This is a genomic window from Herpetosiphon llansteffanensis (assembly GCF_003205875.1).
GTDB lineage: Bacteria > Chloroflexota > Chloroflexia > Chloroflexales > Herpetosiphonaceae > Herpetosiphon > Herpetosiphon llansteffanensis.
Genome location: NZ_PUBZ01000096.1, coordinates 1 through 57,671 on the forward strand (window position 1 = coordinate 1; position 57,671 = coordinate 57,671).

The following is a 57,671-nucleotide window of genomic DNA, read 5'->3' on the forward strand; positions in this document are numbered from 1 at the left end:
GAACTTCAGGGTCATGGGTCGATTGGTCGGGCGTTGGTTTTTTGCTGGCCATGGGAACTCCTTGCGGCCCTCGACTTAAGATTGATACACCAGATCTGTCTCACCTATGGTAGCACAGAGGGAAGCTGCTCAACGCGCACATCAACGGTTTCCATCAAGCCCGTGGTGAGCTGGATGAGGCGATGCTGGACGACGGGATGCAGGGTGGGAAGATGCAGCCGAATCCATGGACTAATACACTGGGCTGTTGGCGAATCGGCGTATAATAAAGGGGCTGATTCCATCGCGAACTCCTGCTAGGATTAAGGTTTAAGCATCCATATCATAGCGGATAGCGTTGATGGAGTCAGCTTTTTAGTTCCAAGTAGCAATCGATGTCATGCAGTAAGGATGCCAGCGGGTAAGTTTTAATCCCTTGCAGGGATTCGGTATTTATTGAACTTTGGAATGCCGCCGCCGCTGCCAACATAAATCAGGTTTTAATCCCTTGCAGGGATTCGGTATTTATTGAACGTGTCTATGGGATTGATCGTAAATCACCAGAAATGTTTTAATCCCTTGCAGGGATTCGGTATTTATTGAACGGTTGCCAATCGTCGTTATCGAAATATCTCATGCCAGTTTTAATCCCTTGCAGGGATTCGGTATTTATTGAACCTCCGCCACAACGGGGGCAGCCCGATCTTCAACCACGTTTTAATCCCTTGCAGGGATTCGGTATTTATTGAACGTGCTCCAGAATGGGCGTTCATCCACAATACAACAGTTTTAATCCCTTGCAGGGATTCGGTATTTATTGAACGGATTTCAAAACGTTGGCCGAGCCACTTATTCAAAGGTTTTAATCCCTTGCAGGGATTCGGTATTTATTGAACGGGCTGCCCAATTCCAGTTCGGTTTGGGCAACGTTGTTTTAATCCCTTGCAGGGATTCGGTATTTATTGAACTCAACCGATCCAGCTCGGCAGCGTCAGCATCGGCCAGTTTTAATCCCTTGCAGGGATTCGGTATTTATTGAACCAAGTTGCGGCTGATGCTGCCCCATTCGCCCAAGTACAAGTTTTAATCCCTTGCAGGGATTCGGTATTTATTGAACCAGGGCTTCAAACCGCCGAAGGCGTGCAATTCACGTTTTAATCCCTTGCAGGGATTCGGTATTTATTGAACCGCTCGGCATCAGCAGCAGCTTTCTTAGCCGCTTCGTTTTAATCCCTTGCAGGGATTCGGTATTTATTGAACCCGAATATCGACCAACGGTGCAGGGATAGAGAAAAGTTTTAATCCCTTGCAGGGATTCGGTATTTATTGAACCACGAGCGGCCACAACGATTTTATGAACGACCGTTTTAATCCCTTGCAGGGATTCGGTATTTATTGAACAACGCCAGCGACTTGCCGACCAGCCTTTGCTACCAAACTAGTTTTAATCCCTTGCAGGGATTCGGTATTTATTGAACTAATTCCTTGCGCAATCGAGTTGCGGTGAGAAGCCGTTTTAATCCCTTGCAGGGATTCGGTATTTATTGAACCAGATCGGCGACTATATCGCGCTTCACGCTGGCATGTTTTAATCCCTTGCAGGGATTCGGTATTTATTGAACTACGCGAGGTTGCGGTTGCTGCCTTCGAGAAGGGTTTTAATCCCTTGCAGGGATTCGGTATTTATTGAACACCCGTTGCGTTTGTGGTTGATGAGCGCGGCGAATAGTTTTAATCCCTTGCAGGGATTCGGTATTTATTGAACGCAGCGCTCTGGCGCTTGGTCAAGAATCTCTTTCATGTTTTAATCCCTTGCAGGGATTCGGTATTTATTGAACGATGCTGCTTTTTGCATTGCCATACAAGGCATCTTGTTTTAATCCCTTGCAGGGATTCGGTATTTATTGAACAAGATTCGGCGGCACAATCTCGATATTCTGCGCTTGTTTTAATCCCTTGCAGGGATTCGGTATTTATTGAACTCATGCCCAATCCTCCTGTGGCTGCCAGTTGCGAATAGTTTTAATCCCTTGCAGGGATTCGGTATTTATTGAACCTGATGGGCAATCCATTGGGCAGCGGCGTGGTCAATATGTTTTAATCCCTTGCAGGGATTCGGTATTTATTGAACATAAATTCTCGCGTGGAGTGTCCATTGAGCATCTGTTTTAATCCCTTGCAGGGATTCGGTATTTATTGAACTTTGGCTTTCGCACCTTGGGGAGCTTTGATGAGCGTTTTAATCCCTTGCAGGGATTCGGTATTTATTGAACGCCAAGACGGAATAAGACGAAAGTTGACATGCTGAGTTTTAATCCCTTGCAGGGATTCGGTATTTATTGAACTGGATGTCACGACACCAGCTATCCCAGTGTCCAGTTTTAATCCCTTGCAGGGATTCGGTATTTATTGAACCCCCTGATGGGTCACTTGCTGATGATCGAAATGTTTTAATCCCTTGCAGGGATTCGGTATTTATTGAACGACCGCTACGAGGAATGCGCCGAATTGCTGAGCGAAGTTTTAATCCCTTGCAGGGATTCGGTATTTATTGAACCAGGAGCGCTGCCCATGTCCCCCAATCTCGAAGCGTTTTAATCCCTTGCAGGGATTCGGTATTTATTGAACCTCATGGCCGCTGCCATTGGCGGACGCAAGATGTTTTAATCCCTTGCAGGGATTCGGTATTTATTGAACATTCAGAAGATCGTCCAAGACTTTCCCAAGCGCAAAGTTTTAATCCCTTGCAGGGATTCGGTATTTATTGAACCTCCCAGCTTCACAGGTGCATGGTTTTACTGGTGCGTTTTAATCCCTTGCAGGGATTCGGTATTTATTGAACCAAGGCGATCATGCCCGCGTTCCGCAAAATCCTTCGGTTTTAATCCCTTGCAGGGATTCGGTATTTATTGAACGTCAGGCGATCCGATTGTTGATTGAACAGTTGATAGGGTTTTAATCCCTTGCAGGGATTCGGTATTTATTGAACCAAAAGCTACGCCTGATAGCAGCCGAGCCGCACGTTTTAATCCCTTGCAGGGATTCGGTATTTATTGAACGTTGGCTTTGTTGCCTGGGTGGTTTACGGGCTGTTTTAATCCCTTGCAGGGATTCGGTATTTATTGAACAACTTGACCAGATGCAAGGCTACGTGGACGTATTTGGCGTTTTAATCCCTTGCAGGGATTCGGTATTTATTGAACTAACGTACCTTAAACGACGATAGGACGATAACGCGAGTTTTAATCCCTTGCAGGGATTCGGTATTTATTGAACACAGATGATTGTGTGTTGACGCATCAGTTCGTAGCACGTTTTAATCCCTTGCAGGGATTCGGTATTTATTGAACCTACTTGCCGATAAATTCGGCAGGATCGCTAGCTCGTTTTAATCCCTTGCAGGGATTCGGTATTTATTGAACAGCGTGCCATATCTAACTCCATTCAATAAATAAAATCGTTTTAATCCCTGCAAGGGATTCGGTATTTATTGAACAAAATTAAGCAAGGTAAAAATAAAGCAGATCTTGGTTTTAATCCCTTGCAGGGATTCGGTATTTATTGAACTACAACTTAATTGTGAGCACACCAAATACGAGCGGTTTTAATCCCTTGCAGGGATTCGGTATTTATTGAACGCCATAACGATAAGCCTGATCGTGCCTATCCCAATGTTTTAATCCCTTGCAGGGATTCGGTATTTATTGAACCCCAAGCCACGAATCGAACGAATGGCAACCGCTGGTTTTAATCCCTTGCAGGGATTCGGTATTTATTGAACCTTCATGCGACTTTCGCAGGTAGCTAAACTTTTCCCGTTTTAATCCCTTGCAGGGATTCGGTATTTATTGAACGTTTTGGCAGTGTTGACCGCCGGCGCGATCATATTCCGTTTTAATCCCTTGCAGGGATTCGGTATTTATTGAACCTTCTTGGGCCAGCTCGTATGCTTCGTTATCGTCGAGTTTTAATCCCTTGCAGGGATTCGGTATTTATTGAACCCAGGCTGGCCCGACGGGCGGCCAACGACAATGGAGGTTTTAATCCCTTGCAGGGATTCGGTATTTATTGAACATAAGCGCTTCCGGCGCGCCGGTGGCCAAGGCTAAAGGTTTTAATCCCTTGCAGGGATTCGGTATTTATTGAACAGCTTGATGGCGATAAATGGCGCGATATGTACGAGTTTTAATCCCTTGCAGGGATTCGGTATTTATTGAACAGCCAGCATGACAATACTGAGTGATTTACCGGAAGTTTTAATCCCTTGCAGGGATTCGGTATTTATTGAACAATACCTGTGGAAAACATGCCCGCTATGCGACAAGTTTTAATCCCTTGCAGGGATTCGGTATTTATTGAACCTCGGTCGGGTCGTCGCAACCTATCCCCAAACCAAGTTTTAATCCCTTGCAGGGATTCGGTATTTATTGAACAGAGTGCCAGCGGATGTGTCCCAAAGGCAATCGTTTTAATCCCTTGCAGGGATTCGGTATTTATTGAACTTTACATGCCTTGCGTGTGGATTTTTGTGGTGGGTTTTAATCCCTTGCAGGGATTCGGTATTTATTGAACATGCGCCATGGAATGTTGCGATAGCGTAGCGACAAGGTTTTAATCCCTTGCAGGGATTCGGTATTTATTGAACCGCTTCTACTGTGAGAAGGTCTATCAAGGCGCAGTTTTAATCCCTTGCAGGGATTCGGTATTTATTGAACCAACTCTCGTGATTCGCGCACCGTCGCATACTGCCGTTTTAATCCCTTGCAGGGATTCGGTATTTATTGAACCCATGATACAGTAGACGGTACTATCGTTTTGAGGAGTTTTAATCCCTTGCAGGGATTCGGTATTTATTGAACTGCCTGTGAGTTGCAAGCCACTGCCAGCCACCAGTTTTAATCCCTTGCAGGGATTCGGTATTTATTGAACCGAAGCTGTACCGTCCAGGTATGGCGATTCACATCAGTTTTAATCCCTTGCAGGGATTCGGTATTTATTGAACATGAACGGCGTGCCAGCCCTTCGGTTGATTAATGTTTTAATCCCTTGCAGGGATTCGGTATTTATTGAACCCCATGAGTTGGCCATGGTGGAAGCCAGAGCGCATGTTTTAATCCCTTGCAGGGATTCGGTATTTATTGAACTGGCCTAAGTCCGGCCATTTCTGCGCCTTCGTCAGGTTTTAATCCCTTGCAGGGATTCGGTATTTATTGAACAGTGCTGGTGTTCGAGGTCAATGGCCAAGTGGTCATGTTTTAATCCCTTGCAGGGATTCGGTATTTATTGAACATGTCGTCAGTGGCTCGGGGATTTGTGTCTCATCTCCGTTTTAATCCCTTGCAGGGATTCGGTATTTATTGAACCCGTGCCAGCGGTTGGCTGGGCGCGTGACTTGTGGAGTTTTAATCCCTTGCAGGGATTCGGTATTTATTGAACATAAAGTGACGTGGGAGGTGTTTGATTACGATTGGTTTTAATCCCTTGCAGGGATTCGGTATTTATTGAACGCCAAGAGGGGCCATGGAATACAGAGATATTGACGTTTTAATCCCTTGCAGGGATTCGGTATTTATTGAACTTAGGCTGCTCCATCTATCCCTAGCCATAGGAATGTTTTAATCCCTTGCAGGGATTCGGTATTTATTGAACTAGTCCCGTTGTTTCAGCGTTACCATGGCCAAAAGGTTTTAATCCCTTGCAGGGATTCGGTATTTATTGAACTGACCAAGCCTTGATTACGCGGCACTTAGACTTAATGTTTTAATCCCTTGCAGGGATTCGGTATTTATTGAACAAGCCGAGCCAAGCAGGCCTCACGCTCACGATCAAGTTTTAATCCCTTGCAGGGATTCGGTATTTATTGAACATTTATGCTTCCGCTCTGGATTCCAATTCCAAAATAGTTTTAATCCCTTGCAGGGATTCGGTATTTATTGAACCTCAATTTGATTTATAGGTACTATCCAATAGACGGGTTTTAATCCCTTGCAGGGATTCGGTATTTATTGAACCTACACCTTGAGCGTGCCATTGATTCAAAAACTGAGCGTTTTAATCCCTTGCAGGGATTCGGTATTTATTGAACATGGGATTACAGATCAAAATCTGCTTGCGTTTGGCAATGTTTTAATCCCTTGCAGGGATTCGGTATTTATTGAACGCGTGAAAGGCGCGAGGCGTTTTCCACACTCCAGTTTTAATCCCTTGCAGGGATTCGGTATTTATTGAACTGGTGGATATTCTGCCATCGTCGGCCATTTCCGTTTTAATCCCTTGCAGGGATTCGGTATTTATTGAACATCCGCCCATTTTCCTCTAGTTATCCCACATTGTTTTAATCCCTTGCAGGGATTCGGTATTTATTGAACCGGCATGCAATAATCACATTCCCTTCGTTATCGGTTTTAATCCCTTGCAGGGATTCGGTATTTATTGAACACGTCCATAAGTAGGTATGATGCGCGGGTAAGTTTTAATCCCTTGCAGGGATTCGGTATTTATTGAACACAGCTACCAGCTCTACCACTAAGCTACTGACGTTTTAATCCCTTGCAGGGATTCGGTATTTATTGAACCACAGCAATCTTAGATGCGTTTACTATGCAGCATGTTTTAATCCCTTGCAGGGATTCGGTATTTATTGAACCGCCCCTCGATTCTGGCCGCATTATACCACACCAAAATGACGCTCGATCGAGCAGCAGGCACGTTTGCTGCTCGCTGCTCTGGGAGCACGCAGGTTGTTTGCATAAATGCTTGACACTTGAATATCATCTAGGCCTTTCTGAAAGCCAATAGCATCTTTTGGTGTTTGATCGAGCAGCGCAGGCTGAGGCTTGCATGCACTACGCCGCTCGATCAATTTTTGGCTAAAGAATAATCGTAATCGCTTCACGTGGCTGTGGGCTGCCAAACGTAATCGCTTGCTCAACACACGCCCCGCAAACTCGATAAAGCCGAACGGTGTCGAGCGCAGGCTCAACGATTCGATTAAGTTTCGCGCGTAATTCTACCAAATGGCGTTTGGTTAGCCAACATTCAAACAATGAATATTGGGTCCAGTAGCCATAGCCGCATAGCAATTTGTGAATTTTGCTGCGTCGCTGATCGTTGGGTATGTCGTAGGCAATGATGTAGAGCGTGCTATCAGCCATCGTTTACCTCACGAGAAATGGAATATAGTGTTGAATTTCGCCCATCAGCGCTTTGGCCAGCAGACGCGCCTGCAATTCGATACAGCGCCGATAGCTGACGCGATAGCCAAAAATTGGGTGTTGAATTTCGCTGCTGAAACGTTCTTCGAGCTTGGTCAAAAAGAGTTTACGCCCTTCTTTGCTCAATTGAACGCTGCCAGGCTCGTGCTGAAAATGTTGTTTGTTGAGAATTTTGGTGTTAAGTACACTCAGCACGACTGAATCGACAATCACTGGGCGGAATTCTTCCATGAGATCGAGCGCCAAGGCGGGCTTGCCAAAACTCGATTGATGCAGCAAGCCAATGTAGGGGTCAAAGCCCACAATCGCCAATTGGCTCAAAACTTGGCTGGTCAGAATAACATAGCCATACGATAACAGGGCATTGACCGCATCAGGCGGCGGGCGACGGCGACGACCATTCCACTCCCATGGCTGGTTAAGCAATACGCTCCAACAATCCCAATAGGCGGCACTGCCTTGACCTTCACAGCCAAAAATTGGGCCAAGCCCATGCATGCGATCAAGTGGATCGTAGGTTGCTGGGATCGCTAAGCCATGTAAATCACGATGGGCTGATCGTAGGTGTTCAATTGCGTGGCTGAGGCGTGGCTCGCGTTGGGAGCGATTAAAACGCAAGATTTGGGTGCGAAGATTGCGCAATTTGCCATCAATAAAGGCGCGTGCCAGGCTAAAGCGTTGGCTGATGTCGGTATGGGCTGCATACTGCGCTAACCGCAATGTGGCATTGCGGGTCGGATCAGGCGTGAGCGCACCCTGCGAGCGCCCTGTATAGCTCAAAAAATGGGTGCAAATTCGCCGTTCAAGGAGGCTGGTAAGCGCTGAAGCAGTCAGGGTTATTTCGCCTTGCACTACAACCCGATCAATCACATTTAATGGAATGCGCACAACTTGGCGCTGGCGACCGAGCGTTTGATCTTCGGGAATTTCAACCCGCAAGGCCTCGCCTTCACGTTTGACAATACTATATTGCTCCGAAAGATAGAGTGTTTGCATGGGCCACTCCTTTAATCGTTTGCCTCGCTCAGCGGGTTTGGATTGGTCGTTAAATGGCGAACTTCATCAGGTAAACATAATGGTTGCAGGCTGCAATCACGGCATTTGGCTTTTTGGCTGGTTGGCGCTGGCAGTTGGTTGTTTTGACATAATGTATGCGCTTGCTCGATCACGGCGATTGTTTGCTGGCGCAGCTCAGGGTCAAACTCCACCCGTTCGCGCCGCCGATTGGCCCACGAAAAAATAAAGCCTTGGTTGATTGTGCAGGCAAACATTTCTTCTAAACACAGGGCTTGGGCACAAAGTTGCACATGATCATTGCGCCAACGGCCAAGTTTGCCACGTTTGTATTCAACTGGGCATAATTCGCCCTGATCGTTCGCCAATAAATCGACAATGCCCGTGATGCGCCAGCGTTGACTGCACACATAGACCGAGCGTTCCTGCACCTCGCCTGCAATCCAGGTGCGGCCACCAGCATCAACGCTGCTGTGCAGAATTTGGCCATCAGCGACAAATTCATTAATCAGCATTTCTGCTTGCAAATATTCGTAGCCAAAGCGGCGTGGGCAATAGGCTAAGGCATTGAGCATGGCAATTGGCACATAATCTGGCTCAAAGGCATTCATTCTTGCTCCTGCTGTTTGGTTTTGAGCCGTTGGACCAAGCCCATACCTTGGGTTGTTTTAGCGCCAACGCCAAGGTACATGGCTGCATCGGCAAGGGTTGTCAAAATTCGCCGTTCGTGCAGATCGCCTGCCAGTTTGTAGCAGACCTTGCCGAGGAAGCCGAGTTGTTTATTTTGGGCATGTAGCATATCGGTGTGTAATTGATAGCGTTTAATCTGAATATCAAATTGTTCTAATTGCTCGCAGCTTGCCAATGGCGTTGGGGCAAAGGCGTTCCAACGCCGTAGCAACGATTGAAAGACGCTTTGGCCATCGGGAAGCACGCCAATGCGCTGTTTGCCTGTCCTATCACGGCCCAATTTGAAGCAGGTTGGCGTGGCAAACCACAGCGTAACTTCATCGCTGGCTTGGGCTTGGTCAACCAAGGTTTGCCACGTGCTGGTGCCGGCCCAAGCGCTATCCTGGCTGGTGGTATGAATCGCGTGCAGCTTGAAGTTGCTGCTGCCCAAGCGTAATTGTTGCTGTGGCCGCTGCAAAAAGCTCTGAGCAAAGGGCCAATATAAATTTGCTTGCAGAAACGCAACCCGCAGTGGATAGCTTTCGCCATTGTGTAAACGGCGAGCCTGCTGAGGCAGCGGCGTAACTGTCCAGGGCTTGGTTTGACTGGCTGCATGCAATTGTTCCGATAACGCAGGATCGCTCGCTTTGATCAACTCTAAAAACAGCGCATGCGCCCGATGGCCTTGGGTTCGCTCAAGCTGCGTGCCATGAGCAGCAGTTAATTCAAGCACACAGGCAATTAATTCTGGTTGGGCAAGCATTGTGGCTCCTCTTACAACAAAATTGGCTGATCGTTGACTCGTTTTTGGCGCATTAGAAAGTGGCGTTTGAGTTCGGGGATAACATGAAAAGCCGCAGTTCCGGTTACCATGCTGTATTCTTCGAACATTCCATTAAAATCAACGTTTAAGCGTCGGCGAAAGATCGGGCCAGCCTGCAAGACCCGAATCAAGGCACTCACGCTGGTTTGATCAACAATCAAACAGGGAATTGAGTTGGTTTGAACCGCGTTATAAATGGCTGATGGCGTGGGTACAACCAGCCGAGTCGCATATTCAAACGCACTTAATCCTAGGCCCTTGAGGCCAACAATCGCGTTGCAATAGCGTTCTTCAAAGATTTTTTGCTCAAGCTGATCAAGGTTAGGATAGTCGAAGGCTAAACCAAGCTGGGTCGGTCGATGCTGCATAATTTGCAGATAGACAGCTGCCGTTTCACTGGGGCCAGCATCCTGCTCAAAGTGAGCTTTTGAGCGATAGATCGTCACCTCATAATTACAAAAAACGTGAAAGAGATCAAAATAGTTGAGGGTTTGGCTGGAAAGCAACTGTTTCGGATCGTAAATTGCTGCTTTTGGGCCTTGCCACGCCTCGCGAAAATTAAACAGCGCCTTGGTAATTGCTACCTGCGATTCGATAAAATCGATCAGCTCGGTTTGCGGCTTTTCATGGCCAATCAAGCGCGAATCAAGAATGGGGCGCACTTGCTGCGGCGAAACTTCTTGTTGGATAGATTTTGTTGACGCAAGCCAATTAAGGTATTTGGCATAATGCTTGGCAACTGCATTACGATCGGCCCACTTGGCGCTAGCGGTGAGCTTGAGCCATTGTTCGCGCTCCTCATACAGCTGATATACATGGCGAAAACTCTTGAACGTGCGTTTACTGGTGGGGGCAAAAATCTCCCGCATTGCCTCAAACAAGGCCTCTTGATCAGGATCGTCTTTGGGCGTTAGTTGCTGTACTTTGAGCAAAGGATAAAAACTTTCGAGCAAGGCATATTGGTTGATATAGCCTTCGAGTTGATGTTTAGCTGGTAGTTGTTCAAGCTGCTGAATAAGCGTGGCCCATTCGGCGCGATTGAGGGTCTGTTGATCCCAAGGTTTGAGCGCTGCAAACGCTTCTTCGCTGACAAAAACATGGGCTTCGCTTGGGATGGTTGTTTCGGCGCGACCTAATACGCGGCCTGCGCGGCCAATCCGCTGGGTTAGTTCATCGCCAAATTTCGCATCGCAGATTAAGCGATCGATGCTTTGGCGCGTTTTGCCTGGCCGCCCAAAGTTGTAGCCAATATCGACCGTGGGCGTAGCCAGAATAATGGGCCGCACCAAGCGCCGATGCTCGGGCGGCTCTGGCCCAGTGATGCGAACTGGCTTCAGCTGGCGTAAGCTAGCATATATGCGGTTGATTTTGCCAAGACTGCTGCTAATAATCACGCTATCGAGCGCATTTGCCTGCCAATCGTCAATAACCTGGCTTTGAGTTTGCAGCCATTCTTCAAGATTGGCATTGTGAATCTGCAAGGTTAGCGGTGTCAAGGTTGGCGTTGTCGGCAAATCGGCGCTGCTTGCTGGCTCGTTATCGGGGCCAACGCGTTGCCAGCCATCAGCCCCAAATAGTTGATTTAGATAGCGATAGACTGCATTGCGTGGTGTGGCTGAGAGCAAGCAAATTTTATAGCCAGCAGCAAAATAGCCCCATTCGTGCCAGAGCTTGAAGAAAAACAAGAAGTTGCTAAATTGCTTGGTATCGTAATAGTGAAATTCATCGATCACAATATAGCGAAATTGGCGAATAAATTTCTCCCAGACATTGCGCTGATCCAAGCGGCCATAGCGAAAATAGAGCGCCAAGTAGAAAATATCGGGGTTGGCGACTGCCACGAATGGCAGTTTTTCAGCATCATCTGGTAGCCCAAGTTCTTGATTGAACGTCAAGGGGTTGGCGATGAGGCGCTGCAAAATTTCGCCGCGCCTGGTTTCGCTGCTGATCGCGCGGATTGTCGCAGCATTAATCGGAACTGCACGCATTGGAATGTTGTTGGCATCGATAAAGGCCTGAGCATCGGCGCAATGCTGCTCAATCAGGGCATTAGTTGGCGCAATAATCAAGGTATTGTGGCCTTGTTGGGCTGGGTGCAGCAAGCGCAACAGTGCAGCGTTGGTTTTGCCAGTGCCAGTCGCATAGGTATTCATCACCAATGGCGTTTGTTCAAGCGCTTGGTAAGTGCGCACTTGATGATAAAGCAATGGTGTAGCGCCGCGATAGGCTGGAATAGCCGCTGCTGGAGCCAATTTTTCTGCATGCCCGGTTAATTGAATCGTGATCATTTGAAGGCCTCCAGATTAAAGGCCATACCTTTGGGCAGCAACTTGCCATCATCAAGTTCATAGCATGGGCCTTGCACATGGCTATTGCGAATTAATGGCGTTGGCGGCACATGCAACACATCAAAGGCCAATAAGCGACATGCTGGGTTGAGATCGGCTCCTGCCAGCAAAAATGGGATGCTTCCGCCAGCGCTTTCTGCGCGAATCGTGACAGGCTGGCTTTGCAGAAAAGCCTTACTCATCCATTTGCCAAGCCGCAAATAGCTGGGCAGGCGCAGATCGCTTTGACTGATGGCATAAAACTCGGCGCTTGTGCCAATGGCCAGTGCTCGAATGCGGCCAAATTGCGGGCGATTCTCGACCCGTACTTTTTTTGGTGTGCTCACGCCATCGTGGATATACCACGAGCTGCCATTGCGTTCGGCCCATGTGCCTTCGGGCGCGGTAATGATGGCGTTATTGCCCATGGCAAACCAATAGCTTTCTGCTTGGGCATTGAATTGACCAAGGCTAAATTTGGCTGCATCGGTAATCGTGGCAGGTGTCAAATAGACACCTGCCTGATTTAACGCTGCCAAATCTTGTTGATAGTAGATGGTTTTGCCATCGTTGTAGTAGCGGCTGGGTGCTAAGCCCAAGGCATAGGCCAAGGCGATATGCCCAATAAAGGCCTCAGTTTGATACAAATTGCTAATTTCACGGCTGCTAAAAAAGGTTGGCTCTTGCAACACCAGCCGACAGCGATAAATCTGTACCATGGTTATTTCCCTTTTTTCTGAGTAGCAGGATAACTGGCTGCCAGCCGCGAGAGCATGGTTTTGAGCTGTTCAGGGTCGGCATAGATTTGGCCCAATTCGGCAACCAAACTTTCACGTTCTGCTTCGCTCAACCAGGTAACTTGGCCAATGACTCGTTGTCGCAGCGCTTGCATGGCTTGTTGGGCGGCGTTGTTAATCGTGCTGGTGTGGAGTGGAAACGACGGTTCATACTCGTCGCCGCGCAATAAATCGTAGGTATGTTGCACCCACTCAAGGTTAGAGAACAATTCGCAATTGCTCCAGGCCATGCCAACAACGTGATTGCGGGTTTTGCCAATGCGCGAGGAGATTGCGCCATAGCGGCTTGAGCGCAGAATATTGCCAACGATATAGCGTAATTCATCGGCGCTGACATCCTTGAGGGTTTCAATATCGAGAAAGACACTTTCGGGCTTGACATATTCATCGGTGCCAATACTAGTCGAGGCATCGCCAGTTTCGGGGTTGCGCATGGTGCTGTTATCGAACAAGGCATTGAATTGGCGCGTGCCAATAATCGTTGCAGCAGGGTGCAAACTGAAGGCATCGTCGGTGATGACCCGTGAGCGTTGCGCTCCGCCGCCACCAGCAGCATAGCCATAGACCATACAATCGATACAGCGTTCGCAAGGGTTGTTGGTGTTGAGCGAGCAGATCGCATTGGCCTTGGGCGTGGTGTGCAAAAGCTGATATTCGCGCAGCAATTCGCGGCCCATGCGCCGCTCGACAGCAACTTGTTTGCGCTTGCTGATGACAACCCGTTGAATTAATTGGTTATCGCCGCCCTCCTTACCAGCAAAAACAAATTCGCGGTTAAGTGGCTCGCCGCTGCCTTCGGTGCGAAACATGGCCTCAGATTCGACGTGGCGCAGAATAAAGATGCTAACAAAACGGCCATGCGGATAGGGATTGTACTGGTCGATCAGGTGGTTTTGGTAGTTGTTCAAAATGCTCATTCTTGATGCTCCTTAATCAATGCAAAAACAATTATTCAGTTTCGTTGCTATCGTTGAGACCTTCTGCTTGGGCTTCTTCGGCGCTGAGTGGTTTGGCGCGGAAATGTTGTTGCAGATAAAAGTGATAGGCTGAGCGCAAAACTTTTTCGTGGTTGAGCAAGCGCGCAGGTTTGCCTGCATACACGCCATAATAAATATCGCTGAAAAATATTTGGACAAAAGCTTCGCAGGCGGCGAGTAGCTTCTTGCCACTCTTAAAGCCGCTCAACGTGCGGGTGCGTTGAATGTGCTGATACATATCTTCAATGGCTGCTGCTTGAAGCACCGCAGGATTTAACTCTTCGCTTTGCAGATTAATTTTGCGCAGCACTTCATCCAAGGCTGTGAGCATTGAACTTTTTTTCCACGAGGAGCCGCGTAAATTGCCTTGGCGGGCAATTTCGGCTAGCCGATTGAGTGCTATGTCAAGATCTTTCATCAAGCGATCCTCCATACTAAGGGCTAAAGCTCGGACTGGTTGGAACAGCGTGCGGATCAACCAAACTGAGGCCTGATGGCCAGCTTTGGCTTCGGCATATTTTTCGGCCAAGTAAAAAATGCGCAGCGGATGATCGGCCATTGCCCCAATAAAATCGACAACCGGATCGGCATTGGCCAGCGCCACAACCTCACGAATTTGATACAACCATTCAAGTTGTTGCCAGAGTTTGCTTAAACTGCCTGGGTCTTTGGATTTTTGGGCGAAATATTCGTAATCGTTTTGGCGCACGAAGCCACGGGCATGCAGCGGAGTCAAATCAACATACACATCGCCAAAGGCTTCTTTGCTAAGTGGTGGCACGGCGGCAGCGCTGAGCAAAACCTTGCAGCCAAAATGATGCTGCAATAACAAGGCGTGTTGCAAGGCAAAGAGAAAGCGCTCTGTATCGGTTTCGCCTGCAGGATTGAGCGGCAAGGTGATTAAACCGCCAAGTGTTTTGCTATAGCGCGGGCTATACAAACCATAAGGCTGGGCTTTATCGGCCTTGGTGCGCATGGTGAAATTCAGGGTTGGCGCACGCTTTTGGGCAATAGCCAAGATTGCTGTGCTCACATCGTTCAAGCGCACAGCTCCGGTCAGCGTATCTTCACGAGTCAAATGCTGAAAGGTTGAGCGTAAGCTTTCGAGTAATGGCGCTGGCAAAAACGAGTAGGGAAACATGTGCAAATAGATGGTACGCTCGCCACTGATCTCACGATAGTTGAGCTTTTCGACCAAATATTGGATTAAGCACAGCTCGCAAATGTGTTTAACTGGCTCGCCTGGGCCGCCAACCAGCCGATTTGAGAACATTTGAATTTTGATGTCGGAGCGCACATTGGCCGAACCCCATTTGTCGGTTTTCATTGGCAGGCTACATTGGACACATTGTTTGTAATTTTGGCGCACATAATTGGGCAGGCTGCCAGCAAAATCAGCGGCGCTGCGCTCCTGCCCATCAAACACCAACACATGTTGCAAATAGGCATCAATCGTTGCTAAGCGTGGGTCGCTCGTGGTTTGGCTATCGATCAGCCTGCTGCCATCGGCTTCAATGTTGGTATAGAGCTGTTCGCTGGTTAGTTGCAGTTCGGTGGCAATTGCATAGGCGCGATCCATGCGGGCATCAAAGCCATCGTAGACCGCCCAACGCTCTGCTGGAAGATCGAGTAATTGATAGAGATGCTGCCATGCATCGGGAATTGCCTGCTCGCAATGCTCGATGAGAAAAATGTAGTAGCTGCGAATTAGCTCGCCAAGCTGCAACTGGCTATTGGTTTGCGGCACGGGGCCACGTTCTAAAATGGCTTCGATTGCCTGCTTGGTTGCTTGCTGATCGCTTGGATTGGCTGCCTTGGCTTGGCGTTTGGCAAGCAGCTCGCGGGTGCGTTTGATTGATGCTTCGTTGAGTGCTTGCATTTTATCTGCTTTAACCATGCGGCGTTGAATGATAGCATCAATCGCGGCCAGAATTTTGGCGAATGGCAGATTGAGTTCTAAGCATTTGCGATCAACGGTGATGCCCATGTTGATTGCACGAATAAACTCGCGAAAGCCTGCGCTGGTCATTTCATTAATTGTGTCGGCCACGCGGGCGGCAATCGCTGAACGCACCGTCGAATCTAGGGTTGGCTTGTGACCTTTTGGTTGGAGATAGGCCACGCCATCGGGATAATAGAGCAATGGGATGAGGCCGAAGCGTTGGTTAATTTCCTCGACCACTGCATTGTGGATAATGTTGCTAAAACTGCCGCGCTGTTCGGCCACGCGATGCCGCCAAAAGGTATATTGTTGGTTGCTAAATGTGTTGATCGAATGCAGAAACTGATCTTTATGGCGTTGTTCTTCGAGGGTTTGCGACAAATCGATGCCATCTGCTGCCCGCATGAGCAACACAAGTTTATCGAGCCGATCCATGGGCAATTTGAATTTCGGCTGATTGTTCAAATTGAGGGCTTGCACGCCAGTCCAAGTATGGCCTGAATGGCGTTGCATCAGGCTAATAATATCGTTGAGATAGGCTTCGTAGCCCTCGAAAAACTCATCAAGTTTAACGTTGCTCATCTCGTGCACAACATTATTGGGCTTGGTTAGCTCTAAATAGCTCTGATACTGCTCGCTTGCTTGAACTTTATTGATGTCGTGGATTGTGAAGGCGGTAAACAAAACCTTGGTTTCTTCGTCGCTGAGTTGTAACAGGCCGCGCAAATGCTGAAGCACCAAGATGCCATTCAAAACGTGGTTATACAGCGATTCGCCTGCCTTGCCACCTTCGCTCAGGCTATATTGAATAACCTGTTTGTAGGGCAATAAGCCATCATTGATCACATATTTACGATAGCGTTCGAATAAATCCTCCTCGTTTGGGGCTGGGCCGAGTAAAAGGTCAAAGAATTTGGGGTCGATGGGTGTTGCGTCGCTGGCTGCTTCCTCCGCTTCTGCATTCAAAATTGCTTCATCATCCATGCTGCCTCCTGAAACGCACTATAACGTGAGAGGATGTAATTGCTTGCTGTGATGTTTTAAATCTAGTATACACGATGCTGCGGACACTGGATGTCCATTTTTGCTTGAGCGCATGGAATTTGGCCACGAATTTTGCCAATCCATGCGCTGTTGGGCGATTGCAGATTGAAGCTGATGCAGGATTTAGCGGAGTGTGAGGGTAGTCGGCGTATGCTAGAAGCGTTTTTCCATGCGAATGTCGGCCCACATGCGTTCTTGCCAGTAGGTAAACTCGTTGATGCGGCCAATTTCGCGGTAGCCCCGTTTTGTGTAGAGTGCAAACGCTGGCTGGTTAAATTCGAACACGCCTAGTTCAATGCGCTTGAGGCCTTGGGCAGCAATTTGTTGCTCTAAATAGTCGAGGGCTTGGTTGCCAATACCTTTGCCGCGTGCTTGGCTCTCGCCAATCGTAATCCCAATCCAAGCGCTATTTGCTTCGTGCTGCAAAAGCAGCGGCGGATCAATTTGATAACTCATTTCGCCAATTAAGCGCTGATCAGCATAAATTAGATAGATTGCTGTATCTTGAATGCGTTGTGCTAAGCTCGCAACCGTTACTTCCTTAAAGGCATTTAAATCTGCTTGATTGCGATTTAGGCGGGCGAGATAATTAATTTGTTGGTCATTTTCCCAACGCGTAAACGCCTCAGCGATTGCGGTAGTTGGTTCAGTGAGGCGGCTAAAGTGAATGTTGGTCATGCTCATTCCTTGCGCAAAAATTTGGTTCTTTGGCTATCGTACTGCGTTGGTTGGCAGCTCGCAAGTAACGCAGCATGATGAGCTATTAACCATTCATTCCCTCACCCCCCCAACCCCCTCTCCCACTAAACGCGGGCGAGGGGGAGCCGACCATTGTTCACCAAACATTGCGACAGAACCACGGAATGAACGCCCCTCGCCCGCGTTTTCATGACAACTCATGCAAGAACCACGCAAAAAAAGCCCCGCGCCCGCGCACGGGAGAGGGGTTGGGGTGAGGGGATCTTAAACCAATCACCAGCATCCTAGCGTTGGGTGATGAACATTGGCAAGCCATTACGCGAGCCGAGCGTACCGTCCATCCAAATTTGGGGCGTATGGCCGGGCACGTTGCGCAGGGCAAAATGGCGGGCAAGCATGGCCACAATCACATGCGATTCAAATAACGAGAAATTATTGCCAATGCAAATCCGTTGGCCTGCTGCAAATGGATGATACGCAAACGGATGGCGCTGGGCTTCGCGCTCTGGCAACCAACGATCAGGGTCAAAGCGCAGCGGATCATCCCAGAAATCGGGGTGACGATGGGTCAGATAGGGCATGACGGTCATGCGTGCGCCAATCGGCACCTTGATGCCATCAAATTCATCGGTTGCAACTGCATCGCGGGCATACATCGGCGCAGCGGGATAGAGCCGCAAGGTTTCTTTGATGACTTGCAAGGTGTAGGGCAATTGCTTGAGCAGCTCCAACGTTGGTGGATTGTCGCCAAGGACGCTATCGATTTCGGCCTGCATGCGCTCGGCAACCTCTGGATTATTGGCCAAGGCATACCACAGGAACGACAGCGTGCGGGCGGTGGTTTCGTGGCCTGCAAAAAAGACCGTAATTGCTTCATCGCGCAATAAAACCGTTGACATTGGCTCGCCGGTTTCCTCATCGCGGGCTTGCATCATACGGGTGAGCAAATCGTTGGGCCAGTGCTCTGGCGCTTGGCGTTGACGCTCGGCGATGATGCCTTGAATATAGTCATTAACCCGTTTGCGGGCATCCAAGTAGGCGCGATTTTTGGGTGTTGGCATCCACAAGGGCGCATGCAACGGGTTCATTTGGCGGCTTGATGCAAAGCCAATCATGGTTTCGACGGCATGTTTGACCCAAGCAATCGTTTCGTCGGCTTCGAGGGTAAACATACTTTTGAGAATGATCGAGGCCGTCAGCACCGACATTTCGGTCAGAATATCGAGCGGCTCGCCCTGTTTGGCGGCAGCAGACCAGCGCTCGCGAAACCAAACCCCATCGTCAACCATAATTGGCAAGTAGGTTTCGATTGAGCGGGGCGTGAAAAACGGAGCCATCAGTTTGCGTTGCCGCCGCCACAAGCTGCCAGTGCTTGCCACCAAGCCATCGCCCAATAACAGTTTGCGCACGCCTTCATAGCTCGCTTTTTTCGAATAGGTATCGCGTTGCTCAACCATCACCCGTTTGACATGATCAGGGTGCACAATCAAAAACATATCTTGCGAGCCAAGTTGCAAATGCGCGAGATCGCCATAGCGTCGCCAGGTTGATTCAAAAAATTGGAGTGTTCCTTGGCGTTTGACCTCAAGCGCAATATCAAGCGCCAAACGGCTGCGCCGATGTGGGATTGAACGAACGGCGGTTGTCATAACAAAAACTCCTTCGATTGCAGCAATGATTTAGGCTTGCGTACTTGCAAGATTGGAAAAAAACGAGCGACTGAGATAGCCTGCCAACTCGGCTGGGCTAATTTGGCCGCTGGCAAGTAGGCGTTCGTAGCTATTGGGCGCAAGCATGTTGACAAGCGTAGCGACCAGCACCGCAGTGGGAATTGCTTGTTCGAATTCAGCGTTGGCTTGACCTTCGGCCATTAATGCTGTGATCAATTCCATGGCTTTGGCGCTATAGGCCGCCAGATCTGGCCGTTTATTGATCACGTTGGTGGTTAAGCCAAGCCGCGGATTGAGATCAAGCAGCACTTGGTTGCCTTGGGCTTGAATACGGGTAAACACATCGAACAGCAAATGTTCGAGCCGCACGCGCACTGGCAAGGCTTCGGCAAGGGTTTGTTCAATTTGGCGCAGAAATTGATTGAATTGTTGTTCAAAGAGCGCCACGACCAGCTCTTCTTTGCTGGCAAAATGCAAATACACCGTGCCTTTGGCAATGCCAGCGCGAGCGGCAATCTCATCGATCGAGGCCTCGACATAGCCTTTTTCGCTGAAAAGTTGCTGCGCAACCTCAAGAATCAAGGCTGCTCGTTCTTCACGTTGGCGCTCGCGCAACGAACGCATCGGCAGCGGCGCTGCTGCGTTTTTTTGCTCCATTTGCGTTTCCTTGAACTCACTATTCATATTTATTGACTAGATAGTCATAATTTATGACCGATAAGTCATACTGTAGCATGATCATAGTTTCTGTCAAGCCATGGGGAAATTAGCGGCTCTGCCAATCGATTGAGGCGATTGATCGTGCTTAAGAACGAGGCTAAGTTGGTGATTATTGGGCATACTTCAGGAGATTCTTACTTAAGGAGAACGCCTTTGCGCGAACAAAAAATTGTTGAGCATGCTCACCCTGTTGCAGAAATCGGTGTCTGGCTTTGGGCGCTGGAAGATGCACGGCGACGAACGAACGAAGAAATTGCCAGATTAAGCGAAGCTATGATCGATTGGCAGCCGCCCCATGGTGATAGCACAATTGGCAGCGTGCTCTACCATGTTGCCTTGATTGAAGCCGATTGGTTGTATGACGAAGTGCATGGATTGGCTGCCTACCCTGAGCCAGCCGCGAGCTTGCTGCCTCACCCGCATCGCACGGACTATGATTTGTTGACCCCGGTATTGGGCGAACGGTTAGCCCAACATACTGCTCGCCTAGCAAAAATTCGCGAATTGCTGTTGGCAACATTTAATGATATGAGTTTGGCCGAATTTCGGCGGCCACGCGAACTTGAACGCTATACAGTGACCCCAGAATGGGTGCTGCACCATTTATGCCAACACGAAGCAGAACATCGTAGCCAAATTGGCGGCATCCGCATTGCCTTCGAGCGCGCCCATGGCATCGAAACACGCTAAATTAGGTTTGAAATTGAGATAAAATTTGGCTAGCCGTCGATCACGCTTGATCGGCGGCTTTTGGTTAAGCGCTCATCCCAATTGATGCAGGCCACGCTTGGATTGGGCTTGACGCAAGTGCAGCATGGCCTTTATAATCGCCAAAAAGCGCGACGAAGCACTTTCCCCTCGTCACGTCTCCGAACAGCCTGTATACGTGAGGAGCATCACCCATGTCGGTATTCCAAGATTCAGAAGAACTGATCAAGTACCTTGGTGCATTGTATGATGAAGCCAAGTGCGATCCTGAAATTGCGCCCAAAATCAAGCAATCTGGCCTCTCAATTCAGTATCGCTACGACGATCCCGCAGGGATTGTGAGCATTTTGGCTGATCGTCAGCCAACCCAAGAGGGTGCATTTTTCGATGTGGTTTGGGGCGAAGTTGCTGGCTTGAAGCCCGATGTTGTCATGTCGATGAAGGCCGATATTGCCCACCAATTTTGGCATGGCACGATCAATTTGATGGCTGCCCTGACCCGCCGCCAAATTGTTGCCAAAGGCCCGATTCCCAAAATTATCAAGCTGCTGCCTGCCGTGACCCCAATGTATGAGATGTATCCACGGCTCTTGAAGGAAATGGGACGGCCTGAATTGGTTGTTAGCAAAAAATAAGCAGCTAGGGAACGTTCCCTCACCCCCCGACCCCCTCTCCCCCTCGACGCGGGCGAGGGGGAGCACGCATTTTGACCAAGAATCATTGCAAAACCACTGGATTAAAGCCCCTCTCCCGTTGGACGGGAGAGGGGTTTGGGGTGAGGGAATCTTAAACCTAGCCTTGTAAGAACCTCCGCTCCCACTCGACGCGGGCGAGGGGGCACTGGGTTTAGCGGCATTGCAAAAGAACCACTGGATTAAAGCCCCTCGCCCGCGCCACGGGAGAGGGGTTGGGGGTGAGGGAATCTTAACACCGACCCTTGGAAGAACCGCCGCTCCCACTTGACGCGGGCGAGGGGGCACTGGGTTTAGCGGCATTGCAAAAGAACCACTGGATTAAAGCCCCTCTCCCGTTGGACGGGAGAGGGGTTTGGGGTGAGGGGATCTTAAACCTAGCCTTGTAAGAACCTCCGCTCCCACTTGACGCGGGCGAGGGGGAGTCGACGGTTTTTTACCAAGGAATTGGGGAAGCACTACGCGGTGAACGCCCCTCGCCCGCGCCACGGGAGAGGGGTTGGGGGTGAGGGAATCTTAACACCTTCCCTTGCAAGTATTGCCTAGTCCCTGAATCCTGACCCCCGATCCCTCAACTTATTGCCAATGCGGCAGCAAATTCTCTAAAGTGCTGGCGTTGATTTGGCCTAAACCAAGGTAGCGTTGCTGTTGATCTTCGACGACCACGATGCTGCCATCAGCATACGAACTCTTTTTGATCGGCAGATCGCGGCGCGCCAACCATTCGTCAATTTGGTGATCGCTGATGGTGAGCCGCTGTTGGCTAAATTGGGCTGTATAGCGCGAGGCTAAATCGTGGGCTGGCTGAAAGCCATGGCGCGAGAGTTTGCCCACATGAATGCCCGCACTGACAAACGGAAAATGCTCAAAATTGCTCAGCCAGCGCTCAGGAATGGCATGAATGCTCTTGCCATTGCGCCATAAACTGAGGCCTTTGCTGGCTAAGAGCGCGGGCAAATCGAAGCCATAATTCTGCAAGCTACTGATAATTTGCTGCTGCTCTTCATTGGTTACGGCTTTGTAGCCAGCTTTGGCAAGCGTCTGTTGCGGGCGCTCTAGGCTTGGCGTGGCAATCTGATCGCGCTTGACAATCAGCGCTGCGAAAAATCCTGCTGTATTGTAGAGATGCGGCCAGAGGCGCAAAGCTTTGGCAACCTCAGCATCGTAGGCTTGAGCACCGGCTGCCAGCAAGCCTGGAGCTTGAATTGGCACACGCTGCGGAATTGGCCTAATTTCGATTTGTTCAGGGTAGCGCTTGAGCAGCACATCAAGCACAGCCTCATCTTCCTCGGGCGCAAGGCTACAGGTCGAGTAGACCACTTGGCCGTTGGGTCTGGTTGCTTGCAAGGCACTTTCGAGCAACTTAATTTGGCGTTGTTGCAGGGTGTTGCGTTCGTGGCTCGAAACCAAGCGACTGGTGTGGCGTTCGCTGGTGCGCAACGCTTCGCCGCTACATGGCGCATCCAACAAGACATAATCAAATTGCTCTGGCAGCCAACGACCCATGCGCTCGCCTGGTTGGTTGGTGATGACCGCCGAGGTGCTGCCCCAGCGTTGCAGATTGCCCTTGAGGCCAGCAATGCGTTGCAAGTTGCTATCGTTGGCCACGACGAGGCCGCGATCGCCAAGCTGCGAGATGAGATGGGTGGTTTTGCCACCAGGCGCAGCAGTCATATCAAGCACGCTTGGCTCGGCCTCGGGCTTAAATTCAAATAGCTCGACGGGTAGCATCGAGGCTGCATCTTGAATGTAGTAATGGCCCATTTGATGCTCGACCGTGCGGCTTAGATTGTTGGCTTCGTTGCCAAGCTGCCAGCCAGTTGGGCAGAATGGCACTTGCTCAAGCTGCCAACCATAGGCTTGTTGCCACGCTTTGGGGCTAGCTGCATCAGCCTTGAGCGGGTTGACGCGCAGGCCACTGGGCAAGGGCTGATTCATGCTCTCAAGCAGTTGGTTGAGTTCGGTTTTATTCAGTAAATCGCGATAGGCTTCAAGCTGGCGCGGTATTTGACGGGTCATTGTTATTCCTTTATGCGGGATCAAATTCCGATCCACGAAGAGCACGAAGAGCACGAAGGCCAAAACCGCCAAGAACGCCAAGCACGGAAACCGCGAAGAACGCGAAGAGCGCGAAGGACATTTTTTGAGCCACGAATTCCACGAATTGCTCGAATCCTGTTCCCATAGCCATAATCCCTGCTCACCACGCAACCAACATTCGTGTCCTTCGTGTTCTTCGCGGTTAAAAACTTCGTGACCTCTGAATTCTGACCCCTTGATTCCTATGTTCTATGCTCTATGTTCTATGTTCTATGTTCTCTGTTCTATGCTCTTTGTGCTCAGCTCGGCCACGATCTTGACGGTTTCTAGGCTGACGGTGATGATTTTGCCGATTAGGCGCACAATATACTCAGGATCGTCGTGGCGATTGGGATCGTTGCTAATGCCAGAACGCGCATCGGTGCTGACGCGATATTGATCAATCACCCAATCGAGCGCCGAACGATTGCCCAGCTTGTATTCAAAGGCTTGCGCCGGAATGCCAGCCAAGCTCAGAAAATTATTGTAGCGCAGACTCGTGCGATCTTTGCTGAGTTTCATGCTTTCAACCCGCCAATTCAGGGCTTCGTCGCGGTTTTCGAGCCATTGCAATGGGTATTCTGGCTGGCTTTCGTAATGAATGTGCAGCTCGGCTAGCTCGCGGCCAGCCTTGGCAAAGGCCTGAAAATCGGCCAAGGCAACAATTGGGATGCGCGGCAGTTCGCGGCGCAAGTTGGCGGCGTAGCGTTCGCGATATTGCGGCGAGTGCAATAGCCCATAGACATAATAAAAAATGTCCCATTTGCTGATGCTTTGCTCGCCAAGTTGCGTTCGGAAGTGCGCAAGCGCCCAATCGCTGATGTTTTCGCGCTGGTTGCTGCCATCTTCGTCGTAGACATAATATGGAAAGCATTGACCTGCTCGTCCACCGATTACTACATCTGATATTCTATCAGTCATAAGCACTGAAAAAGGTATTTCAGTATGATTAGTTACACAAATTACTCGATTTTCTTTTAGCTTTGGAAAAACTAATGGTATTTGATATAACCTTTCATTAAGTAGTCGTTCAAAGTAGAATTTTTGTTTAGTGTATGGGCGATAGATACCATCTGTAATTTTACTTTGATCATATTGGAGATAGCGTCCTCGTTGAATATTTGCTTTTAAATCACTACTCCAACTAACTTTTTTTTCATCAATAGTAATGAAACTATCAATTTCTGCTTTGATAGTCAAACGTTGCCAGCGTGAAACATGATCGTTATAAGAATCAATCGTTAATTTGATATTGTTCGATAATACCGTTGCATCAAAATTCCAAACCCAAGCATCACGATTACTTTTCACTCCATTACTAAATTGAGTGAAAATCGCTTGTCCTAATCCTTTCTTTGCATCTTTACTACCTATAGGAATAAATTCTTCAAAATCGGCCTGCATATCTTCTGTTAGCCAAACATAATTTTTGTTTGGAATAATTTCTTGCCATTGGATGTTTGAGATATTTTCTGCTTGGTTAAGTAAATCAAATTTTGCTTGTTTACGCGCCATCTCGTCAGTTCGCGCATACCAAATTGTGGCATCACTCGTTTTTGCTGAGCCACGCTTCTTAATCAAAAAGATGATGCTGACCCCAACTAGGATTCCAAACACATTGTGGGTTGTACCTGAAAGCTTAGGATTTTTGCGCACATTGCCGCCAAGATCCAGCACATAGATCGCATCAAAATCTTGGGCGAGATGTTTGCGCATGCCATCAAGTGATAACCCATCAAGAAACCCATTATTGGTCACAAAGGCGACAATACCTTCATCGCCATTGCGTGTAATCCGATCAGCTGCCCAACGAAAAGATTTAACATATGGGTCATTTAGGGCATTTTTATTAGTTTGGTGTGAATCACGGCTATAGGTCATGGCTACACGTTGGTCGATAATTTCATACTTGCGATTTTTATTATTATCATTCTCGTTAACTTGGCGGGTGTTGTAGGGTGGGTTGCCGATAATCACAAAAATATCTTGTTGTTGCTGTTTGAGCACGCGTTCGGTGTTTTCGGCCACAAACATGCCCAATTGCTGGCCTGCGCCAACTTGCGCCAATTCAAAGGTATCGACCAAACAAATGCCATTGAATTCAGCATAACTCTTGGTCAATTCATAATACAAGTGTTCGATATTCATCGACGCGATGTAGTAGGGCAGCAACATCACCTCGTTGCAGTGCAATTCCTCGGCATATTTTTGGCGCAACTTCGTCAACGGAATTTCGTGCATCACGCGCAGCAAAAAGTTGCCAGTGCCAACAAATGGGTCGAGCACATGCACGCCAGGGTTGCCCAGCGAAGTATTGAATTCGCGGCGCAACAATTCTTCGACCGAGCGCACCATAAAATCGACAATCGGCTGCGGCGTGTAGACAATGCCGTGGGTATCGGCAACCTTAATCGAAAAACCTTGGAAGAAATTCTCGTAAACTGTGTTCAAGAAATCTTGCTTATGGCTAAAATTCTCGATGGTGGCGGCGGTTGTTTCAATTGCGCCATAAAAGCGGTCGAGTTCGCGCAGAAAATCGTTCCGATTGAACGAACGCGAAGTTAATGCCTGAATTACAGTTTCAATTTCGCGCGCAATCACATTGCGATTGACAAAATCGGGATTATTAAACACCTTGCGAAAGATGCGTTCAGTCAACAAGTGCTGAATCAACATCTCCTCGACCGCCGAGATTGAAATATTGGGGTTGATTGCCTCGCGCACCAAAGCCATAAAGCGATCGAGAGCCGCAATAAAACGCTGATTCTTCTCGTTGATTTCGCGTTCGATCAAGCGCAACACACCTTGGGCCAATTCGGGCACGCGCTCGCGAAACTCGACGACTGCGTGATCCCATTGCAGATATTGGGGTGGTTGATAATTGAAAAACAGCAGCAGCGCATCGATCAAAGCCTCGGGCTGGCTAATATCCACATCGAGCACTTGGCGTTGGTCTTGCCAGAGGATAATCCGTTGCGGAGCCTGAAACAGAATATTATCGGCGGGATAGCCAGCGGCGAACTTCTTGCGCACCTCGGTTGCCAAGTCGTCGCTACTATCTTTAGCTTCCCACACCCCGCGAATCAGGGTAAAACTATCGAGCAATGCGCCGTCGGTACGAATCGAGCTTTTTTTCAAGCGGATCGAATACTGTTCGACCAATGTCCAGCCCATCTGGCTAGCGCAAGCGCGGAGCAAAGCAGCAAACGCGGGAGCAACTGCGCCCTCGTGTTGGGCGCGGGCATCGGCCAAACTGCGCAAACTGGCATAATATTCGCGCACCGCCTTATGATTTGGCTTGATCGAAAGCATTGGTTCTACCCTCACACACAGCGGAAAAAAGTAGCACTATTGTACGCGAGAAGCATGGAGAAATCAAAAAAGAACATAAATGGGGATCGGTTGTTGGGGGCTGGGGATCGGGCTATGTGCTATGGGCTATCGAAACATCATTCGTGGAATTCGTGGAATTCGTGGCTGAAACATCCTTACCACAAATGATCAGTTTTAACGCAGCGGCGCAGAGGAACGGTGGCTTTTGGCTGTAGGTTATGGGCTATGGTTCATTTGGTTTAAACATGGCCAGATCCCCTCACCCCCCAACCCCCTCTCCCACTGAACGCGGGCGAGGGGGAGCATTGGGTTTCACCATAAATCATGTAAAAACCACGGAATGAACGCCCCTCGCCCGCGCACGGGAGAGGGGTTGGGGTGAGGGGATCAGGCCACCGACCCTGCGGTTTCAGTGCTTCGTGGATCAATTGATAGATCATTAAGCGCAACTTGCTGCTAAAATGGCTGAGGATTAACTTCGAGGTCAGTATGACAATTTTATCGCCGCGTGTGCGCTCGATTCGCACAATTTATAGTATTTTGACGATGGTCGTGCTTGGCTTGCTCATTTGGGGCATCTGGCATTTGTTTGCCAATGATGGGCCGACGGTGCAAGGGCGTTGGCAAATGACGAGCCAAGTAGTTGAATTTCAGGCCGATCGCATGGTAACTGGTTTAGCCAGCGAGCCGTTGCGCTACGAGGTGTTGAGTGCGACCGAATTGCGCTTAACCAGCGCTGATGGCAAGCAACAAACCGCGACCTATGCCTTAAGCGCCGAGCAGCTGAGCTTGGTTATGTTGAACCAGCAAGGCGAAATGCAAACCCAACTGCTGCAACGAATTGAACAATAATCACGAGCTACAACCAGCAATCTGAGGAGTTTCTATGGATTATCGAGAACTGGGCCGAACTGGCTGGAAGATTTCATCGATCGGCTTTGGGGCGTGGGCGATTGGCGGCGATGCCTGGGGCAAGACCGACGATGCCACCTCGCTAGCAACGATTCATGCGGCGATTGATGCAGGCGTGAATTTTATTGATACCGCTGATGTCTATGGCGATGGTCATTCTGAGCGCCTCATTGCCCAAGTGCTGCGCGAGCGTCCAGGCGAAATTATTGTGGCAACCAAGGCTGGGCGACGCTTGAACCCGCATACGGCTGCTGGCTACAATCGCGAAAACCTAACCGCCTTTGTTGAACGCAGTTTGCACAATCTCAATACCGAAGCGCTTGATTTGTTGCAATTGCACTGCCCGCCAACCGAGGTGTATGCCATGCCCGAAGTATTTGGCGTGCTTGATGATTTGGTGCGGGCTGGCAAAGTGCGTTACTACGGCGTAAGCGTCGAGCGGGTTGACGAAGCGCTGGCAGCAATTGAATTTCCCAATGTGCAAAGCGTGCAGATTATTTTTAATCTCTTTCGCCACAAGCCAATTGAGCAATTTTTTGCTGCGGCGCAAGCCAAGCGAGTTGGGATTTTGGCCCGCGTGCCATTGGCGAGCGGCTTGTTATCGGGCAAAATTACGGCTGCTACCAATTTTGAGGCAAGCGATCATCGTCATTACAATCGCCATGGCGAAGCTTTTGATCAAGGCGAAACCTTTGCGGGCGTGGATTATGCAACTGGGTTGCAAGCGGTCGAGGAATTACGCGCTTTAGTGCCAATTGATGCCAGCATGGCCCAATTTGCCTTACGCTGGATTTTAATGTTCGATGCAGTGACGACGGCGATTCCTGGAGCCAAAACGCCAGAACAAATGCGAGCCAACGCCGATGCCGCTGCGCTTGCGCCACTTGATGCAGCGACCATGGCCGAGGCACAGGCAATTTACGAACGCTTAATTCGACCATTGGTTCATGAGCGTTGGTAGATGTTGGGGGTTGGGAGTTGGGGGTTGGGGATCGGAATGTTTTGCTTCGTGGATCACAATCCATGATCCACGAAGCACGTTTTTTTGCCACAGATGGGCACAGATTCCTCAGATTGATTTCCCATAGCCAAAAGACAATAGCCTATAGCCATACTTCCTCTGCGCCGCTGCGTTAAAACCTGATCGCCGACCCCTGACCCCTGACCCCTTTCGCCAATAGCCTGATCCCCGAACCCTGACCCCTGACCCCTTTCATCACATTTTTATAAAACTGCTTGAAAAAGGAATAAAGACTTTTTAATCAGCCAAAGCTCCCGCTTAACAGTGGCAAGCTCGCCATGGATTGCGCCTATACCATAGCGGTTTGTTTTGTTATAGTCCAATTAAGCAGGAGCCATGTATTTAAGCTATGTATCGACTGAAAAAATCTAAGCCTTTAGCATCATATATGTATGAAGCTTTGGTTATTTTTTTAGGAGGAATGATGAAAAGCAGTTTGATGCGATTGGTTGGCGGAAGTTTGTTGGTTTTGACTATGCTGCTGCCTACCGCAACGTGGGCCGCAGATAGTGCAAATATTTACGCCTCATGTGGCAATGGCGCTTGGGTTAGCATTGGTGGCAGCGGTAGCGTTCAAGTAACCTTCAATCGCTTGGGTGCTAGTTCTATTGTTAAAAACATTAATCTTGGTGGTGGCATGTCAACAGTGGTTTATTCAGGCGTTGCTGGCAGCTACTCAACGGTCTCGGTTAATGGCAATAGCTCTATTTCTGGTGCTGGCTGCGCCTAAATAGCGCCATATTTGAGCGAGGTGGGAGGTGAAGGTTATCGTGAATCAATGATCCTACACAATGAGGAGGCCGCTATGCGTTCAAGGATTGTATATGGGGTGCTTGGCGTAGTTATTTTTGTGCTAGGCGGAATCACTACCCAACATACAACTGCTCAATCAGCGAATAATCAAGCGGGGCCATCCACGCTTTATGCTGGCACATTTACCTATCAAGGCGAACTTGTTAGTAATGGCACTGCGATTAATAGTGTTTGTGATTTTCAATTTAGTCTCTATAGTGTTGCCAGTGGCGGTACTCAGCTTGGCTCGACCCAGACAGCATTGAATGTAAATGTGCAAAAGGGTCGGTTTAGTGTTGAGCTTGATGCTGGATTAAACGGCCCTTTTGGGGAAGCTTTTACTGGTGGTGACCGCTGGCTGGGTATTGCTGTTCGCTGCCCGGCAGGCACTGGCAGCTACACCACGCTTAATCCCCGTCAGAAGATTACAGCAGCGCCCTATGCCTTGAGCCTTAAGCCAGGCGCAGTTGTGCGCAGCGCCGAACCAGTTAATTCAATCTTTACTGCGAGTAATCTTGGCACGTCCGGCAATGGCTTAGTAGGATACGGGGCGACAAGTGGGGTTTATGGCGAAGGCACAAGCCAAAGCAATGAAACCTACGGGGTTTATGGCACCACTGGCTCAAGCTCAACTGCTGCTAGTGCGGTGTATGGCCGCAACAATGGAACTGGCTATGGAGTGTATGGCCTGAGTTCTGGCTATGATGGCGTTTTTGGCGAATCAACCCGTGTATCGGGCAATGGGGTGCATGGGGTTGCCAATAATGGCGAATCTGCCTATGGAGTTTGGGGCCAAAGCACAAATGGGCGTGGTGTTGTTGGCAATAGTACCGCAGGGACTGGGGTTTCAGGCTTTAGCAACTCAAGTAGTGGTGTTACTGGTTCAAGTAGCTCAGGTAGTGGTGTTACTGGTTCGACTAGTTCAGGTAGTGGACTTTTTGGCTTTAGCACCTCAGGCAATGGCGTTTATGGATATAGCTCAAATAATTATGGAGTTAATGGTGTGAGTGGCGTAGAAGTAGGGGTGCAAGGCTCTGGCCCGAATGGAGGTGTGCGTGGATTTAGCACCGATAATACTGGAGTTTGGGGCCAAAGCGAAAATGGGAGTGGAATTATAGGGGTGAGTGGCGGTAATTATCCGAGCATTTGGGGCTTTACTGGTAGCAGTAATCCCGCTGTTAAGGGCCAGCAAAATGGCTCAGGCACTGGTAGCGGGGTTGAGGGGATTGCGATTAGTGGCAATGGGATTGTTGGGAGCAGCCAAAGTGGCTATGCTGGCATGTTCTATGGCTCAGTTAATGTGACTGGGGCCATCAATGCTGCGGTTAAAAATTTCCGCATCGATCACCCGCTTGATCCTGCCAACCAATATTTGCAACATGCTTCGGTTGAAAGCGATGCAATGAAGACCATTTATGATGGCGTTGCTGTGCTTGACAGCGATGGCAAGGCTGTGGTTAACCTGCCTGATTGGTTTGAATCGCTGAATGGTGATTTCCGCTATCAACTAACCGCACTTAATGCCCCCGGCCCAGGCTTATATATTGCTGCCGAAATTAAGCAAAACCAATTTACGATTGCTGGTGGCAGCGCTGGCAGTAAAGTTTCATGGCAAGTTACTGGCATTCGCCACGATCCCTATGCTGTTGCCAATCCGCTGCAAGTGGAATTAACCAAGCCATTAACCGAACAAGGAACCTATTTGGCTCCAGAAGGCTATGGTCATGCAGCAGCCAAAGGAGTTGATGCCCGCTATCGCAGCGCGATCAAAAACCCACCAAGCATTCCTAGCATCGATGTTCCGACGGCTCCAGCACAGGAATTGGAGCAAGAACTACAGCGTAAATTGGAACGCCGTTAGTCATGCAAAGGATTGTGATTATGCTACGGAAACATTGGCTTAAATGCTGCTTGATTGGCGTAATGCTGCTTGGCTATAGTTCTTTGCGGGCCGCGCCATCCAATTATGATCTGCGGTGGTTTTCGATCGATGCTGGTGGCGGTAGTGCGCAGGGTGGGGCGTATGCGCTTAGCGGTAGCATCGGCCAACCAGATGCAGGCCAGCTGAATGGTGGCGTGTATACGCTGAACGGTGGCTTTATTATTCCTGCGTCCACAGTGCTGCCAGGGGTTTGGCTGCCGCTGACGTTGGGCTATTCACAACCGCCAGTCTACCCTACGCCAACAGCGACCAACACCCAGACCCCAACTCGTACACCCTTGGCAACTGCAACGAATACCAACACGCCAACCAGCACGCCGACGGCAACTGCGACGAATACCCGCACGCCAACCCGCACGCCGACGGCAACTGCGACCAACCTACCGCCAACGGCAACTCCAACGAGTACCCGCACACCAACCCGCACGCCGACGGCAACCGCGACGAGTACCCGCACGCCAACGCGTACACCGACGGCAACTCCGAATCCAGCTGATTTTGAGGCCCAAGTACTAACGTTGGTCAATCAACAGCGTGCTCAAGCTGGTTGTGGCGCACTCACGGTTGATTTGCGCTTGCGAACTGCTGCTTGGCTGCATAGCGAAGATATGGCGATTAATAACTTCTTTAGCCATACTGGTTCGAATGGGTCAAGTTTCGGTCAGCGGATAAATGCCCAAGGCTACAGCTTCTCAACAGGTGGTGAGAATATTGCTGCTGCTAGTAACTCACCACAGGCAGTTGTTAATAGCTGGATGAATAGTTCTGGCCATCGGGACAATATTTTAAACTGCAACTTTACCCAAACCGGGATTGGCTACTACTATCAAGCCAACGATCAAGGCAATATCTGCATTGATGGTAGTGGATGTAGCAATGGCCCATATTTTCACTATTGGACTCAGGTGTTTGCTCGCCCATAAATAGCCCGCTCAACCCAGAGCTGAATCAAGCACTAGCCACATTCAGCTCTGGGCTGCATATTCCCCATTGCTGATCTGAGCTTGGGAATCACGACGCTAGGAGGGTGCAATGTTCATGCGATTTTCTGCACTGTTGATCTGCTGTCTTGGCATTAGCATAAATGTTTCTACAACACCACAGCCTGATTCCGCCCAATTGAACGATACGAACCTCCTGAAACGCCAGACGATTTATGGCCCGACCTTTCAACCGCGTGGGATAGCACCATCGGCAATGCAGCAAACATATGATATTCGATTGCAAGGCAACGATAGTAATTGTGATTTTATTGCGCTCAGAAATGGCATTCAAAATATTGGGGGGGCTGGTGATGCAGCCTATGCTACTGCCCGTACAATGATTTCTCAAAGCCCACGCGATTATTATGAAGGTTTTTATACCTTAAAAGGCCCAAATGGCTCAGATCAGCGCTTCTCGCTCGATAATCTTGGTGCGGCAGCAGCTGCCTTTATTGGGGTCTATCAAGCTCTTGGCTATAACGCAATGCTGCTCATGGCCGAACCAGATCAGCTTGATTATAGTTTTGCTCAAAACATTGTTGATCAACTGCTGAAAAATCCGCGTGGTTCATTCGCCCATGCCTGGATTACCCCGCGTGATTATACGCGCAATGCGCGGAATGTTGTTGTTCCCGAGACCAATGAAACTGTTGCAATGCTCTATCCTTATCATGAGGTCGCAGTCTTTGCCGATCCAAGTACGCCTAATCAGGTAATTATTCTTGATGGGTTAGTTGGCTACCAATTTGCCCTTTCACTAGAGACTTTCGCGCACTGGTTGCGGGGGTTTAATAGCGTAATTGTGGTGAGTGCAGAAGCGGGCAGTATCGTTGATCATCAGCGCTATCAGTTTACTGCCCGAACTTTGCCCTATGCAGCGAATCGGCTTGGCGGGCCATATTTGCACGCTGCACGCATGGCCTTTGGAACCGATTATTTGCATTGGGGCGAAGTGCTTGGCCAAGCTTTTCGCTGGCACGATCAACAATTAACCAAAGTTGTGTTACCTGGAACGTATGTTCATTACGAACGGGTTGAGGCGGGGCCGATTACCCTTGCTTTATTGGGCACGCGGATGGGCTACGATTTGGAAGCAGCAGGTATCTTGCCTACCGGCACCATTCGCCCATGGGAAGATACTGCCTTGGTTAATGGTATTCGCGAGTGGGTTATTGCGAGTTTTGGCTCTGAGCGCCAATTTCTCCGGGTATTTGGCAACGTTTTGACCCAAGAAATTTGGCTCTCGCAAGCAATAATCCAGCAGCATGTTATGCGCAATATTCCCAATGCCCTTGTTGATCACGTTGGCATTGATGGCTGTATTATTGTGTTGACAGAACGTGCTATGATCGCTTGGAATGCCCAGCAAGGTACCTTTTTAATTCCATTGGGCCAGATCTATGATCGCGAACTTCAACGAACGCTACAACCATAGGAGTTACCAATGCGCTTGCTGATTCCTCGTTTGCTGCTCCTGATCATGCTGCTGCTGATTCAGCGATCGGCTTATGCAGCAGAACCATCAATTCAGGCTGTTTATTTTGTGCAAACTGGTCATCATGTTGATGATCAATTCGGATTCTTGAGCTATTGGCGTGCTCATGGTCAAGTGACGCGCCTTGGCTATCCGATTACTGAACAAATTGTTGAGCATAACCGCCCTGTGCAATATTTTGAACGTGCCCGACTTGAATTTCATGCTGAGCAGAATCAGGTATTGCTTGGGCTTTTAGGTCGTGAGCTGGGCATGGCTACGCCTGCGATTACGGTCAGCGCTGATCCAAGCGCGATCTATATTCCGGAGACTGGCCATACGTTGCAGGGTGAATTTGGCGAATTTTGGGATCGTTCTGCTGGAATTCAAATCCTAGGCTATCCGATTGCAGAGCCTACCAATGAGGATGGAATGCTTGTCCAGTGGTTTGAACGTGGCCGCTTGGAATATCATCCAGAAGCCTTAAAACCACTGTGGGTCGCCTATGAGCAACTTAAGGCGATCGATCTTGATCCGCTGTATGAAATTATTTCTAGCTCAGTTGGCCGCCACGTGGCTCAGCTCAATGGCCTAGCGCTCGAACCTGTGCCACAGCGCCAAACAGTGCCTAGCTGGTCGCCGCAGCTTTGGCCACAAACGATCAAGGTATCGTTAACGAACTATACACTTGAGGCCTACGAAGCTGATTTAAAGGTCTTGACTGCCCCAATTGCGATTGGTAAACCAGGCTTCGAGACGGTCAGCGGCAGCTTTCTGGTTTATCAAAAATGGTGGGAAAAAGATATGCAAAGCAGCGAACGTGGTGAATCGTGGAATACGAGTGCTGTGCCATTTGTGCAATTTTTCTATCGCGATTGGGCGATTCATGGCACATATTGGCATGCAGATTTTGGCACTCGCCGCTCGCATGGCTGCATCAACCTTGCTTTAGCCGAAGCTGAATGGCTTTATAACTGGACTGATGGTGCTGGCACAGCGGTAATCGTTCAGCCATAAATCATTATGGATCGATCAGAAGGAGTAGATAATGCAGAAGCTACGCTGGGGATTAATCTGCTTGCTTGGCTTAAGCGTATGGCCAATTCAGGCAGTTGCGGCTCGTGAACAATGCTTTCCCGCAGAACAATCGGCCTATTGTATTGATGCAAGTTTTAACCCCTATTGGGAAACCAACGGCGGGCTTGCCGTTTTTGGCTACCCGATTACCTGGGCTGATAACGAAACCAATGCTGACACTGGTCAACAGTACCTTACCCAATGGTTTGAGCGCAATCGGTTTGAATGGCATCCTGAAAATGCAGGAACGCCCTATGTGATTTTACTAGGGCTGCTTGGTAAAGATCGCTTGCAGCAACTTGGCCGTGACCCATTTGCCGAAGGTCGTGAAGCAGGCCCACGCGATGGATGCTTATGGTTTGAACAAACTGGCCATAATCTTTGCGACCAACAAGCAGGCCTTGGCTTTCGCAGCTACTGGGAGCAGCATGGGCTTAATATTACTGGCTTGAATGCCTATGAGCGTTCGTTGCAACTGTTTGGCTTGCCGCTGACTGCGCCAACAATGGAAACCAATGCCAGTGGCGATACGGTATTGACGCAGTGGTTTGAGCGCGCTCGTTTTGAATGGCATCCGAATAATCCTGATCAATTTAAGGTTTTGCTTGGTTTACTCGGCAGTGAAATTTTGGGGCCACCGCCACCCCAACCTCAAGGGTGGCTTGAGGCTGTCAATGTGTATCGAGCCAATGCAGGCTTAGCACCAGTTAGCGAAGATGCGGTGCTTAACGACAATTGTTTTCAGCATGCTCGCTATATGGCCGAGAATCGTCATTTGACTCATGATCAAGACCCAAGTTTGCCATGGGCCTCGCCTGCTGGCCAAATTTGTGGCAGCAATGGCAACGCTTGGCTTGGCGGTGGCGCAGGTTGGACGGCAGTTGATGCGGTTGAGGGTTGGATGTCCTCACCTGGGCATCGACTTTGGTTGCTCTACCCAACAACTCCGGTTTTTGGCTTTGGTTTCTATCGGGCTGAGAATGGAACCTCTGCTGCCGGCCTTGATGTGCTTTCCCGTACCGCAATGGATACAGATGAAACCTATGCTGGTTGGCCAATTCGTTATCCTGCTGAAGCTGAGCGCTTGATTCCCCCAAGCAAGTATCCCATTACCCTGAGTTGGCGCTACTTTGGGGCAACCCCCATTATTAATAGCACTACACTTGAAACGAACAACGGAGTCCAACTTGCCCATTCTGCAAGCACTGATTTGCCAGCTGGGCATAAAGGGGTGCTTTTGTTGCCGACCAATCCGTTGCCGGCAAATAGCCGCATTACAGTCCATATTAGCGGAAGCTATGAAAATATCCCGTTCGATAGCCGTTGGACGTTTACAACCAGTCGGCGCTAGGCTTAGCTTGGACTAGATTGAGGTTTTTTTGCCACAGATGTGCATGAATTGTTTGGATGGTGGTTCCGATAGCCTACTGCTAATAGCCACGAACTACGAAACCGCAAAGCGCGCGAAGGGGATGTGGCTTTTGGCGCTAGGCGTTAGGCTATCGGAACACGTGGTGCCATTGCAAGCAATCTCCAATAGGCATCAGCCTAGCGCCATACTTGCTCTGCGCCTCTGCGTTAAAACCGGACTTCTAGCGTTATGTTCTGCTTTTCTCAGTAAATCAGGCAATGCCTCGTCTATTGCAAGCCTGAGGCTCAGGCACAGAGGGGTTGGGTTATGAAAAAAGATCAGCTATATCATCGCGGGTTAGGGCTTTGACTATACCTTGTTCGCTCGTAATAATGCTATCGGTCAAGGCGCGCTTTCGTTCTTGCAACTGCAAAATCTTCTCTTCAACACTATCGCGCACAATCAACTTGTAGATAAAGACCGCTTTATCTTGGCCGATGCGATGAGTTCGATCGGTCGCTTGTTGCTCGACGGCAGGGTTCCACCATGGGTCGATATGGATAACATAATCGGCAGCAGTGAGATTCAGCCCAACTCCGCCAGTTTTGAGGCTGATCAAGAAGAATTGAACCGAGGGATCGGTTTGAAAGCGATCGACAACGGCTGCTCGATTCTGCGTTTTGCCACCAAGATAGGTATAGCTTAGCTTACGCTGATCAAGTTGTTCGCGCAAGATGGTCAGCATTTGCACAAATTGCGAAAAGATTAGTGCCTTATGACCTTCGGCATGCAAAATTTCTAGGGTTTCTAAAAGCTGCTCAAACTTGGCCGATTGTCCCCGAAACGTCGATTCGAACAAGCGTGGGTGATTACAAATCTGGCGCAAGCGCAGTAACCCTTCTAAAACTTTGATTCGGCTGTCGTTCATCCCTTGCTCATCGATCAACGAGAGCAGCATTGCGCGGTATTGGTCGCGGTAGCGTTGATAGAGCTTGTGTTGGGCCGACTCCATAGTGCAATAAAGAATGCGTTCGTTGCGCTCTGGTAGTTCGGGGGCAACTTGATCTTTGGTGCGCCGCAGAATAAAGGGGTTGACCATGCGGCGGAGTAACTGGGCGGCCTGCTGATCGCTATCGCGTTCGATTGGGGTGGCAAATTCGCTGCGAAAATGCTCGAGGCTCCCAAGCATACCGGGATTCAAAAAGGCGAACTGCGACCAAAGCTCCATAATTGAGTTTTCGACTGGTGTTCCGCTCAAGCTCAGGCGATGCGCCGATCGTAAGGCCCGAACCGCGCGCGCAGTTTGTGAAAGCGGGTTTTTGATTGCTTGGGCTTCGTCGAGCACAACATAATGAAACTGATACGTGGCAAACAGGTCAATATCACGCAACAGCGTTCCATAGGTGGTCAGCACAAGATCGTAGTTACTAAAGCTTGCGACGCTGGCAGATCGACCGTGATCGGTATGAACAAGCACCCGTAGATCGGGAGTCCAACGGGCGATCTCACGTTGCCAGTTAAAAATCAACGAGCGTGGCATCACCAGGAGATTACTAGCCGAGGCTTGGCCCCCCGCTACCAATGATTGAAGAAAAACGAGGGTCTGAATGGTTTTACCGGTTCCCATATCATCGGCCAAACATCCACCAAACCCATACTCATGCAAAAAGTGAAGCCAATCGTAGCCAGCTTTTTGATAGGGCCGCAAGATAGTATCGAAGCCTGCTGGCAGTGGTTGTGGCTCAATGCCATCCATGGTCTTTAAGCGTTCGCTGCGCTGTTTGAATTGCTGATCAACCTGATCGGTTTCATGCAGAATCTCATCCAACAAGGTAATTTGGGCTGGTGCAAGCCGCAGGGTTGTTGCCTGCATTTCACCCAGTGCAAAGAGATGGCGATAGCGGGCTTGCCATGCCTCAGGAATTTCCCCCAGTGAACCATCTGCTAGCTTTACATAGCGTTCACGTTTGCGGATTGCTTGGCGAAGCTCGGTCAGATCAAGCTCGGTTTCGCCAAAACGCACAACAGCTTCCAGATCAAACCAATCGATGCCCGATGAAACTCGAAAGCTAATGCTGGGCGTGTGGCGATTGACGCGCGCACTGAGCAGCGCTTCTTCCCCATAGATGCTGAAATTCAGTGCAGCTAATTTGGGAACTTGGGTGAGTAAAAAGCTGGCGCTGGTTGTGCCACTGCGCAAGGTTGCAACCCCTGCTTGCGGCCCACGTTTCAGCCCATGGCGCAGCAAATCACTCCAATAGCGCTCCTCAATGCTTGGCTGGCGCTGGATGCGTAGCATGGCTGCTTGTTCGTGGCTATAGTGAATCGTTTCTGCTGGAAGCTGTTGGTCGTATGCCACTTCATGGTCAGCATAGCCAAAGCGTAATTCAACGATCAAGGCCGATGCTTGTTCGCTAAGATACAACCGTGGTTGCGGGTGCGCCACTACCATTGCTGGCTGCGGTAAATCGCCACTCAGCGGGCTATGTTCAGCCAACGCTACAAGATACTGCTCGATAAATTCAGGATAATCTGCTGTTGGGATACTCAGCTGTTGATAGCGGTGAAACAAACCAAGAATATTTCCAGGATCATCATAGCGCACCAGCTGATCGCGATAGATTGCCCATTGAGCGTCAATGAGCTGAATTTGTTCTTTGTTGGCATCAAGGTTGGTGCTTGTTTTACCAAGGCTCAGCATTGGCTTAATATCGATTCCATCGGCTGTAGCAGTGCCATGGAGTTGGATTTGCGCCTGATCCGTACAGACGCGCAACAGTTTGCGAAATGGTTTTTGCTCATCGCCGGTAAAAATAATGCTATCGGGGAGTAATTGCACTAAGCTATTCAATATGGTGGCTAGCTGTAAGGTGGCTCCATAGAAAAAATTTTGTGAAAACCCAACAAGCATATTTGCCAAAGCTAAAGCTGCTTGTGAAGCGTCGGGAAATTGCTGGGGCTGGAGTTGGGTTCGGGGAATTTTGGCATGTTTGAGCACATCTAAGCTTTGTAAGTGCTTGTGTAACGAACGTCGCAGGATCGGCTATTTCTGCTTGGGGAATTGCCCGCTCAGTAATGGTATAGGGCACGAGCGTCCAAGTAAACCCGCGTTCTTGCAAGCTAAATACGAGCAACATTGGGTTTTGACGGCGGCGAGTTGGCACTTGATGATTAGCAAAAACCGTGCGCCATGGGTTCAGCGGTTGCGCTTCAAGTCGATCGAAAAGGGCAAGCGCAGCGGCAAAAACATGTTTGCAAAGCTCCCCTTTGTCAGCATTGATGCATTCGCAATATCCGATCAAGCCAAACTGATCGCTGGCGATGGTAATGCTGTAAGGGTACGCTTGACTGCCAGATACGTCGAAGATTGCCTGCTCGCCAGTCAGCTCACGTAATCTAACCCGGCCTTCGCGATAATAAATTTCGCCTGCTTGTGCCACCCGCTGCCCAGCCTCAGCTCGAAGGGCTGGAATATTGAGGATCTCGGCGGTTAACATGCTGAAGCTCCACCAATAGCATATCTGTCGCGGGCTATCATAACAGATTCTGCTCGATTATTTGGATCGATTGATAGTACCCTAGATCGTTTGGTAAGCGTGATCTTGCTTGCATCCAATCCCGCTCGTTTGAATACCACAGTAGGCAAAATCATTAAAATTCTATCACGATAAGCGTTTAGAATGATTGCAAGCAATGTTACAGAAGCATGGATGTAAGAACCATCATGCTTCTGTAACGCCGAAAAATAGAAGTTGATCGCTCTTCAAGCCACCGTTAACGTGAAAGAGAAAGGGATATACGGCCAATGATCCAACTGAAAACGAAGGCTTTGCAAAAACAACTCAGGTACTGCCTCAATCGCATTGATCCCATTCAGGATGATCAGGAAACTGCACTCTGGAGCGATTATGAGATGATTGGGCGGTGTTATTACTACTTGCGTGATGAACGAGCGACCGAGTACATCCAGCAGGCTGCGGTGTTGCTGGTGCAACGACAGGGCCGTACGATTGAGCCGCGTACATCACATGCGCTGTTTTCAAACGCCGCATACTGGTTTTCTGCCGCTAACTTATATCGCTTGGTTGCTGACGCAAATTCAATGCGTGCCTGTCTTATCCACGTACGAGCGGCAGAATCCTCTCCACTATGGCAGGATTGGCCAAAGCCGCTCGAATTTTATTGGGATCTCCTAGCTTTAGCCGCCCTGATGGAAGGGGATGCACTGCAAGCCTTGATGTATGATGCGAAGATTGCTGCATTACCCGAGCGTGAACATCCAGACCGACCATGGTCAGGTCGGTTAGCGGAAGCCATCGTCCACGCTGATGCGCCTGCGATTCGGGCGATTGGCAGTGAGTTGCATGGCTGGTTGATTCGCTATCATGGCAAGCCATGGAGTACAAGCTACCTCAATCTCTGGGATTGGTACGAGCTTACCGATCAACTCGCCGACAGGCTTGAGGCTCAGCAAGCATGTTTTTGAGCTACGAAGCGTACGAAGACCGGGCTATGGGCTTTTGGCTAGCGGAGCACAGAAACCACGAAGAGCACGAAGAGCACGAAGACGAGGCTATAGGCTCTTGGCTTTTGGCTATGATTAAGTGGATTCCAAGCAATTTCCGCCAACCTATAGCCTTTCATCCCTCTTAATTCATCCTTCATAATTCCTCATTAATCTGCGTTTGACAAATATGAGCCTGTTGCGTATACTGCGCCTTGAATAAAAACAGTTATATCCGACTAAATTGTGTTAATGACATAATTCAATCAGCGGTGATAGTGTGAGCAAGGTTTTGGCCTAACAAATGGGTTAAAACGAGCGACTGTCATCGTCAATTGTTGCCATTCAAACTGCAGGCAAAGCCTGATCGGTTAGGGAGCGTTTGTGCATTTTTCAGAATACCCCGAACTGAATAAGCAGGTAGCGCTGGTAACTGGAGCTGCCCAAGGCATTGGGGCCGCAGTTGCCCAAGAATTATGTCGCCATGGCGTGCATGTCGTCGCTATAGATGTGCAAGCAGCTGGTTTGCAAACATTGCAGCAACACTTGGAGGTTGGCCCGGGCCAAATCACGCTGCGCGTCATTGATGTGCGCGATGGCCAAGCAGTTGCAGCCTTGGTCGAGGCTATCGAAAATCAGATTGGGCCGATTGGCCTGCTGGTGAATGTTGCTGGCATTTTGCGTATGGCTCCGGTGGTTGAATTAACTGATGAGGATTGGGCAACCAGCCTCGATGTCAATGCAACTGGCGTGTTCAACCTGACGCGAGCGGTGGCACGCCGCATGGTTCCACGCCGCGCTGGTAGCATCGTGACGGTTGGCTCAAATGCCGCTGGCGTGCCACGCATGCAGATGGCGGCCTATGCTGCCTCGAAAGCTGCCGCAACCGCATTCAGCATGTGCTTGGGCCTTGAATTAGCCCAACATAACATTCGCTGTAATGTCGTTTCACCTGGCTCGACCGACACCGCCATGCAACGCATGTTGTGGCACGACGAAACAGGCCCGCAACGAGTAATTGCTGGCTCATTGGAAACATTTCGCTTGGGGATTCCGCTTGGGCGGATTGCCGAGCCTGCCGATATTGCCAACGCTGTTGTTTTTTTACTCTCCGAGCGTGCCCGCCATATCACCATGCACGATTTGCGCATTGATGGTGGCGCAACGCTTGACGCTTAGATACAAGGATCTTTTGCTCATGAGCAACGCAAACGCATCGACCAAGCCCGCGCCGTATCGCCTTGCTGCTCGCAGCGATGCCAACCAAACCACAATCGTCGATCTTGGCTCGGTCAAGATTGGCGGTGGTCAACCAGTTGTGATGGCTGGCCCATGTTCGGTTGAATCGGAAAGCCAATTGTTGAACACGGCCTATGCTGTAGCCGAAGCTGGCGCACATATGCTGCGTGGCGGTGCATTCAAGCCCCGCACCTCACCCTATGCCTTCCGTGGCTTGGGCGAAGCAGGCTTGAAGATTTTGGCCAAGGCTCGCGCCGAAACTGGCTTGCCGATTATCACCGAAGCGCTCAACACCGCCGATGTTGATTTGGTGGCTGAATATGCCGATGTGATTCAAATTGGCGCACGCAATATGCAAAATTTTGCCTTGCTCGAAGCTGCTGGCCGTACTGGCCGCCCAGTTATGGTCAAACGTGGCCCGGCTGGCACGATTGAAGAATGGTTGTTGGCGGCAGAATATGTGCTGGCAACCGGCAATCCCAATGTGATTTTGTGCGAGCGCGGCATTCGGACCTTTGAAAATGCTACCCGCAACACGCTTGATTTGAATGCCGTGGCGATGGCCAAACATCGTAGCCACCTACCAGTGATCGTCGATCCAAGCCATGGCACTGGCAAATGGTATTTGGTTGCACCGTTGGCCTTGGCTGGCTTGGCAGTTGGTGGCGATGGCTTGATGATCGAAGTCCACCATGATCCTGATCACGCTAGCTCTGATGGTCCGCAATCGTTGAACCACGAACATTTTGCTGATTTGATGGAAAAAATCAATCAACAATCTGCCCAACCAGCGGCGCGAGAAGTGGGTCTGAACTAAGTCAAGGTCGAGTAGCAAGCAATTAAGGATGACGATCATGAGCAGTTTTGAACAAGAACGGCTACGCGAATCGGCGTGGCAATTGCTAGACAACTATCAAGCAGAATCGGCCTTTTTCTTTGCATCGCCCAACCATACCTTGTTGGCGCAATTAAGCTATGTCGATTTGATTAGCCAAAGCTCGCTGACTGAGATTGAGCAACGCGTAAATGAGGCTTTGCAACGAGCTGAACGTGGCGGCGAGGTTAATCCAGTGGTGGTTGGTGCATTGCCCTTTGCCCCCGATGCTGCTGCCTATTTGGCGCTGCCTTCGCGGGTGGCTTGGGCTGGCCCATTGCACGCCGAAGCTCAGCCATATTGGCACAATCAACGCTTGCCACATTGCACGATCGAGCCGATGCCTGCGCCCGAACACTACAAACGTGGCGTAGCCCAAGCCTTGGCCAAAATGGAAGCTGGCGATTTGCAAAAGGTTGTGCTCTCGCGCTCGTTGCAATTGACCGCCGATGCACCGCTTGATGTCAATTTGATTTTGGCAAGTTTGGCGCGCAACAACAAAACTGGCTATACCTTTGCTGTGCCATTGCCAACTCGCCGTGCGTTGGTGGGGGCTAGTCCTGAGTTGTTGCTGGCTCGCAATGGCAATCAAGTGATCGCCAATCCGTTGGCTGGCTCGATTCCGCGCAGCAGCGACTCTGAGGAAGATGCGCGGCGAGCGGCAGGCTTATTGGTATCGCCCAAAGATTTACATGAACACAAGGTTGTGGTTGATGCTGTGGCAGCAGCCTTAGCACCATTTTGCAGCAGCCTCGAAGTGCCAGCCCCAACCGTCATTTCTACGGCAACGATGTGGCATCTTTCGACAACCTTGGTTGGCGAGTTAAACGCTGATGCGCCTTCGTCTTTAGGTCTGGCATTGGCCTTGCACCCAACGCCTGCGGTCTGCGGCACGCCTACCGAGGCTGCTCGCGCCGCGATTCGCGAAATCGAGCCGTTTGATCGGGGCTTTTTCACGGGCATGGTTGGTTGGTGCAATGCCCAAGGCGATGGCGAATGGATTGTGACAATTCGCTGTGCCGAAGTTGTCGATCAATCATTGCGTTTGTTTGCTGGCGCTGGCGTGGTGCTTGGCTCAACGCCCGAAGCAGAATTGGCCGAAACTGGCGCGAAATTCCGCACAATGTTGTTGGCGATGGGCCTCGATAGCGAAGGCGAGGTGGCCTAATGGCTGAGCAAACGCTTGGTCTCGCAGGCACGACCGCATGGCCCGCCGAATTTGCTGAACGCTATCGCAACGCTGGCTATTGGGTTGGCCAAACCTTTGGCGAGGCGCTGCGCGCGTGGGCGCAACGCTCTGGTGAAGCAACGGCGGTGGTTTGTGGCGAGCGCCGTTGGAGCTATCGCGAGCTTGATCAACGGGTTGATCGCTTGGCAGCGGGCTTGCAACAGCTTGGCATCCAACCCAAACAACGGGTGGTTGTGCAATTGCCCAATTGCGCCGAATGGTTTGTGGTCTGTTTTGCGCTCTTTCGGGTTGGCGCGATTCCGTTGATGGCCTTGCCAGCCCATCGCTTGGCCGAAATTGGCTATTTTTGCCAGCACAGCGAAGCCGTGGCCTATGTAATTGCCGATAACGTTGGCAGTTTCGATTATCGCAATTTGGCTGCTGAGGTCAAAGCCGTGGCTCCAACGCTTGAACATGTGTTGGTGGTTGGCGAGGCTGGGCAATTTACTGCTTTGGCTGATGTTGATGCCGAGCCAAGCCAATTTCCGGTGCTTGATCCCGCAGAGGTGGCCTTGTTTCAGCTTTCGGGCGGCAGCACTGGCGTACCTAAATTGATTGCCCGAACCCACGACGATTATTTGTATTCGGTGCGAGCCAGCGCTGAAATCTGCGAATTGGATGCCAGCAGTGTTTATTTGTGCGTGTTGCCAATGGCTCATAACTTTCCGATGAGTTCGCCTGGAACGTTGGGAACTTTGGCGGCGGGCGGCACAGTGGTGCTTGCGCCGCAACCAAGCCCTGATGTGGCTTTTCCGCTGATTGCCCGCGAAGGCGTGACGATCACCGGCATGGTGCCGCCGCTGGCCTTGTTGTGGCTCGATGCTGCGGCCAAACGCCAAGCAGAATTAACCAGCCTCAAGCAAATGTTGGTTGGTGGCGCACCATTTGGAGCCGACACTGCGCGACGAGTGCAGCCTGAGCTTGGTTGCCAATTGCAGCAAGTCTATGGCATGGCTGAGGGCTTGGTCAATTACACGCGGCTTGATGATGCTGACGAGTTGATTTGCAACACCCAAGGGCGACCAATTTCGCCCTTGGATGAAGTGCGGATCGTCGATGATGAAGATAATGATCTGCCAATTGGCGAGCTTGGCCACCTGATTACCCGTGGCCCCTACACCATTCGCGGCTACTACCAAGCAGCTGAACATAATCAACGCGCCTTCACCAGCGATGGTTTTTATCGCACTGGCGATTTGGCTCGGCTGAATGCTGCTGGCTATGTTTCAGTCGAAGGCCGGGCCAAAGATCAAATCAATCGGGGCGGCGAAAAAGTTGCTGCCGAAGAAATCGAGCAACATTTGCTCAATCATCCAGCGATTCACGATGTGGCGCTGGTGGGCTTGCCCGACCGTTTCTTGGGCGAACGCACTTGTGCTGTGATCGTCAGCAACGGCACGACTATCAACCGCCGCGAGGTGGTGCAATTTTTGCGCAGCCGTGGGCTTGCCGACTACAAATTGCCAGATCGGGTCGAAATCGTCGCGAGTTTGCCCAAAACTGGGGTTGGCAAGATCAACAAACGGCTGTTACGTGAGCAATTAAGCGCTGGTAGTGTGCCAGCCTAGAAGGATACTGAGCCATGGCGTTACCATCAATTGCAGCCTATGCAATTCCAACTGAATTACCAACCAACCGCGCAAATTGGGCCGCCGAGCCGCAGCGCGTCGCTTTGTTGATTCATGATTTGCAAAATTATTTTATCGATGCGTTCCCTGCTGGCGAAGAGCCAATCAGCAGCATGCTGCGTTCGATTGCCAGCTTGCGCGATCAAGCCCATGCCTTGGGTATTCCGGTGTTTTACTCAGCCCAACCAGGCGACCAAGCACCAGCAGATCGCGGCTTATTGAGCACGTTCTGGGGCAAAGGCTTGAGCACTGGCACGCCACCAGAAATTGTCGCCCAACTCGCGCCGCGCGAAGGCGATCAGGTCATTACCAAATGGCGCTATAGCGCATTTCAGCGCACGCCATTGCGCGAACTGTTGCGTGAAGCTGGCCGCGATCAGCTGATTGTGTGTGGCGTTTATGCGCATCTTGGCTGTTTATTGACCGCCTGCGATGCCTTTATGCAAGATATTCAGCCATTTTTTGTGGCCGATGCGGTCGCCGATTTTACCCTCGAAGAGCATCGCATGGCCTTGCAATACGCCGCTGGCCGTTGTGCCGTGGTTACGACAACCGAGCAATTGGTGCGCGAATTGGGCTACAACCAACTGCGTAGCGAATTGCACGATTTGCTCGATGATGTCGAAAGCATCGGCCCTGATGATAACTTGCTCGATTGGGGCTTGGATTCAGTGCGCTTGATGACCTTGGCTGAACGCTGGCGTGCTGCTGGCTGCGAAGTTGGCTTTGCTGAATTGGCCGAAACCCCAACCTTGGCCGAATGGTGGCAACGCCGTTTTGCCGCTCAAAACTTGGAGCAAACCCATGGCTAAGCTGGCGCTATCGGCGGCACAACATGGCATTTGGCTGGGTCAACAGCTTGATCCGAGTAGTCCGCTGTATAACACAGCAGAATATGTGAGCTTGTGCGGCGTGGTTGAGCTAGCCAATTTAACTGCGGCGATTGCGCAAGCCTTTGCCGAAGCCGAAACCTTGCATTTGCGGTTTGGCGTTGAATATGCGCAACCGTATGCCGTGATTGAGCCACAGCCAATCGAGCTGCCGCTGCACGATTTGCGTGATCAGCCAGATGCGGAAGCGCAAGCCTTGGCGTGGATGCAGGCCGATTTGAGCAATGTGGTTGATCTGGCGACTGGCCCGTTGTTCAAAACGGCAATTTTTCATGTTGCCGATGATCAGGTGTTGTGGTATTTGCGGGCGCATCATATTGCCTTGGATGGCTATAGTTTTGCCTTGCTGACCAAGCGCGTTGCCGAAATCTACTCGGCGTTGCAAACCAAGGCTGCGCTTAGCCCAAGTTTTGGTGCATTAGCCCCAGTGATTGGCGAAGATCAAACCTATCAAGCCTCGATTCAAGCCACGCTTGATCGCGAGTTTTGGCTCAATCGCTTTGCTGCGAATCCCCAAGTTGTTAGCTTGACCAAGCAAACTGGCTTATCGCAGCCGCGTAGCATTCGCTTGAGCACAGCCTTAGCCAGCGATTTGATTGAGCAATTGACGGCGATTGCCAAACCAAGCCGTAGCACCTGGCCCGATGCCTTGATGGCAGTGGTGGCGGCCTATCTCACCCGCTGGAACAACAGCGAGAGTGTGGTTTTGGGCATGCCCTTGATGAGCCGTTTGGGTTCGGTGGCGTTGCGCGTGCCGTGTATGGCGATGAATATTGTGCCATTGTGCCTCAATATCGCTGCTGAACACGATTTTGGCCAATTGACTGCCGTAGTAGCTGCCGAACGCAATGCCTTCCGCAAGCATGGCCGCTATCGCTACGAGCAGTTGCGCCGCGATTTGGGCTTTGTCGGCGCTGGGCGGCGTTTATTCGGCCCAGTCGTCAATATTATGCCCTTCGATCACCCGCTGAATTTTGGCGAGTGCCAAGCCCAGAGCACCACGCTCACCGCTGGCCCAGTCGAAGATTTGGCTTTCAACGTGATTTTGCGGGGCAATCAGCTGTATCTGACGCTTGAGGCCAATCCCGCTTGCTACAGCCAAGCAGCGCTTGATTATCATTTTGCTGCGATTCAGCAATTATTGAATACTTGGTTGGCAGAACCAACCAAGACCGTAGCTGAGCACCAAGTTTTGCCTGCGCCAATCGTGCTTGATGGCGGTGAATTGCGCTTGCCACTGACCAGCGTGATTGAGCAAATTTTGAGCAACGCCAAGCAGCAACCCTATGCTTTGGCCTTGGTGACTGATAGCGAGCAATTGAGTTATGCAGAGCTGGCGAGCCAGGTTCATGCGTGGGCTGGGCAATTGGTGCAACGCGGCGTAACTACTGACAGCGTGGTTGGTGTGGCCTTGCCGCGCAGCCGCGAGGCGATTGTGGCTATGTTGGCGACGCTCTGTTGTGGCGCTGCCTACCTGCCACTTGACCCACAATGGCCCGCAAGCCGCTTGGCGAGTGTCGTCGCCCAAGCCCAACCAACTTTGGTGTTGGCCCAACAAGCTTTTGATGTGCCGAATTTGGTGCTGGTTGAGCAACTTGGCAAATCGAATGCATGGTTCGAGGCGCGGGTCGATTTGGCCCAACCTGCCTACATCATGTATACCTCTGGCTCGACTGGTGAGCCAAAAGGCGTGGTGATTAGCCACCAAGCTTTGGCTGGTTTTGTGCAGGCGGCGGCTGAGCGCTACGCGATTAATGAAGCTGATCGGGTGCTGCAATTTGCCCCGTTTGCTTTTGATGCTAGCGTCGAGGAAATTTTCGTGACGCTTTGCCAAGGCGCAACCTTGGTGCTGCGCAACGATGCCATGCTCGAATCGTTGCAGCGTTTTGTGGCGGCTTGCCAAGAGCATGCGATTAGCGTGCTCGATTTACCGACCGCTTTCTGGCATGAATTAGCTGATAGCGTGGCCCAAGGCGTGGTGCAATTGCCCAATTGCCTGCGGGTGGTGATTATCGGCGGCGAGGCAGCACTGCCAGAGCGGGTTCGTGGCTGGTTGAATGTCGTTGAGCCAAGCGTGCGTTTGTTCAACACCTATGGTCCGACCGAGGCTACCGTGGTCGCAACCGTCGCCGAATTGAGCGACCCTGACCAACCAATTACGATTGGCCAACCGTTGGCTGGTGTGCAAGCGGCGATTTTCGGCAGCGACCAGCAACCGATTTTTGCTGGCGATGTTGGCGATTTGTATTTGCTGGGCAATGGCTTGGCAACGGGCTACTATCAACGCCCCGATTTGGATGCGCTGAATTTTGGCAAGTTGAGCCAATTGCCCAACGCTCCGCGCGCTTATCGCACTGGTGATCGGGTACGCTTGCTCAATGGTCAGTTGCAGTTTGTTGGCCGTAGCGACGACGAATTCAAAATTAGCGGCCAGCGGGTTACGCCAGCCGAGATTGAATCGGTCTTTTTGCGCCACGAGGCTGTACGCGAAGTTGCGGTGATTGGCCAGCAGCTTGGCAATGCTAGCAAGCGCTTGTTTGCGGCGGTTGTGGCCAGCGAGCCAAGTTTGGGTGTGGCTGAATTACGCAATCACGCCAGCGACTATCTGCCAGCAGCGGTCATTCCGGCAGCAATTAGCATTGTCGAACGCCTGCCGCGCAGCAGTGCAGGCAAGATTGATCGCAAGGCTGTAGCGGCTTTAGCACCAGCGACCGTTATCAGCAATGTGGTTACCAACGATATCGCAGCATTAATTCGCCAAGTTTGGGCCGAAGTGCTGGGCCAAACCGAATTAAACGACGAGGCTGATTTCTTCGCCTTAGGCGGTCAATCGTTGCAAACGATTCAGGTTGCCAATCGCTTGGGCATGGCCTTGGGCCGCGAAGTAACTGCCGCCTTGATCTTCCGCTATCCCACGATTGCGGGCTTGAGCCAAGCGCTCGACCCTGAATTTGCGCAAGCAAACCTGGCAGCACCGCAATTTTTGAGCGATGCCACGTTGCCTGAGCAGATTGTACCCAAGCAACTTGCCGCCCAGCCACGGCCAATCCAAACCGTGCTGTTGACTGGCGCGACTGGCTTTGTTGGCGCGCATCTGTTGGCCGAATTGCTGAACACAACCACCGCCAAAGTGATTTGCTTAGTACGGGCTGATTCTCGCGCGGTGGCTTTTGAGCGCTTACACGCAAGTTTGCAGCACTACGAATTAGCAACCGAGCAGCTAACTGAGCGGGTTGAAGCTTGGCCGGGCGATTTGGCTCAGTCCCAATTTGGGCTTGATGCTCAGCAATGGCAAACATTAATCGATCGCTGTGATCTGATTTATCACAATGCAGCGGTTGTCAGCGTGGTACGCGAATATAGCAGCTTGCGGGCGGTCAATGTTCAGGCTACCAGCGAAATTGTGCGCTTGGCAGCAGTGCATTGCACGCCAGTTCATTACGTTTCAACCTTGGCGGTTTCGCCACCGCAAAGCGTCATGCATCGTGTGCCCGAAGATTTTGTGGCCGCGCATGCTGGCCTGCGCGATGGCTACAGCCAAAGCAAATGGGTCGCCGAACGCTTGCTCGAACAAGCGGCGACCCGTGGTTTGCCAGTGGCGGTCTATCGCTTGGGTCGCGTCGTTGGCCCAGTTCAAAGCAATTTCGTCAATCAAGATGATTTATTCTGGCGGATTGTCCAAGCAGGTGTGCCACGTGGCTTGCTGCCCAGCCTACCTGTCGAGGAAATCTGGAATCCAGTTGATTTTGCTGCACAGACAATCGTGCAATTAAGCCGTAATCATCGTGGTGTGCGGGTGTATAATCTTGCCCCGAGTGCTCCGCTGAGCTTTACCCAACTATTAAACTGGGTGGCTGATTATGGCTATGCTGTGCAATTGTGCAGTGTTGAACAATGGTATCAAGCCTTGCGTACAGCCGACGATGCAATGAGTCAGGCAACCCTAACCTTCTTTGATCGCCAGGCTGATGGCGGGGAACTGCCCAGCGCAATTGGTACGATTGAAAACAAACGCTTGCTGCAAACGCTCGCAGCGCATGGCATCGCTGTGCCTGTGATCGACCGCGAGCGCTTCTTTGGCTATCTTGAGCGGTGTATTCGGACGGGCTTACTACCTACACCCGATTTACGCCAGACTAGTATTGGTATACGCTAAGTTTTTAGCATACGAAGGAATTACACCAATGACATCCCTCTCAGTTCGTTTTCGTTCGTTATTGGCCTTGCTCGCGCTTGTAACCTTGGCTGCTTGTGGCTCGACGGCTGCTCCAACCGCAACCACGGCTCCAGCAGCAACCGAAGCCTCAGCAGCGACCACCGCTCCTGCGGTAACCGAAGTACCAGCAGCAAGCGAAGTACCAGCAGCGACCGAAGCAGCACCAACTGCCGAAGCAACCACAGAAACCAGTGCTAGCGGTACGCGCAGCATTGAAACCCGCTATGGCAACGTTGAAGTGCCAGCGACCCCTGCTCGGTTGGTTACGCTTGATGAAGGCGCATTAGATACCGCTGTTGCTTTGGGCATCATCCCTGTCGGCGGCATTAGCTCACGCTTGACCGATGGTGTTGCACCTTACATCGCCGATAAAGTACCTGGGATTGCGATTGTTGGTAACCCTGGCGAAATCAACTTCGAAGCAGTGATTGCTGCAACCCCCGACTTGATTTTGACCCACAACCGCATCGACGAAGAAACCTTCAAAAAATTGAGCGCTATTGCTCCAACCATCGTGCCAACCAACGGCATCGGCGCTTGGAAAGATGCAGCTGGCGAATATGCAGCAGCCTTGGGCAAAACCAGCGAACTCGAAGCTTGGTTGAAAGAGTTCGATGCTAAAGTTGCTGATGCCAAAACCAAATTGGCAATCAAAGCAGGCACAACTGGCGCAGTTATCCGCTGGATGCCCCAAGGCCCATTGGTGATGGGTCGCTTGTTGCCAGCCGTTGTGTTAATTGAAGAATTGGGCTTGACCTTGCCCCAAGTTGCAATCGACTTAGGCACCGATGCACCACACACCGATGTTTTGAGCTTGGAACAATTATCAACCGTTGATACCGACTGGTTGTTTGTCGCCACGTTCAACGCTGAAGGCGATACCGCTTTGGCTGGCGCTCGCGAACAAGCAGCCTTTAGCCAATTGAAAGCAGAGAAAGCCAAGCAAGTTGTTGCTGTCAATGCGCAACTCTGGAGCAGCGCATTCGGCCCATTGGCCGCCGATGCCATCTTGAGCGACATTGTAGCCAACGTTCCTGCTGCACAATAGCGGCATGGGGGCTGGTTGTTGGGGATTGGGGATCAGTTCGATCTACAATCCCCGACGATTGCAATAGCTGGAAGCTGGTTGTTGGGGATTGGGGATCAGTTCGATCTACAATCCCCGACGATTGCAATAGCTGGAAGCTGGAAACCGCGAAGAGCGCGAAGCACGCGAAGAATACGAAGCAGAGCAAGGTTGGGGATTGGGATGAATAAAAACAATCCTCAAAACAAACATTAGGGGGTGCAGGGGGATTAAAGCCCCCTGCGTCTCCCGCTGGCGGGACGGAAGGGTGAAAAATCCCTTGGCCGGGATTGGTTGTTGGGGATCGGGGATTAGCTCGATTGCGGTAGCAGAATAATCAGTGTCATCTGTGTCAATCTGTGGCTAAAAATAGTTTTTGCTTTCCCAGTCCCCAGCCCCCAGCAACCGATCCCCAAATTAAAACATTCTTGGGAAACACAATAATGGCTACGACTTTTCTCTCGCGACGCATGCTCATTGGAGTGCTGGCAGCCCTAGGCTTGCTGGCAATTGTTGTTTTATTGAGCCTTGGCATTGGCTCAGATAACGCAATTGGCTTTGCGCAAGTGCTGGCGGTGCTGCAAGGCGCAGGCGATGATCAAGCCCGCATGACGGTGCTCGATTTACGTGTGCCCCGCACCATTATTGGCTGTTTTGTTGGGGTCGCGCTTGGCTCTGCTGGCGCACTGCTCCAATCGGCGGCGCGTAATCCCTTGGCCGAACCAGGCTTGTTGGGCGTGAGCGCAGGTTCGGCAACCGCAGTCGTCATTTCAATTGCCCTTGGTGCGAGCCTGGATAATTTGCAAGTTTGGATTGCGATTGTTGGTGCGTTGCTTGGCTGTAGCGTAGCCTTAGGTGTCGCCCGCATGAGTGGCCTCGGCGATGATCCGATTCGTTTGGTGCTTGCTGGTGCTGCCTTGAGCAGTATGTTGGCAGCAGTTTCATCGGTAATTCTTTTGACCGATCAACGCACTGCCGATGAAGTACGCTTTTGGACGATTGGCGCAATTGCTGGCCGTAATTTGAGCAGCATCAGGCCTGCGATTCCTGTATTATTATTGGGTTTGGCGGTTGCCTTGTTGCTCGCGCGACCATTGGCGGCCTTAGCGCTGGGCGAAAAAGTTGCCAGCGGGCTTGGCCAACGCCCAAAATTAGTGCGCACTGGCGTGATGATCAGCGTGGCCTTATTAGTTGGCTCGGCCACAGCCATGGCTGGCCCAATTGGCTTTGTTGGGCTGGTAGTGCCGATTGCGGCGCGGGCGATTGTCGGGCCGGATATTCGGCGGGCCTTGATTGTGGCGGTGTTGCTTGGCCCAAGTTTTGTGTTGCTTGCTGATGTGCTTTCGCGGATTGTCGCACGGCCAACCGAAACCCCGCTGGGCGTGATTTCAGCCCTGATTGGTGCGCCAATTTTGGTCTTGATTGTGCGTAGCCAACGCTTGCCAGCGCTCTAGGAGAACGTCAATGGATCGGCTTTCAATGACCTCAACAACCAGTGCTTCTAGCGATTTACTAGCACCAGCAACGTTTAATGGGCGGCCAGCAGGCTTGTGGTTGCTGCGCTTTGGGCGCTTTAGTCTCTTGTTGGATCGGCGGGCGTGGCTGGCGAGTTTGCTTTTGCTGCTTGCTACAATTGTGCTAATTGGCTTGAGCCTTGGCAGTGGCACGGTCAAAATTGCACCATTTGATGCTTTGGCGGCGTTGTTCAATCAAGGCGAAACCAAAACTATTTTTATTGTGCGCGATTTACGCCTGACTCGGGTTTTGGGTGGTGGTATGGCTGGCGCGGCCTTGGGCATGGCTGGTTGTTTGCTGCAAACGCTGAGCCGCAATCGGCTTGCCAACCCCGATACGATTGGCATCGATAATGCGGCAACGGCTTTTGCGGTTGCCTCAGTCGTGGGGGTCAGCACAACCCTAGCGCCCTCGGCCATGGCATTAACTGGCGCGATTACGATGCTCTCATTGACCTTTGCATTGAGTGGCGGAGCTGGCACGCGCGGCTATCGTTTCCTCATAACAGGGCTTGGCTTGGGTGCAATCTGTGGTGCTGCCACCAATTTGATGCTGGCGCGAGCACCCATCGACGCTGCTAACACTGCCTTTCCTTGGACTGTCGGTAGCCTGAACAATCGTTCGGGTGTGGTGGTAACGCTGTTGGCTTGGGGCGTGGTGGTGATGTTGCCGCTGGCAACGATTGTCGGCAAACGCCTGAATTTGGTGCGCTTGCCCGATGCGGTGGCCCAAAGTTTGGGCGTGCGGGTTAATCGCCTGCGCTTCTTTACGATTGTATTGGCTGGCAGTTTGACTGGGCTGGCGGTTGCAGTTGCTGGCCCAGTCGGCATGATTGGCTTGGCAGCCCCCGAATTGGGTCGGCGTTTAGCTGGCCCGCGCACCGTGCCCATTATTCCGGCGGCCTTGGCTGGCGCATGTTTTACCATGCTGGCCGATTTGCTTGGGCGCACGTTATTCAGCCCAACTGAAATTCCGGTGGGCATCGTAACCGCGTTGGTTGGTGGCCCCTACTTATTATGGTTCCTGTTGCGAACCCCGAGAGGCAAACAATTATGAGTGTTTCTCCCCCAGCGGCTTTGCAAACCCAAAATTTGGTTTTGGGCTACCAACGCACGACGATTATCGACCAGTTGAATGCCTCGATTCCTCATGGCCAAGTTACGGCAATTATCGGCCCAAACGGCTGTGGCAAATCGACCTTGTTAGCAGGTTTGGCCAAATTACACCCCGCTAAACAGGGCCATATTTTGCTCGATGGCCGCGATATTGCGCGTCTTTCGCCGCGTGAGATGGCGCAATCACTCGCCTTGCTACCCCAAGATGGGGTTGCGCCCGATGGCATGACAGTGGCTGATTTGGTGCGTTTTGGCCGTCACCCGCATACAGGCTTGCTGCGCCAATGGTCAAAAGATGATCAACAGGCTGTAGTCGAGGCGATTGCTACTGCCGATCTGAGCAGCATGGCCGATCGTCCGCTGACGACGCTCTCCGGTGGACAGCGCCAACGGGCTTGGATTGCCATGGCACTGGCGCAAGCTACGCCCTTGCTGCTGCTCGATGAGCCAACTGCGGCGCTTGATCTTGGCCATCAAATCGAAGTATTCGAGCTGATTCGCCAATTATCAGCAGAAGGCAAAACTGTGGTGATGGTAGTGCACGATTTGGCCAGTGCTTGTCGCTACGCCGATCATCTGATTGCCATGCACAATGGCTCAATTATCGCTGCTGGACAGCCCAAAACCATTGTCACACCCGAATTAATTCATCAACTGTATGGCGTTCACTGCCACTTAATTCCCGATCCTATTAGTGGTACGCCAGTTATTGTTGGTGTGCAACGCAGTATAGAGCATAGAGCATAGAACATAGAGCATAGGGGATCGGTTGTTGGGGGTCAGGGGTCAGGGACTAGGGATCAGGCCGAATCCAATAGCCATACCTTCGTGCTCTTCGTGCGCTTCGTGGATCAAAAACGTAGCCTTCGTGACCTTCGTGGATCAATAAACTACTATTTTTATAAGGAGCAACTCATGCAATCGAAAGCCATTATTCCAACCGCACTTGGCTCAAGCTACATCAAAAAATTGTGCAAACACTACGCCCACAAAATCAAGGTCGAATACGACGATCAACAAGGCATGGCCTATTTTGCCATGGGCACTTGCGCCATGCACGCCGAAGCCGAACAGCTAAGCTTTGTAATCGACGCTGAAACTCCCGAAGCGATTGCCACTATTCAACACATTATGGACGAACATTTTGAGCAATTTGCCTTCCGCGAAAAACTCAAAATCGAATGGCAAGCCGATTAAAGGATGAGGGATGAGGGCAAAAGTCAGAACATAGAGCAGAGAATATAGAATCTATGGCTACAGGCTATTGGCTATCGGAAATTGAGTTGAAATCGCAACAATTGTTCCGATAGTCAATAGCTGTAATGGTACATTGGATTGGCAATCGTGTTCCCTCACCCCCCAGCCCCCTCTCCCACTGAACGCGGGCGAGGGTGAGCCGACCATGGTGTATCACACATCGTGACAGAACCGCACGATTAAAGCCCCTCGCCCGCGCACGGGCAAGGGGTTGGGGTGAGGGGATCAGGCGGTGGTTAACGTGATGTACCATTACCAATAGCCTATAGCCTCATCATCCTTCGTGCTCTTCGTGTCCTTCGTGGATCAAAAAATTAACGTAGAGGCGCAGAGAGATTGTGGCTTTTGGCTATTGGTAAATAATCTGAGCCAATCTGTGCAATTTGTGGCTAAAAAATAATCATTCGCGATCTTTGCTGAGGGGCTTTTCTTTGTTCTGTTACACGTGTGTAATAGATCGCACAACATACAATCCATAACCACATAATCCAAGCACAATGATCACAGCTCCAATAATGTACAGATCCCAAGGCGGTTGCTTACGATGCAAGGTTTGTCGAATATCTTGAACTATTGTAACTAGAAAGAGGAGAGTAAGCAGCATAAAGGGAATAAGATATAGGTTTTCGGGTTCCATTTGGATATAGTGACTAAAACTCGCTCCTCGCTGGATAGTTTCACGATAATGATTTATTTCATAGGGTAGCACGATCAAATTTGCAATACTAACCACTGTAAAAACGCAAACAACCCGTGCAATCATTGGCCAAAGGCGTAGCTTCTTGGTTGGAACTTGATACCCCATTTGTAACCTCTCATCCGCTTTTGTTTAAGGTAAGCGCCCACACAGTAACGAGCGAATTGCTAAAGCGCGGTGCTGATAGCTAAACCCAATCAGATATTGGCCTTCTTCAATGCTATTTTGAGCCGCCTCGCAGCCTGCTTGCAGATCATTCGTTTGTTTATAAGTTGACATAAATTCCGATGACCATTGTTTATCATCAGCAGCACTCTGTTCGGCTTGGGCATAAAAAGCCTGGGCGGTTGCTTGATCGCCAGTCAACAACGCAGTATACATTGCCTGAAATCGCGCAATCGCCATAATTAATTGAATATCGTTGGCTTCAAGGCCAATTGCTGGATATGGCGCTTGGGCATTGGATGCAGCACTGAATAGTGTTTGAGCTAACGCATAATCATCATTTGCCGATGCCGCAAACCCATCAAGCAACTGCCAATAGGGATGCTGCGAATCAATCGGGTCGGGCGTGATTGAGCTACGCGTATAGCGCTCGCCATCCCAAGCATAAATTTCGGTCTGCTTGCGTTGTATTCCTGCCCCATTTGAACCAACTTTGCCCCGATTAACAATTAATTCGAGCGTGCCATCGGCAGTGAGATCGGCCCATGTGATTGTCGGGTACGCTACGTTTAGCTCTAAAATAGAATTAAAATCTGCTGCTTGCCATTGCAAAATATTAATCAATTCGAAGCAAGTATGTGCTCCACACGAATCATTCAGCACAACAATTTCTGGTTTGTGATCATTCGTGAGATCACGCACCAGCCAAATGCGATAACCATTAGCATCATCCGTTAATAATTTCCAGTATGGTTGATAAACTCCATTGCTATCGGGAGTTAACAGGATGAGCATTTGTGGATAGCCAGCAGGCAGCGTAATCAAAATTTCAGCCTGTGCATCGTTATCCAAATCAACATTACGATACTGTTCACCTTGGAGTTGCTTCGTTGGCTCGGTATTGCTCAACCCTGCCCATCCAGTTAATAGCCTAGCCAATTGCTCGCGATTGCTTGGTTGCGCATTGACAAAATAGGTCAGCAGATCGACATATTCAGTTACCGAAACTGGTTTGGTTGGTGGCAGCGGCCAGCTACT

At 50.5% G+C, this 57,671-nt stretch carries 40 protein-coding genes and 1 CRISPR repeat array (1 of these 41 running past the window's edge); of the genes, 22 read left to right on the plus strand and 18 right to left on the minus strand.

Annotation, left to right across the window (positions count from 1 at the left end; all coding sequences use genetic code 11):
• Positions 1-104 precede the first annotated feature (104 nt).
• The 12 genes from C5S61_RS13210 to C5S61_RS13265 all read right to left on the minus strand — a co-directional run bounded on the left by C5S61_RS13210 (position 105) and on the right by C5S61_RS13265 (position 19,812).
• Entirely contained in the window at positions 105-284 is a 180-nt protein-coding gene (locus tag C5S61_RS13210; RefSeq protein ID WP_110515519.1) for a hypothetical protein, read from the minus strand.
• Between the two features lie 120 nt (positions 285-404).
• Positions 405-6,625: direct repeats of the CRISPR family, unit length 37 nt; unit sequence GTTTTAATCCCTTGCAGGGATTCGGTATTTATTGAAC.
• A 223-nt stretch (positions 6,626-6,848) separates the two neighbouring features.
• Positions 6,849-7,133 (minus strand): CRISPR-associated endonuclease Cas2, encoded by a 285-nt coding sequence (gene cas2, locus C5S61_RS13215; protein WP_110515520.1) that lies wholly within the window; start codon positions 7,131-7,133, stop codon positions 6,849-6,851.
• Between the two features lie 3 nt (positions 7,134-7,136).
• Positions 7,137-8,189: a type I-D CRISPR-associated endonuclease Cas1d gene (cas1d, locus tag C5S61_RS13220; RefSeq protein WP_110515521.1), complete on the minus strand. Its 1,053-nt coding sequence runs from the start codon at positions 8,187-8,189 to the stop codon at positions 7,137-7,139.
• A gap of 11 nt (positions 8,190-8,200) precedes the next feature.
• On the minus strand, positions 8,201-8,818 hold the full coding sequence (cas4, locus tag C5S61_RS13225; protein WP_110515522.1) for a CRISPR-associated protein Cas4: 618 nt from the start codon (positions 8,816-8,818) through the stop codon (positions 8,201-8,203).
• Positions 8,815-9,639, minus strand: a complete 825-nt coding sequence (gene cas6, locus C5S61_RS13230; RefSeq protein ID WP_110515523.1) for a CRISPR-associated endoribonuclease Cas6 — start codon at positions 9,637-9,639, stop codon at positions 8,815-8,817. Before cas6 ends, cas4 begins: the two co-directional genes overlap by 4 nt.
• Positions 9,640-9,650: 11 nt before the next feature.
• A complete protein-coding gene (gene cas3, locus C5S61_RS13235) occupies positions 9,651-11,987 on the minus strand; it encodes a type I-D CRISPR-associated helicase Cas3' (RefSeq protein WP_110515524.1) in 2,337 nt (778 codons plus the stop codon).
• On the minus strand, positions 11,984-12,745 hold the full coding sequence (gene cas5d / locus C5S61_RS13240; protein ID WP_110515525.1) for a type I-D CRISPR-associated protein Cas5/Csc1: 762 nt from the start codon (positions 12,743-12,745) through the stop codon (positions 11,984-11,986). Before cas5d ends, cas3 begins: the two co-directional genes overlap by 4 nt.
• Before the next feature lie 2 nt (positions 12,746-12,747).
• Positions 12,748-13,740, minus strand: a complete 993-nt coding sequence (gene cas7d, locus C5S61_RS13245; protein WP_110515526.1) for a type I-D CRISPR-associated protein Cas7/Csc2 — start codon at positions 13,738-13,740, stop codon at positions 12,748-12,750.
• A gap of 31 nt (positions 13,741-13,771) precedes the next feature.
• Entirely contained in the window at positions 13,772-16,726 is a 2,955-nt protein-coding gene (gene cas10d / locus C5S61_RS13250; protein ID WP_110515527.1) for a type I-D CRISPR-associated protein Cas10d/Csc3, read from the minus strand.
• 213 nt (positions 16,727-16,939) lie between these two features.
• The gene (locus C5S61_RS13255) at positions 16,940-17,464 is read right to left on the minus strand and encodes a GNAT family N-acetyltransferase (protein ID WP_110515528.1); all 525 of its coding nucleotides are present in this window, start codon (positions 17,462-17,464) and stop codon (positions 16,940-16,942) included.
• A gap of 305 nt (positions 17,465-17,769) precedes the next feature.
• Positions 17,770-19,134, minus strand: a complete 1,365-nt coding sequence (locus C5S61_RS13260) for a cytochrome P450 (RefSeq protein ID WP_110515529.1) — start codon at positions 19,132-19,134, stop codon at positions 17,770-17,772.
• A 30-nt stretch (positions 19,135-19,164) separates the two neighbouring features.
• Positions 19,165-19,812, minus strand: a complete 648-nt coding sequence (locus C5S61_RS13265) for a TetR/AcrR family transcriptional regulator (protein ID WP_164689443.1) — start codon at positions 19,810-19,812, stop codon at positions 19,165-19,167.
• Positions 19,813-20,028: 216 nt separating this feature from the next.
• On the opposite strand from C5S61_RS13265, the gene C5S61_RS13270 reads away from it, so the two are divergent.
• Both C5S61_RS13270 and C5S61_RS13275 read left to right on the plus strand, forming a co-directional pair.
• Positions 20,029-20,565, plus strand: coding sequence for a DinB family protein (locus C5S61_RS13270; RefSeq protein WP_164689445.1), 537 nt, complete (start codon positions 20,029-20,031; stop codon positions 20,563-20,565).
• Positions 20,566-20,777: 212 nt separating this feature from the next.
• On the plus strand, positions 20,778-21,218 hold the full coding sequence (locus C5S61_RS13275) for a hypothetical protein (protein WP_110515532.1): 441 nt from the start codon (positions 20,778-20,780) through the stop codon (positions 21,216-21,218).
• Positions 21,219-21,851: 633 nt separating this feature from the next.
• Here C5S61_RS13275 and C5S61_RS13280 read toward each other — a convergent pair.
• From C5S61_RS13280 to C5S61_RS13285, 3 genes are all read right to left on the minus strand, one after another.
• A complete protein-coding gene (locus C5S61_RS13280; RefSeq protein ID WP_110515533.1) occupies positions 21,852-23,294 on the minus strand; it encodes an NOL1/NOP2/sun family putative RNA methylase in 1,443 nt (480 codons plus the stop codon).
• Positions 23,295-23,304: 10 nt separating this feature from the next.
• Positions 23,305-23,460 (minus strand): hypothetical protein, encoded by a 156-nt coding sequence (locus C5S61_RS26865; RefSeq protein ID WP_164689446.1) that lies wholly within the window; start codon positions 23,458-23,460, stop codon positions 23,305-23,307.
• 125 nt (positions 23,461-23,585) lie between these two features.
• Complete coding sequence (locus tag C5S61_RS13285) at positions 23,586-26,666, minus strand: type ISP restriction/modification enzyme (protein WP_110515534.1); 3,081 nt, start codon at positions 26,664-26,666, stop codon at positions 23,586-23,588.
• Between the two features lie 510 nt (positions 26,667-27,176).
• Here C5S61_RS13285 and C5S61_RS13290 point away from each other — a divergent pair.
• The 8 genes from C5S61_RS13290 (at position 27,177) to C5S61_RS13325 (ending at position 36,239) form a co-directional block, all read left to right on the plus strand.
• Entirely contained in the window at positions 27,177-27,539 is a 363-nt protein-coding gene (locus C5S61_RS13290; protein WP_110515535.1) for a hypothetical protein, read from the plus strand.
• 34 nt (positions 27,540-27,573) lie between these two features.
• Positions 27,574-28,560, plus strand: coding sequence for an aldo/keto reductase (locus tag C5S61_RS13295; protein WP_110515536.1), 987 nt, complete (start codon positions 27,574-27,576; stop codon positions 28,558-28,560).
• A gap of 484 nt (positions 28,561-29,044) precedes the next feature.
• Positions 29,045-29,350 carry a hypothetical protein gene (locus tag C5S61_RS13300; protein ID WP_110515537.1) on the plus strand — a complete coding sequence of 102 codons (306 nt, stop codon included), beginning with the start codon at positions 29,045-29,047 and terminating at the stop codon, positions 29,348-29,350.
• Positions 29,351-29,425: 75 nt separating this feature from the next.
• On the plus strand, positions 29,426-31,273 hold the full coding sequence (locus tag C5S61_RS13305) for a DUF8740 domain-containing protein (protein WP_110515538.1): 1,848 nt from the start codon (positions 29,426-29,428) through the stop codon (positions 31,271-31,273).
• A 20-nt stretch (positions 31,274-31,293) separates the two neighbouring features.
• Positions 31,294-32,277, plus strand: a complete 984-nt coding sequence (locus tag C5S61_RS13310; RefSeq protein WP_110515539.1) for a CAP domain-containing protein — start codon at positions 31,294-31,296, stop codon at positions 32,275-32,277.
• 109 nt (positions 32,278-32,386) lie between these two features.
• Positions 32,387-33,772 carry a hypothetical protein gene (locus C5S61_RS13315; protein ID WP_110515540.1) on the plus strand — a complete coding sequence of 462 codons (1,386 nt, stop codon included), beginning with the start codon at positions 32,387-32,389 and terminating at the stop codon, positions 33,770-33,772.
• A 9-nt stretch (positions 33,773-33,781) separates the two neighbouring features.
• Positions 33,782-34,828 (plus strand): L,D-transpeptidase, encoded by a 1,047-nt coding sequence (locus C5S61_RS13320; RefSeq protein WP_110515541.1) that lies wholly within the window; start codon positions 33,782-33,784, stop codon positions 34,826-34,828.
• A 31-nt stretch (positions 34,829-34,859) separates the two neighbouring features.
• Positions 34,860-36,239, plus strand: a complete 1,380-nt coding sequence (locus C5S61_RS13325) for a CAP domain-containing protein (protein ID WP_110515542.1) — start codon at positions 34,860-34,862, stop codon at positions 36,237-36,239.
• Positions 36,240-36,564: 325 nt separating this feature from the next.
• On the opposite strand, the gene C5S61_RS13330 is transcribed toward C5S61_RS13325, so the two are convergent.
• Together C5S61_RS13330 and C5S61_RS27305 are read right to left on the minus strand one after the other, a co-directional pair.
• Positions 36,565-39,078, minus strand: coding sequence for a DEAD/DEAH box helicase (locus C5S61_RS13330; protein WP_240614519.1), 2,514 nt, complete (start codon positions 39,076-39,078; stop codon positions 36,565-36,567).
• Between the two features lie 4 nt (positions 39,079-39,082).
• Positions 39,083-39,736: an SWIM zinc finger family protein gene (locus C5S61_RS27305; protein ID WP_240614520.1), complete on the minus strand. Its 654-nt coding sequence runs from the start codon at positions 39,734-39,736 to the stop codon at positions 39,083-39,085.
• A 308-nt stretch (positions 39,737-40,044) separates the two neighbouring features.
• Here C5S61_RS27305 and C5S61_RS13335 point away from each other — a divergent pair, with 308 nt between their 5' ends.
• From C5S61_RS13335 to C5S61_RS13390, 12 genes are all read left to right on the plus strand, one after another.
• Positions 40,045-40,725, plus strand: a complete 681-nt coding sequence (locus C5S61_RS13335) for a hypothetical protein (RefSeq protein ID WP_110515543.1) — start codon at positions 40,045-40,047, stop codon at positions 40,723-40,725.
• Positions 40,726-41,127: 402 nt separating this feature from the next.
• On the plus strand, positions 41,128-41,922 hold the full coding sequence (locus C5S61_RS13340) for a 2,3-dihydro-2,3-dihydroxybenzoate dehydrogenase (protein WP_205701401.1): 795 nt from the start codon (positions 41,128-41,130) through the stop codon (positions 41,920-41,922).
• 19 nt (positions 41,923-41,941) lie between these two features.
• A complete protein-coding gene (gene aroF, locus C5S61_RS13345; RefSeq protein ID WP_110515544.1) occupies positions 41,942-42,799 on the plus strand; it encodes a 3-deoxy-7-phosphoheptulonate synthase in 858 nt (285 codons plus the stop codon).
• A 37-nt stretch (positions 42,800-42,836) separates the two neighbouring features.
• Positions 42,837-44,024, plus strand: coding sequence for an isochorismate synthase DhbC (dhbC, locus tag C5S61_RS13350; protein WP_110515545.1), 1,188 nt, complete (start codon positions 42,837-42,839; stop codon positions 44,022-44,024).
• A complete protein-coding gene (locus tag C5S61_RS13355; protein ID WP_110515546.1) occupies positions 44,024-45,652 on the plus strand; it encodes a (2,3-dihydroxybenzoyl)adenylate synthase in 1,629 nt (542 codons plus the stop codon). Before dhbC ends, C5S61_RS13355 begins: the two co-directional genes overlap by 1 nt.
• Positions 45,653-45,666: 14 nt before the next feature.
• Positions 45,667-46,524 (plus strand): isochorismatase family protein, encoded by an 858-nt coding sequence (locus tag C5S61_RS13360; RefSeq protein WP_110515547.1) that lies wholly within the window; start codon positions 45,667-45,669, stop codon positions 46,522-46,524.
• Entirely contained in the window at positions 46,517-50,758 is a 4,242-nt protein-coding gene (locus tag C5S61_RS13365) for a non-ribosomal peptide synthetase (RefSeq protein WP_110515548.1), read from the plus strand. The genes C5S61_RS13360 and C5S61_RS13365 overlap by 8 nt, the downstream gene beginning before the upstream one ends.
• A gap of 28 nt (positions 50,759-50,786) precedes the next feature.
• The gene (locus tag C5S61_RS13370; RefSeq protein ID WP_110515549.1) at positions 50,787-51,866 is read left to right on the plus strand and encodes an ABC transporter substrate-binding protein; all 1,080 of its coding nucleotides are present in this window, start codon (positions 50,787-50,789) and stop codon (positions 51,864-51,866) included.
• A gap of 461 nt (positions 51,867-52,327) precedes the next feature.
• The gene (locus C5S61_RS13375) at positions 52,328-53,338 is read left to right on the plus strand and encodes a FecCD family ABC transporter permease (protein WP_110515550.1); all 1,011 of its coding nucleotides are present in this window, start codon (positions 52,328-52,330) and stop codon (positions 53,336-53,338) included.
• 10 nt (positions 53,339-53,348) lie between these two features.
• Positions 53,349-54,455 (plus strand): FecCD family ABC transporter permease, encoded by a 1,107-nt coding sequence (locus tag C5S61_RS13380; protein ID WP_110515551.1) that lies wholly within the window; start codon positions 53,349-53,351, stop codon positions 54,453-54,455.
• Positions 54,452-55,261 carry an ABC transporter ATP-binding protein gene (locus C5S61_RS13385; protein WP_110515552.1) on the plus strand — a complete coding sequence of 270 codons (810 nt, stop codon included), beginning with the start codon at positions 54,452-54,454 and terminating at the stop codon, positions 55,259-55,261. The genes C5S61_RS13380 and C5S61_RS13385 overlap by 4 nt, the downstream gene beginning before the upstream one ends.
• Positions 55,262-55,429: 168 nt before the next feature.
• On the plus strand, positions 55,430-55,711 hold the full coding sequence (locus C5S61_RS13390; RefSeq protein WP_110515553.1) for a DUF2218 domain-containing protein: 282 nt from the start codon (positions 55,430-55,432) through the stop codon (positions 55,709-55,711).
• Positions 55,712-56,600: 889 nt separating this feature from the next.
• Here C5S61_RS13390 and C5S61_RS13400 read toward each other — a convergent pair.
• A protein-coding gene (locus C5S61_RS13400) for a hypothetical protein (protein ID WP_110515555.1) crosses the window boundary here: on the minus strand, positions 56,601-57,671 show its 3' portion. Its footprint extends 213 nt past the window's final position; the window shows 1,071 of its 1,284 coding nt (coding positions 214-1,284); its start codon lies off the right edge, out of view — the gene reads right to left on this strand; its stop codon occupies positions 56,601-56,603.

What these genes read in the sequence shown, in the direction of transcription:
- C5S61_RS13305 (WP_110515538.1), top strand. Translation starts at nt 29,426, where the DNA reads ATGCGTTCAAGGATTGTATATGGGGTGCTTGGCGTAGTTATTTTTGTG.
- C5S61_RS13280 (WP_110515533.1), bottom strand. Translation starts at nt 23,294, where the DNA reads ATGACCCGTCAAATACCGCGCCAGCTTGAAGCCTATCGCGATTTACTG.
- C5S61_RS13320 (WP_110515541.1), top strand. Translation starts at nt 33,782, where the DNA reads ATGCGCTTGCTGATTCCTCGTTTGCTGCTCCTGATCATGCTGCTGCTG.
- C5S61_RS13285 (WP_110515534.1), bottom strand. Translation starts at nt 26,666, where the DNA reads ATGCTTTCGATCAAGCCAAATCATAAGGCGGTGCGCGAATATTATGCC.
- C5S61_RS13360 (WP_110515547.1), top strand. Translation starts at nt 45,667, where the DNA reads ATGGCGTTACCATCAATTGCAGCCTATGCAATTCCAACTGAATTACCA.
- C5S61_RS13380 (WP_110515551.1), top strand. Translation starts at nt 53,349, where the DNA reads ATGGATCGGCTTTCAATGACCTCAACAACCAGTGCTTCTAGCGATTTA.
- C5S61_RS27305 (WP_240614520.1), bottom strand. Translation starts at nt 39,736, where the DNA reads ATGTTAACCGCCGAGATCCTCAATATTCCAGCCCTTCGAGCTGAGGCT.
- C5S61_RS13335 (WP_110515543.1), top strand. Translation starts at nt 40,045, where the DNA reads ATGATCCAACTGAAAACGAAGGCTTTGCAAAAACAACTCAGGTACTGC.
- C5S61_RS13325 (WP_110515542.1), top strand. Translation starts at nt 34,860, where the DNA reads ATGCAGAAGCTACGCTGGGGATTAATCTGCTTGCTTGGCTTAAGCGTA.
- C5S61_RS13315 (WP_110515540.1), top strand. Translation starts at nt 32,387, where the DNA reads ATGTTCATGCGATTTTCTGCACTGTTGATCTGCTGTCTTGGCATTAGC.
- cas4 (WP_110515522.1), bottom strand. Translation starts at nt 8,818, where the DNA reads ATGAATGCCTTTGAGCCAGATTATGTGCCAATTGCCATGCTCAATGCC.
- cas6 (WP_110515523.1), bottom strand. Translation starts at nt 9,639, where the DNA reads ATGCTTGCCCAACCAGAATTAATTGCCTGTGTGCTTGAATTAACTGCT.
- cas5d (WP_110515525.1), bottom strand. Translation starts at nt 12,745, where the DNA reads ATGGTACAGATTTATCGCTGTCGGCTGGTGTTGCAAGAGCCAACCTTT.
- C5S61_RS13310 (WP_110515539.1), top strand. Translation starts at nt 31,294, where the DNA reads ATGCTACGGAAACATTGGCTTAAATGCTGCTTGATTGGCGTAATGCTG.
- cas7d (WP_110515526.1), bottom strand. Translation starts at nt 13,740, where the DNA reads ATGAGCATTTTGAACAACTACCAAAACCACCTGATCGACCAGTACAAT.
- C5S61_RS26865 (WP_164689446.1), bottom strand. Translation starts at nt 23,460, where the DNA reads ATGGGAACAGGATTCGAGCAATTCGTGGAATTCGTGGCTCAAAAAATG.
- C5S61_RS13300 (WP_110515537.1), top strand. Translation starts at nt 29,045, where the DNA reads ATGAAAAGCAGTTTGATGCGATTGGTTGGCGGAAGTTTGTTGGTTTTG.
- cas2 (WP_110515520.1), bottom strand. Translation starts at nt 7,133, where the DNA reads ATGGCTGATAGCACGCTCTACATCATTGCCTACGACATACCCAACGAT.
- C5S61_RS13265 (WP_164689443.1), bottom strand. Translation starts at nt 19,812, where the DNA reads ATGGAGCAAAAAAACGCAGCAGCGCCGCTGCCGATGCGTTCGTTGCGC.
- C5S61_RS13275 (WP_110515532.1), top strand. Translation starts at nt 20,778, where the DNA reads ATGTCGGTATTCCAAGATTCAGAAGAACTGATCAAGTACCTTGGTGCA.
- cas10d (WP_110515527.1), bottom strand. Translation starts at nt 16,726, where the DNA reads ATGGATGATGAAGCAATTTTGAATGCAGAAGCGGAGGAAGCAGCCAGC.
- C5S61_RS13390 (WP_110515553.1), top strand. Translation starts at nt 55,430, where the DNA reads ATGCAATCGAAAGCCATTATTCCAACCGCACTTGGCTCAAGCTACATC.
- C5S61_RS13260 (WP_110515529.1), bottom strand. Translation starts at nt 19,134, where the DNA reads ATGACAACCGCCGTTCGTTCAATCCCACATCGGCGCAGCCGTTTGGCG.
- cas1d (WP_110515521.1), bottom strand. Translation starts at nt 8,189, where the DNA reads ATGCAAACACTCTATCTTTCGGAGCAATATAGTATTGTCAAACGTGAA.
- C5S61_RS13295 (WP_110515536.1), top strand. Translation starts at nt 27,574, where the DNA reads ATGGATTATCGAGAACTGGGCCGAACTGGCTGGAAGATTTCATCGATC.
- C5S61_RS13365 (WP_110515548.1), top strand. Translation starts at nt 46,517, where the DNA reads ATGGCTAAGCTGGCGCTATCGGCGGCACAACATGGCATTTGGCTGGGT.
- C5S61_RS13355 (WP_110515546.1), top strand. Translation starts at nt 44,024, where the DNA reads ATGGCTGAGCAAACGCTTGGTCTCGCAGGCACGACCGCATGGCCCGCC.
- C5S61_RS13375 (WP_110515550.1), top strand. Translation starts at nt 52,328, where the DNA reads ATGGCTACGACTTTTCTCTCGCGACGCATGCTCATTGGAGTGCTGGCA.
- C5S61_RS13385 (WP_110515552.1), top strand. Translation starts at nt 54,452, where the DNA reads ATGAGTGTTTCTCCCCCAGCGGCTTTGCAAACCCAAAATTTGGTTTTG.
- C5S61_RS13255 (WP_110515528.1), bottom strand. Translation starts at nt 17,464, where the DNA reads ATGACCAACATTCACTTTAGCCGCCTCACTGAACCAACTACCGCAATC.
- C5S61_RS13290 (WP_110515535.1), top strand. Translation starts at nt 27,177, where the DNA reads ATGACAATTTTATCGCCGCGTGTGCGCTCGATTCGCACAATTTATAGT.
- aroF (WP_110515544.1), top strand. Translation starts at nt 41,942, where the DNA reads ATGAGCAACGCAAACGCATCGACCAAGCCCGCGCCGTATCGCCTTGCT.
- cas3 (WP_110515524.1), bottom strand. Translation starts at nt 11,987, where the DNA reads ATGATCACGATTCAATTAACCGGGCATGCAGAAAAATTGGCTCCAGCA.
- C5S61_RS13210 (WP_110515519.1), bottom strand. Translation starts at nt 284, where the DNA reads ATGGAATCAGCCCCTTTATTATACGCCGATTCGCCAACAGCCCAGTGT.
- C5S61_RS13370 (WP_110515549.1), top strand. Translation starts at nt 50,787, where the DNA reads ATGACATCCCTCTCAGTTCGTTTTCGTTCGTTATTGGCCTTGCTCGCG.
- dhbC (WP_110515545.1), top strand. Translation starts at nt 42,837, where the DNA reads ATGAGCAGTTTTGAACAAGAACGGCTACGCGAATCGGCGTGGCAATTG.